47 protein-coding genes and 3 pseudogenes (1 of these 50 running past the window's edge) are annotated in these 57,671 nt (G+C 65.7%); 23 read left to right on the plus strand and 27 right to left on the minus strand.

What is annotated here, in order from left to right; translation table 11 throughout:
* The first annotated feature begins 297 nt into the window (after positions 1–297).
* Both ACFFC4_RS16910 and ACFFC4_RS16915 read left to right on the plus strand, forming a co-directional pair.
* Positions 298–1,089 (plus strand): IclR family transcriptional regulator, encoded by a 792-nt coding sequence (locus ACFFC4_RS16910; protein WP_375502987.1) that lies wholly within the window; start codon positions 298–300, stop codon positions 1,087–1,089.
* Between the two features lie 430 nt (positions 1,090–1,519).
* Entirely contained in the window at positions 1,520–2,791 is a 1,272-nt protein-coding gene (locus ACFFC4_RS16915; protein ID WP_375502989.1) for an IS1380 family transposase, read from the plus strand.
* 170 nt (positions 2,792–2,961) lie between these two features.
* Here ACFFC4_RS16915 and ACFFC4_RS16920 read toward each other — a convergent pair whose 3' ends face one another.
* Positions 2,962–3,603, minus strand: coding sequence for a DUF2993 domain-containing protein (locus tag ACFFC4_RS16920; protein ID WP_375502990.1), 642 nt, complete (start codon positions 3,601–3,603; stop codon positions 2,962–2,964).
* Between the two features lie 404 nt (positions 3,604–4,007).
* On the opposite strand from ACFFC4_RS16920, the gene ACFFC4_RS16925 reads away from it, so the two are divergent.
* From ACFFC4_RS16925 to ACFFC4_RS16955, 7 genes are all read left to right on the plus strand, one after another.
* A complete protein-coding gene (locus tag ACFFC4_RS16925) occupies positions 4,008–5,288 on the plus strand; it encodes an aspartate aminotransferase family protein (RefSeq protein ID WP_375502992.1) in 1,281 nt (426 codons plus the stop codon).
* Entirely contained in the window at positions 5,282–6,208 is a 927-nt protein-coding gene (locus ACFFC4_RS16930; RefSeq protein ID WP_375502993.1) for a DUF6206 family protein, read from the plus strand. Before ACFFC4_RS16925 ends, ACFFC4_RS16930 begins: the two co-directional genes overlap by 7 nt.
* 86 nt (positions 6,209–6,294) lie before the next feature.
* Positions 6,295–7,665: an amidase family protein gene (locus ACFFC4_RS16935; RefSeq protein ID WP_375502995.1), complete on the plus strand. Its 1,371-nt coding sequence runs from the start codon at positions 6,295–6,297 to the stop codon at positions 7,663–7,665.
* A gap of 53 nt (positions 7,666–7,718) precedes the next feature.
* Complete coding sequence (locus ACFFC4_RS16940) at positions 7,719–8,288, plus strand: TetR/AcrR family transcriptional regulator (RefSeq protein WP_375502997.1); 570 nt, start codon at positions 7,719–7,721, stop codon at positions 8,286–8,288.
* 270 nt (positions 8,289–8,558) lie between these two features.
* Complete coding sequence (locus ACFFC4_RS16945) at positions 8,559–10,805, plus strand: MMPL family transporter (protein WP_375502999.1); 2,247 nt, start codon at positions 8,559–8,561, stop codon at positions 10,803–10,805.
* Between the two features lie 251 nt (positions 10,806–11,056).
* On the plus strand, positions 11,057–13,159 hold the full coding sequence (locus tag ACFFC4_RS16950; RefSeq protein ID WP_375503001.1) for an MFS transporter: 2,103 nt from the start codon (positions 11,057–11,059) through the stop codon (positions 13,157–13,159).
* A gap of 84 nt (positions 13,160–13,243) precedes the next feature.
* A complete protein-coding gene (locus tag ACFFC4_RS16955; RefSeq protein ID WP_375503003.1) occupies positions 13,244–14,182 on the plus strand; it encodes an acetoacetate decarboxylase family protein in 939 nt (312 codons plus the stop codon).
* A 295-nt stretch (positions 14,183–14,477) separates the two neighbouring features.
* Here ACFFC4_RS16955 and ACFFC4_RS16960 read toward each other — a convergent pair.
* Positions 14,478–14,713, minus strand: a pseudogene (locus ACFFC4_RS16960) (IS3 family transposase); the annotation flags it as partial.
* Between the two features lie 604 nt (positions 14,714–15,317).
* Here ACFFC4_RS16960 and ACFFC4_RS16965 point away from each other — a divergent pair.
* Positions 15,318–15,890, plus strand: a complete 573-nt coding sequence (locus ACFFC4_RS16965; protein ID WP_375503005.1) for a universal stress protein — start codon at positions 15,318–15,320, stop codon at positions 15,888–15,890.
* A gap of 227 nt (positions 15,891–16,117) precedes the next feature.
* On the opposite strand, the gene lysA is transcribed toward ACFFC4_RS16965, so the two are convergent.
* From lysA to kdpA (ACFFC4_RS16985), 4 genes are all read right to left on the minus strand, one after another.
* The gene (gene lysA, locus ACFFC4_RS16970) at positions 16,118–17,482 is read right to left on the minus strand and encodes a diaminopimelate decarboxylase (RefSeq protein WP_375503007.1); all 1,365 of its coding nucleotides are present in this window, start codon (positions 17,480–17,482) and stop codon (positions 16,118–16,120) included.
* A gap of 9 nt (positions 17,483–17,491) precedes the next feature.
* Positions 17,492–18,709 carry a hypothetical protein gene (locus ACFFC4_RS16975; protein ID WP_375503009.1) on the minus strand — a complete coding sequence of 406 codons (1,218 nt, stop codon included), beginning with the start codon at positions 18,707–18,709 and terminating at the stop codon, positions 17,492–17,494.
* Positions 18,710–19,075: 366 nt separating this feature from the next.
* On the minus strand, positions 19,076–19,612 hold the full coding sequence (locus tag ACFFC4_RS16980) for a universal stress protein (protein WP_375503011.1): 537 nt from the start codon (positions 19,610–19,612) through the stop codon (positions 19,076–19,078).
* A 279-nt stretch (positions 19,613–19,891) separates the two neighbouring features.
* Positions 19,892–21,532: a potassium-transporting ATPase subunit KdpA gene (gene kdpA, locus ACFFC4_RS16985; protein WP_375503013.1), complete on the minus strand. Its 1,641-nt coding sequence runs from the start codon at positions 21,530–21,532 to the stop codon at positions 19,892–19,894.
* Between the two features lie 815 nt (positions 21,533–22,347).
* Here kdpA (ACFFC4_RS16985) and ACFFC4_RS16990 point away from each other — a divergent pair.
* Positions 22,348–23,667 (plus strand): DUF2254 domain-containing protein, encoded by a 1,320-nt coding sequence (locus ACFFC4_RS16990; protein WP_375503015.1) that lies wholly within the window; start codon positions 22,348–22,350, stop codon positions 23,665–23,667.
* 435 nt (positions 23,668–24,102) lie between these two features.
* On the opposite strand, the gene ACFFC4_RS16995 is transcribed toward ACFFC4_RS16990, so the two are convergent.
* The 10 genes and pseudogenes from ACFFC4_RS16995 to ACFFC4_RS17040 all read right to left on the minus strand — a co-directional run bounded on the left by ACFFC4_RS16995 (position 24,103) and on the right by ACFFC4_RS17040 (position 36,948).
* Positions 24,103–24,780, minus strand: coding sequence for a response regulator (locus tag ACFFC4_RS16995; protein WP_375503017.1), 678 nt, complete (start codon positions 24,778–24,780; stop codon positions 24,103–24,105).
* Positions 24,777–27,404, minus strand: a complete 2,628-nt coding sequence (locus ACFFC4_RS17000) for an ATP-binding protein (protein ID WP_375503019.1) — start codon at positions 27,402–27,404, stop codon at positions 24,777–24,779. The genes ACFFC4_RS16995 and ACFFC4_RS17000 overlap by 4 nt, the downstream gene beginning before the upstream one ends.
* 15 nt (positions 27,405–27,419) lie before the next feature.
* Positions 27,420–28,307, minus strand: a complete 888-nt coding sequence (locus ACFFC4_RS17005; RefSeq protein WP_375503021.1) for a potassium-transporting ATPase subunit C — start codon at positions 28,305–28,307, stop codon at positions 27,420–27,422.
* Between the two features lie 6 nt (positions 28,308–28,313).
* Positions 28,314–30,431 carry a potassium-transporting ATPase subunit KdpB gene (gene kdpB / locus ACFFC4_RS17010; protein WP_375503023.1) on the minus strand — a complete coding sequence of 706 codons (2,118 nt, stop codon included), beginning with the start codon at positions 30,429–30,431 and terminating at the stop codon, positions 28,314–28,316.
* 70 nt (positions 30,432–30,501) lie between these two features.
* Positions 30,502–32,163, minus strand: coding sequence for a potassium-transporting ATPase subunit KdpA (gene kdpA / locus ACFFC4_RS17015; RefSeq protein ID WP_375503025.1), 1,662 nt, complete (start codon positions 32,161–32,163; stop codon positions 30,502–30,504).
* A complete protein-coding gene (gene kdpF / locus ACFFC4_RS17020; RefSeq protein ID WP_375503027.1) occupies positions 32,163–32,252 on the minus strand; it encodes a K(+)-transporting ATPase subunit F in 90 nt (29 codons plus the stop codon). The genes kdpA (ACFFC4_RS17015) and kdpF overlap by 1 nt, the downstream gene beginning before the upstream one ends.
* 248 nt (positions 32,253–32,500) lie before the next feature.
* Positions 32,501–32,836, minus strand: a complete 336-nt coding sequence (locus ACFFC4_RS17025) for a hypothetical protein (protein WP_375503029.1) — start codon at positions 32,834–32,836, stop codon at positions 32,501–32,503.
* Positions 32,837–32,970: 134 nt separating this feature from the next.
* On the minus strand, positions 32,971–33,801 hold the full coding sequence (locus ACFFC4_RS17030; protein WP_375503031.1) for a hypothetical protein: 831 nt from the start codon (positions 33,799–33,801) through the stop codon (positions 32,971–32,973).
* An 838-nt stretch (positions 33,802–34,639) separates the two neighbouring features.
* Positions 34,640–35,920: pseudogene (locus ACFFC4_RS17035) on the minus strand (IS1380 family transposase).
* Positions 35,921–35,997: 77 nt separating this feature from the next.
* On the minus strand, positions 35,998–36,948 hold the full coding sequence (locus tag ACFFC4_RS17040) for a diguanylate cyclase domain-containing protein (protein WP_375503033.1): 951 nt from the start codon (positions 36,946–36,948) through the stop codon (positions 35,998–36,000).
* Positions 36,949–37,142: 194 nt separating this feature from the next.
* Here ACFFC4_RS17040 and ACFFC4_RS17045 point away from each other — a divergent pair, with 194 nt between their 5' ends.
* Entirely contained in the window at positions 37,143–37,460 is a 318-nt protein-coding gene (locus ACFFC4_RS17045; RefSeq protein WP_375503035.1) for a carboxymuconolactone decarboxylase family protein, read from the plus strand.
* 46 nt (positions 37,461–37,506) lie between these two features.
* Here the strand turns inward: ACFFC4_RS17045 and ACFFC4_RS17050 are convergent, their stop codons facing one another.
* Genes ACFFC4_RS17050 through ACFFC4_RS17075 form a run of 6 tightly spaced genes read right to left on the minus strand, consistent with a single transcriptional unit; the run spans position 37,507 to position 44,489 of the window.
* A complete protein-coding gene (locus tag ACFFC4_RS17050; RefSeq protein ID WP_375503037.1) occupies positions 37,507–38,289 on the minus strand; it encodes an ATP-binding cassette domain-containing protein in 783 nt (260 codons plus the stop codon).
* Positions 38,286–39,314 (minus strand): ABC transporter ATP-binding protein, encoded by a 1,029-nt coding sequence (locus tag ACFFC4_RS17055; protein ID WP_375503039.1) that lies wholly within the window; start codon positions 39,312–39,314, stop codon positions 38,286–38,288. The genes ACFFC4_RS17050 and ACFFC4_RS17055 overlap by 4 nt, the downstream gene beginning before the upstream one ends.
* Positions 39,311–40,135 (minus strand): ABC transporter permease, encoded by an 825-nt coding sequence (locus tag ACFFC4_RS17060; RefSeq protein WP_375503041.1) that lies wholly within the window; start codon positions 40,133–40,135, stop codon positions 39,311–39,313. The genes ACFFC4_RS17055 and ACFFC4_RS17060 overlap by 4 nt, the downstream gene beginning before the upstream one ends.
* A 44-nt stretch (positions 40,136–40,179) precedes the next feature.
* Positions 40,180–41,127: an ABC transporter permease gene (locus tag ACFFC4_RS17065; protein ID WP_375503075.1), complete on the minus strand. Its 948-nt coding sequence runs from the start codon at positions 41,125–41,127 to the stop codon at positions 40,180–40,182.
* A gap of 28 nt (positions 41,128–41,155) precedes the next feature.
* Positions 41,156–42,802 carry an ABC transporter substrate-binding protein gene (locus ACFFC4_RS17070; RefSeq protein ID WP_375503043.1) on the minus strand — a complete coding sequence of 549 codons (1,647 nt, stop codon included), beginning with the start codon at positions 42,800–42,802 and terminating at the stop codon, positions 41,156–41,158.
* Positions 42,803–42,833: 31 nt separating this feature from the next.
* Positions 42,834–44,489: an amidohydrolase gene (locus ACFFC4_RS17075; protein ID WP_375503045.1), complete on the minus strand. Its 1,656-nt coding sequence runs from the start codon at positions 44,487–44,489 to the stop codon at positions 42,834–42,836.
* 215 nt (positions 44,490–44,704) lie between these two features.
* Here ACFFC4_RS17075 and ACFFC4_RS17080 point away from each other — a divergent pair, with 215 nt between their 5' ends.
* Together ACFFC4_RS17080 and ACFFC4_RS17085 are read left to right on the plus strand one after the other, a co-directional pair.
* Entirely contained in the window at positions 44,705–45,388 is a 684-nt protein-coding gene (locus ACFFC4_RS17080) for a TetR/AcrR family transcriptional regulator (RefSeq protein WP_375503047.1), read from the plus strand.
* Positions 45,389–45,403: 15 nt separating this feature from the next.
* Complete coding sequence (locus ACFFC4_RS17085) at positions 45,404–45,976, plus strand: MBL fold metallo-hydrolase (RefSeq protein ID WP_375503049.1); 573 nt, start codon at positions 45,404–45,406, stop codon at positions 45,974–45,976.
* Between the two features lie 357 nt (positions 45,977–46,333).
* Here ACFFC4_RS17085 and ACFFC4_RS17090 read toward each other — a convergent pair.
* Together ACFFC4_RS17090 and ACFFC4_RS17095 are read right to left on the minus strand one after the other, a co-directional pair.
* Positions 46,334–46,456: pseudogene (locus tag ACFFC4_RS17090) on the minus strand (hypothetical protein); the annotation flags it as partial.
* Positions 46,457–46,536: 80 nt separating this feature from the next.
* Positions 46,537–47,412, minus strand: coding sequence for a helix-turn-helix transcriptional regulator (locus ACFFC4_RS17095; RefSeq protein WP_375503051.1), 876 nt, complete (start codon positions 47,410–47,412; stop codon positions 46,537–46,539).
* A 197-nt stretch (positions 47,413–47,609) separates the two neighbouring features.
* On the opposite strand from ACFFC4_RS17095, the gene ACFFC4_RS17100 reads away from it, so the two are divergent.
* The 3 genes from ACFFC4_RS17100 (at position 47,610) to ACFFC4_RS17110 (ending at position 50,259) form a co-directional block, all read left to right on the plus strand.
* Entirely contained in the window at positions 47,610–48,479 is an 870-nt protein-coding gene (locus ACFFC4_RS17100) for an SDR family NAD(P)-dependent oxidoreductase (RefSeq protein WP_375503053.1), read from the plus strand.
* A gap of 160 nt (positions 48,480–48,639) precedes the next feature.
* Positions 48,640–49,443, plus strand: coding sequence for a fumarylacetoacetate hydrolase family protein (locus ACFFC4_RS17105; RefSeq protein WP_375503077.1), 804 nt, complete (start codon positions 48,640–48,642; stop codon positions 49,441–49,443).
* A gap of 12 nt (positions 49,444–49,455) precedes the next feature.
* A complete protein-coding gene (locus tag ACFFC4_RS17110) occupies positions 49,456–50,259 on the plus strand; it encodes an MBL fold metallo-hydrolase (protein ID WP_375503055.1) in 804 nt (267 codons plus the stop codon).
* Between the two features lie 68 nt (positions 50,260–50,327).
* Here ACFFC4_RS17110 and ACFFC4_RS17115 read toward each other — a convergent pair whose 3' ends face one another.
* Positions 50,328–51,338 carry an inositol monophosphatase family protein gene (locus ACFFC4_RS17115; protein WP_375503079.1) on the minus strand — a complete coding sequence of 337 codons (1,011 nt, stop codon included), beginning with the start codon at positions 51,336–51,338 and terminating at the stop codon, positions 50,328–50,330.
* Between ACFFC4_RS17115 and ACFFC4_RS17120 the strand changes: the two genes are divergently transcribed.
* On the plus strand, positions 51,249–51,842 hold the full coding sequence (locus tag ACFFC4_RS17120) for a LysE family translocator (protein WP_375503081.1): 594 nt from the start codon (positions 51,249–51,251) through the stop codon (positions 51,840–51,842). The genes ACFFC4_RS17115 and ACFFC4_RS17120 overlap by 90 nt on opposite strands.
* Before the next feature lie 155 nt (positions 51,843–51,997).
* Here the strand turns inward: ACFFC4_RS17120 and ACFFC4_RS17125 are convergent, their stop codons facing one another.
* Positions 51,998–52,741 carry a sulfite exporter TauE/SafE family protein gene (locus ACFFC4_RS17125; RefSeq protein ID WP_375503057.1) on the minus strand — a complete coding sequence of 248 codons (744 nt, stop codon included), beginning with the start codon at positions 52,739–52,741 and terminating at the stop codon, positions 51,998–52,000.
* An 80-nt stretch (positions 52,742–52,821) separates the two neighbouring features.
* Here ACFFC4_RS17125 and ACFFC4_RS17130 point away from each other — a divergent pair, with 80 nt between their 5' ends.
* The 5 genes from ACFFC4_RS17130 to ACFFC4_RS17150 all read left to right on the plus strand — a co-directional run bounded on the left by ACFFC4_RS17130 (position 52,822) and on the right by ACFFC4_RS17150 (position 57,020).
* Complete coding sequence (locus ACFFC4_RS17130) at positions 52,822–52,983, plus strand: hypothetical protein (protein ID WP_375503059.1); 162 nt, start codon at positions 52,822–52,824, stop codon at positions 52,981–52,983.
* Positions 52,984–53,250: 267 nt separating this feature from the next.
* On the plus strand, positions 53,251–54,204 hold the full coding sequence (locus ACFFC4_RS17135; protein WP_375503061.1) for a metal ABC transporter solute-binding protein, Zn/Mn family: 954 nt from the start codon (positions 53,251–53,253) through the stop codon (positions 54,202–54,204).
* Positions 54,205–54,290: 86 nt separating this feature from the next.
* Positions 54,291–55,136 (plus strand): metal ABC transporter ATP-binding protein, encoded by an 846-nt coding sequence (locus ACFFC4_RS17140; protein WP_375503063.1) that lies wholly within the window; start codon positions 54,291–54,293, stop codon positions 55,134–55,136.
* Positions 55,137–55,149: 13 nt separating this feature from the next.
* Positions 55,150–56,064, plus strand: coding sequence for a metal ABC transporter permease (locus ACFFC4_RS17145; protein ID WP_375503065.1), 915 nt, complete (start codon positions 55,150–55,152; stop codon positions 56,062–56,064).
* Positions 56,061–57,020 (plus strand): metal ABC transporter permease, encoded by a 960-nt coding sequence (locus tag ACFFC4_RS17150; protein ID WP_375503067.1) that lies wholly within the window; start codon positions 56,061–56,063, stop codon positions 57,018–57,020. The genes ACFFC4_RS17145 and ACFFC4_RS17150 overlap by 4 nt, the downstream gene beginning before the upstream one ends.
* A 30-nt stretch (positions 57,021–57,050) precedes the next feature.
* On the opposite strand, the gene ACFFC4_RS17155 is transcribed toward ACFFC4_RS17150, so the two are convergent.
* Positions 57,051–57,671: the 3' portion of an SAM-dependent methyltransferase gene (locus ACFFC4_RS17155; protein WP_375503069.1), read on the minus strand. The gene runs 48 nt beyond the window's last position; the window shows 621 of its 669 coding nt (coding positions 49–669); the start codon falls outside the window, past its right edge; the stop codon is at positions 57,051–57,053.

A 57,671-nucleotide genomic window follows, 5' to 3' on the forward strand; every position in this document is an offset into this window, starting at 1 on the left:
CCAGCGAGGAGCAATCCTCACAGGCAAGGAGTCAACCGAACCGGGGGCAGTCCCCACTGCCTCGGCCGGCGCATCCCCGACCTCGACATCCTCAACACCGAACTCGACGCCTGGACCAAGGCCACCAACACCGACACACGCCAAGTCGACTGGCGGTTCACCACCCGCAACGCCCGCATCAGGCCTCGGCACTTATACCCAGTGCTTTAGACGCGACGGCCCACTAGATCAGCTGGCGCTTTGCTGGTCGATCCACTCATCCGGGGCAACTGTTTCAATGCGGAATAATGAGGCCTCGTGCAGCAAGCCAACGCGGAATCAGAGCGCTCGGTGGTCCGGCGTGCCCTGATGGTTCTCGACTGCTTCCTCGGCAATACGGAGGAACGAACCGTTACGCAGATCAGTCGCGAAACCGGATTGCCGATGGCGACCGTCCACCGCTTGCTCGCCACACTTATCGAATGGGGGGGCGTCGAACGGCATGGCCGCGGTCGCTACCGGCTCAGCATGCATGTCTGGCGGCTGGGCGCCTCAGCACCGCACGCGCGGGCCTTGCGCGATGTTGCCTTGCCGTTCTTGGAGGACCTTCGCGAGGCGACTCACGAGGTGGTTCATCTGGCGGTCCTCGACGGAACGCACGCGCTGTACCTAGAGAAGCTGCCGAGCCGGCAGGCGGCGACGGTAATCTCACGCGTAGGCCGGCGGTTGCCGTTGCACGCGACCGGGCCCGGCAAGGTATTGCTGGCCTATAGCAGTCCCGACCTGCTGGAACAGGTCATCGCAGCCGGACTACGACCGATCACTACCTCCACCATTGTGACCGAAAGTCAACTCCGCTCGGCTCTGGCCGAGATTCGGCGAACCGGCCTGATCGTGTCCCGCAACGAGATGACAGACGGCAGTTCATCGGTGGCGGCGCCGGTTTTCGGCCCGGGCCGGTCCATCATGGCGAGCCTGGCCGTCGTGGTCCGCTCGGACGGCGTTAGCCCTACGGAACTTGCACCACTGGTCCGGATTGTGGCCAGCAGCCTGTCCCGCGCGTTGACGATCGAAGACACCTCGGAATCCGACGGCTATGCCGGTCGCTGAGAGCTGGCGTTTCGCGCGTGGTCGACGACGTTCCATGTTCCCGTCTGAAGCCGAATAAATGCGCTCTGCCCCAACCGAGGAATTTGATGACTTGTGCCGAACTTCAATATGCACGGCCGGCACGGCGTCGACCGCTAACTTCATGCGTGTCATGCCGCACCACCAGCGTGACGCCTGACTAGCCAGGTGCTTTCACGGTGACGGCGTGGTGTTGAACTGAGAAGTGATCCAGGCCAGACAGGATCGAGGTTGGCGAGACCATGATCGCGTCGAGCGAGGAGCACCTTCAGGGTTGAACAGTATCGGCTGTATCCGCGTGTCCGCAGCGACACGGCCGGGACGTCGATGGTGTCGCAGGCCGAGCGGCCGGGCTGGTCGACACCGTGCGGATCACGGGTTTGGATCGGGCCCTGTCGCAGGTGTTGGAGTCGTGGCGCAAACCGCAGGCCGCCATGACCCAGGCAAGATCATCACCGATCCGGCGCTGTCCCTGGCGGTCGGTGGTGACTCTTTGGCTGATGTCGCGCTGTTGCGTGATCAGCCGGGCGTGTTCGGCGTGGCGGCCTCGGACCCGACGGTGTCGCGGCTGGTGGTCACTCTGGCCGCCGACGCCACAAAATCGCTTGTGGCGATCGACCGGGCGCGGGCGGCGGTGCGAGCCCGCGTGTGGTCGCTGGCCGGCGAGCACGCCCCGAATTACGCGGCCAGCGTCGACGATCCGTCGTCGTGGACCTCGAACGCGACGCTGCTGACGGCGCATTCGGACAAGGAGCAGGCGGCGCCGACGTTCAAACGCGGGTTCGGCTTCCATCCGCTGCTGTTGTTCGTCGACCACGGCGAACACGGCACCGGTGAACCGCTGGCATGGCTGCTGCGCGCCGGTTACGCCGGCTCGAACACGCCATTGATCACATCACCGTGGCGCGGACGGCGTTCGCGCAGCTGCCCGGACACCGGCCGGGCCGACGTCCGGGCAAGAGTGTGTTGGTGCGCACTGACGGCGCCGGGAGCACCCTTTGAGTTCCTGGACTGGCTGACTGGGCAGCGGGTGCAGTACTCGATCGGGTTCACCCTGCCCAGCGACTTCGCTGATCAGGTCAAGATCCTCGACCAGGCCGACGCGTGGGAGGCGGCGCTAGACGCCGAGGCGCAGGTCCGCCCGGACGCCCTGGTCGCCGACGCCACCGGCCTGCTTGAGCTGTCGTCGTGGCCGGCGGGGATGCGGGTGATCGTGCGCAAGGAAAAACCCCACCCCGGCGCGCAGCTACGGATCACCGACGTCAACGGCTGGCGGGTCACCGCGTTCGCGACCAACACCCCCGGCGTCGGCGGGCCCCACCGCTCCACCGCTCACCTGGGACTACGTCACCGCCGCAGGGCCCGCTGCGAAGACCGCATCCGCATCGCCAAAGACACCGGCCTGACCAACCTGCCGCTGCACGACTTCGACCAGAACCGCATCTGGCTGGCGATCGTCGCGCTCGCCGTCGAACTCACCGCCTGGTGGCAGATGCTCGCCCTGACCGATCACCCGGCACGCCGCTGGGGATCCAAACGCCTACGACTACGGCGGTTCAGCATCGCCGGCCGGCTCGCCGCCCACGGCCGCGCCCGCCGACTGCACCTCGCACGCTCGGCTCCCTGGGCGGGGCTGCTGCTGGCTGGCATCAACCGCCTCCGAGCGCTGCCCGCGCCGACCTGAACACCGCTCCACCCGCCCCGACAACCTGCCCGACCCGACCGGTCCGTGGACGCCGGCGACCACCCGCATGACCGCGGGCCACCTGTCGCACCCCTGAAGCAGGATCAGCCCTCAACCGACGGCCACGGCTTCAAGACAACCAACGTCAACGGACCCACGGAAGATCCGGGCTAGCTGTCGAATGATATGTGTACTCGTGATCCGCGCGCGGTCACTTGTATCCCTTGAGCCGTGGCCGTGGCGGTGGAGAGGTGGATTCCTGGCGGCAGCGTTGGAAGCGGAATTCGTATGGGCGCCGATTTTGCCCCGGCGGGGATGTGCAGCTGGCCATCCCTGACGCTAACCGCCAGCGGGATCGTGATCGACCCGAGCAAAGTGTCGACACGTATCGTGGGTCGACGGCTGCGGGCCGTGACGGTGACACTGATGACACCATCTGTGGCGTGAGTGAGGGCGGCAGCGACATCCTGCCATCGGAGCTCGGCCGTGACCTTGAGCGAGGCCACCTCCAGAGCTGTCAGCTTGTTGGTGAGCACGTCCGACGTGTCGGCGTCAACGTCGCGGCCGTCAGCGGCGATGCTGTTGATGATGATCACGCCGGTGTGCCATCGGTGCACATCGACCTCAACGTGCCTGTACTCACCAGTGGCGAATTGCGTCAGGAAAGGTATGCCAGCGATCGAGGCGTGCGCAGACTCAGCCGAATCTGACCCGGTCGTTAGGGCCTGCTCGATCTGAGACTCGGCGTACCAGGCCAGCGGGCGGTCGCTCAAAGCAGCGAGCAGCGCCAACAGCACCAGGCCGATGAACACGCGGCGCCCCCACCGCGTGCGCTGTCGTCGTGGCGCTTCGTCCGAGGTAAGCAGAGCTTTGACGCATGTTGAGCCGTTGGTGATTGTTCCGTCGCTCCTAGGCGGTGGGTCGCGACGATAGCGACATCGGCGCGGGTGGGTAGTCAAGATGTTCATGTTCCTGACCTTTGTGATCACGATCGAGCCGAGTTAGTACCGACGACATGCAGATCCAGTAGCTTCCGTCGGGACGAGACACATCCCCCGTGCCATAGGTCGAGCCGAGCTGTAGCGCCGATGCGGGGATCGCCGTCGCTGTTGCTGTAGCCGTAACTGCCGCCGTCCAGCTGCACTGCCTTCGTTAACTCAACTTATATCAAGTCGGGCGATTGACAAAGTCGAGTGCCCGACATAGTTTTGTTGTCATGGATCTGGACAACTGGGTCGACCTTGCTGGGTCGGCACCCTTGAATGGCATCGTCGAACTGACTCGTCGCTTCGTGAACCCCGACAAGGTTGACGTGTTCGCGGCCGCGGGGTTGGCGCCTGTGATGACTGCACGGGAAGGACCGTATTTTTGGGACGGCGCCGGTCGCCGAATATTCGACGCTCACAGCAACGGTGGCACGTATAATTTGGGCCATCGGCATCCAGAACTGGTGGCGTCCCTTCGGGACGCGTTGAGCGTGCTCGATATAGGAAACCATCACTTCTTGAGCGGCCTGAGGGTGCGGCTGGCCCAGGAGCTGGTCGAGCTGTGTCCTGGGGACATGCAGTACTCGGTGCTGACGGCCACCGCGGCCGACGCCATCGAAGTTGCCATCAAGTCGGCACGTCGAGCCACAGGCCGGCGGCTGGTGGTGTCAGCCGTCGACTCGTACCACGGCTCAACCCTTGGCTCGATGGCTGCAGGCGACACACGCAACGCGGAGTACTTTCACTCTCAGGCGAGCCGCGACGACGTGTTACAGGTGCCGTTCGGGGACGCAGGCGCCTTGGCCGACTTGCTCGCGCAGCGCCCCGTAGCCGCAGTGTTGCTGGAGACCATTCCTGCGACCGCCGGGTTCCCGCTGCCACCGGAGGGCTATTTACGAACCGTTCGCGAATTGTGCAGCCAGCACGGCGCGCTGCTCGTTCTCGATGAGGTGCAGGTGGGCCTGGGGCGCACGGGATCGATGTGGGCCGTCGACTTTGAGCAGGTCGCACCTGATGTTCTGGTCACCGGTAAGGGGCTGGGCGGCGGGTTGTATCCCGTGGCCGCCGCAGTGATGACCGCACACGCCGGCGGCTGGCTAAGAGATAACGGTTGGGGACACGGCAGCACTGCGGGTGGTTCCGAGCTCGGCTGCGTCGTAGCGTTGAAGGTGCTCGAGATAATGCAACGCCCTGAGACGTTGAACAACGTGCATCGTAGCGCTGAACAGCTGCGAGAAGGGCTGGCCAAACTGCAGGCCGAATACCCGCTTCTGGTAGACGTCAGACAACGTGGCCTGGTCCTGGCTCTCGGCCTCAATCACGAGGCAGGCGGCCGGTTGATGACTGCGCACGGTTTCGCCCACGGGTTATGGGCGATGTTTGCGGCCTACGATCCGCGCTACTTGCAACTGAAACCGGGCTTGTTGCTCACCGAGGCCCAGACGCAGGAACTGCTGGCCCTGCTCGCAGCGACTCTCGAGTCGGTAAGCAAGGAGCTTGCGCGATGCTGACCGCTCCTGAAACCGAAGACGTGCAACGACTCGAGCATGCACTGGACGTCGCAAACCCCGAAGCCAGCGGTTTCCAGGTCCTCGACTCCGGCGAGGTGTCGGCGGTTCTGCGTCACGACTCCGTACCGGATGCCGTCCTCAAACGGATCGGCGGCTTTCCCACCCACAACGATGCCAGCCGTTACGCCCGCTCGGTGACAGACTATGTCGCCGGACTGCGTGATCGAGAAGTCCCGTGTCTTCGAACCGACTGCGTGGTCGTCCAATCCCACGGCGGCGAGTGGGCCACCTACGTCGTGCAACCGGCAGTTGCGGTCGAAAGGCTCGGCAAGTCCTGGCTGTCCACGGCGGAGGGGGCCGAGGCTGCGGACATCGTGCAGCAGATCGCCGATTTCAATCATCGCGCTCACCAACAACAGGGTTTGACTCCGAACACGATGAGCTACGCGATCGACTCTCAAGTGTCGAACTGGGTCATCGACGCCAGCACTGTCGTTGCCCTGCTGGACGTCACCACCCCCTTGTCATGTCGCGCCGGCCGCAAGACGGCCGAATGCGAACCCATCCTGCGGGGGTTTCCTCGGCCGCTCCGCGGCCTGGTCCGACGCAGCGGACGGGTCGAGCGGGTTTTCGATGTGCATTTCGATAACCGGTCCAACCTGGTCGACATCGCGGCAAATCTAATCAAAGAAGGTAGACCTGACCTGGTAGCGCACGTCGTGCACGCAGCGAACCGATGGCTTGTCGATCACGACCAGCTGGCGGCGATTCACCCAGACGAGGTCAGCGCCTATTACCGTCGCAACGCGCGAGCGCTCGAACTGTCCTCGAAAATCCGACGATTCGACGTGGCCGTTCACCGCCTTACCCGCAGGCCCTATCACGCCGTCCTGCCCGCACAGGTGGAGCGCAACGCATGAACCAAACCGCTCGCCCCAATGCGATAGGCGCCCTCGCCACGACAGACGCCTCCACCCCGACAGACGTCTCTGCTGCCCCAGCAACTATGGACGGTCTTACCGAGCTAACAGCCGTCCATCTCGCGCACCTCGTCGCCGCGGGCCAGGTCAGCGCCCGCGAGGTCGTCACCGCGTTCCTGGAACGTATCGAGACCGTCAATCCGCAAATCAACGCCTACCCGGTGGTGCTGGCTGAGACCGCGCTGGCCCATGCCGAGCAGGCGGATTCCCGGGCCGCGCGCGGTGAACCGCTCGGCGCGCTACACGGCGTGCCGTTCACCGTCAAACTCAACATTGATGTCGCGGGCTCGGCAACGACCTGGGCGGTGCCGGCGCTCGCCGGTAACGTCGCGGTCGCAGACGCGCCCGCGGTCGAGCGTCTACGTCTGGCCGGCGGCATCCCACTAGCGAGGTCGAACATGCCCGACCTTGCGCTCCGTCATGACACTGACAGCAGTTTGCACGGCAGGACCGTGAACCCGACCCGGCCGGGTGTCACCGCAGGCGGGAGCAGCGGCGGCGAAGCAGCTGGACTAGCTGCCCGGTTGAGCCCGCTCGGGCTCGGCAACGATCTCGGGGGGTCGTTACGCAGCCCGGCACATTGCTGCGGCGTCTACGCTCTGCGCCCCACCCCGGGCGTCGTTCCCGACGCGGCCAGCACCGTCCCCGATGTTCCGGATCTGGCCGCTCAACTAATGAACGTGCAGGGCCCGATGGCACGAAGCGTCGCTGACCTCGGACTCGCCCTTGATGTGATGTCCGGTGTTCACCACCGCGACCCGGCCAGCGTTCCCCGCCCGCCCTGGGCCGCTGAGTCCACCCGTCGAGTCGCAGTATTGGCCGATGGAGTGTGCGGAACGGTGTCGCCCGAAGCGGCAGCTGCCATCACCACAGCGGCGGACCGCCTGGCAGACGCCGGCTACGAGGTGGTCGAAACAAATCCGCCGCACTGGGACGACGCTGTGCACGGCTGGCACCAGCTCACTGCGACGGTTCTCGCATCACAGGCCGAACTGATCACTGCCGTCGCCGGCGAGGGAGCACGGACCTTCATCTCAATGACCGGCGCCGACCCTCTCGAGGCAGTAGCACTGATGGCCCTGCTGGCGAACAGGACCCGATGGTCGCGTGCTTGGGCGACCGCGCTGGGCGACATCGATGTGCTACTTGCCCCGGTTTGGACGCAAGCAGCGTTTGCCGACGACCTCGACCTGGCCGACCCGGCGCACGTGCTGTCCATCATCGCTCCCGGCCTGCCAGCCGCGTTCCTAGGTCGGCCAGTCGCGACGGTGCCCGTCGCTAGCGTCGACGCCGCTACCGACCCCGGCGCCGGTACCACATTCGGCGTGCAACTGATCGGGGCACGGTTCAGAGAAGACCTGTGCCTGGTTGCCGCCCGCCACCTCCAGGAGGCATGACCATGGCCCACGTTCCAGCGTCTGTGCGCCGACCCCAAGTCATTGAGGCGGCTGTGACGCTCATGGCGGCACGCGGTATCGCAGCCGTCTCTACCCGGGATATCGCCAATGCCGCCGGCGTGCCGCAGGCAACGATCCACTACCTGTTCGGCTCACGCGACGAACTTCTGCGTGCCATAACCGAAGCACTTACCGACACGGTATGCCAGCGAATCATCGACTCGGCCGGTCGAAGCGACACCGTGCAGGGCGCGCTCCGCGACATTGTCGACGCACTCGTGCTGGGTGTCGCGGACGAATCACAGCGTCACTTGCTGCTGCTGGAACTCACTATCCACGCCTTGAGAAACCCCGAGCTACGAGACTTAGCGCAGTGGCAATACGGCCGCTACGAGCAGGCCAGCCTGCACGTGTTGGACGAACTGTGCCAACAAACCGGCACGGAGTTTACCGGCGCACCTACCGTCGCCGTGCGGTTCATCCTCGCCACCCTCGATGGATTCACTGTTCAACAACTGATTGACACCGACCCAAAGGTTGCCGAAGCAGGACTGAGTCAGTTGGCCGAGTTAGTCGCAGGCATGTTCTCACCTTCCCGCAGACGCACAACGCCTCCGACTTAGTTTGTTGCCGTTCCCAGCCCGTCACCTTCCCGGCGACCGACCCGACTCATTGGGATCGCCAGCAGCTAATGGTCTACGGCTCGACTGATTCACGACCGGCGGTAGTAGACAGCGACCGGAAGTCGTTCCCGAGGCAAGCCGCAGCATTGGTTTCTTGGACATGAACCCAGCGCGACGAACTAGTGGCTCACAGCAGCAGCGCTATCGCAGATTACATCGCAATACCTAGCAACCGACATCGCAAGCGACATCGACTGAATTGAGGAAGTCATGGGTGCACTCCTGCACCGGTTGGGCTCGTTCGCGGTTCGCCGCCGATGGACAGTCGTGCTCGTATGGCTAGCCGTTCTCGCGGCCGCAGGCATTTCCGCGGCAACCTTCGGGGGCAACACGACCAACTCGTTCACCATCCCCGGGACAGAATCGCAGAAAGCGATTGATCTGCTGGACAAGCATTTCCCGGGTGCTGGTGGGGCCAGCGCACGGGTCGTGGTGGCAGCACCGTCCGGGCACACGTTGGTCGAGTCACGCTTTCGAACCGCAGAGCAGCAGGCGCTCAATCGGGTCGCGCACGCTCCACAGGTCATCGCGGTCACCCCGTTCGCGCAAGCGGTTACCAGCGCCGACGGACGAATCGCTTTCGTAGATATCCAGTACGCGGTCACCGTGGACAAAGTTAGCTCGGAGGCGAAGAAGGCGCTGCGAGCCATTGGGACTGACGTTCAGAAGACGGGCTTGGACGTTCAATATTCTGGCGGCGTCATCTCTACCACTGAAGACGAAGGCAACGGAGAGATCTACGGGTTACTCATCGCGTTCCTTGTCCTCGCAATCACTATGGGCGGGCTCGTCGCAGCAGGCATGCCCCTGCTGACGGCAGGCATCGGGGTCGCCGTTGGACTGCTCGGCATCAAAGCCATGTCCGGAGTCGTGTCGCTCAACTCATCAGCGCCCACGCTGGCCCTCATGCTGAGCCTTGCCGTCGGCATCGACTACACACTTTTCATCCTGGCACGACATAAACAAGGTTTGGCCGACGGACTGACAATCGCGGACTCCTTAGCCCTCGCGACCGCTACGGCTGGCGGCGCAGTAGTGTTCGCCGGTTTGACCGTGATTATAGCCCTCGCCGCGCTCGCCGTCGTCGGCATACCTTTCCTCACCGGAATGGGAATTGCTGCGGCCGCCGGCGTCGCCATTGTGGTCATGCTCGCCCTCACGTTCGTCCCCGCCGTTCTGTCCATCCTGGGTTCACGAATCCACGCGGGTCGCATAGGCATACTTACCACCCGAGCGCAGCGCCGACACGGGAGGCCGTCCCTGGGCACACGCTGGTCGGCTGTGGTGACCCGACGGCCGTGGGCGACCATCACAGCCTGCGTCCTTGCAGTCAGCCTGCTGTCGATACCGGTGCTCGATCTGCAACTTGGCTTGCCCGATGACAGCAGTAAACCCACCGCCACCACCGAACGGCGAGCCTACGACCTAATCACCACTGGCTTCGGTGCCGGCTATAACGGTCCGCTCACTATGGTGATATCGCATCCTGGTCACGACGACGCGACGGCGCTGGCCAAGGCCGCCATGTCCAAGCTCGAGGGGGCCGCAGGCATCGCCAGGGTCGGCCACCCGGCAGCCAACGAGACAGGCGACGTCGCGATCCTGCAAGTCACTCCCCGGTCCAGCCCGGGCTCGGAAGCTACCAAGACACTCGTCGCCACCATCCGCTCTGCGGCCAGAGACGCCGTGGCAGGGACCGACGTCGACACCTACGTCACCGGCCCGACAGCGTCCAACATCGACGTGTCCAACAAGTTGTCGGCTGCGCTCCCGATCTTTCTTATCCTCATCGTCGGTGTGGCATTGCTGCTCTTGATGTTCGTGTTCAGGTCCTTGCTTGTACCCCTCAAAGCGGTACTCGGCTTCTTGTTTTCGATCGCAGCCTCGATGGGGGTTACCGTCTTCGTATTTCAACACGGCCATCTCAGCTTCATCCTCAACGGGCAACAACCGGGCCCTATCGTCAGCTTCTTACCCGTCCTACTGGTCAGCATCCTGTTTGGACTGGCCATGGACTACGAAGTATTCCTCGTCTCTCGAATAAGGGAGGACTACGTTCACCGCGGCGATCCCGAAGCTGCGATTACCGCGGGCATGACGAGCAGCGCTCGTGTCGTCAGCGCTGCCGGGATCATTATGATCAGTGTCTTCGGCAGCTTCGTGCTCGGCGATGACGCCGTGATCAAACCCATCGGCCTCGCCCTGGGCATCGGAGTTGCGGTCGACGCGTTCGTGGTGCGCATGACCTTTGTGCCCGCCGTGCTCCGACTCTTCGGGCATCGCGCCTGGCAGCTGCCCCGATGGCTCGACCGAATCCTGCCCGACCTCGACCTTGAGGGTTCGTCCATCACCACATCCCTCGGCACGGCGAAGCCAACCGATGATGCTACCGACACCGACTCAGACGCCCGTGGCGCGCGGCCACCGGTGTTCGCCGCTGAGCCGGACAGATCGTGACGCGCGATCGCCGCTCTTCACCTCGCCGCCAGCATGACGTGCCTACCGTGCGGGCTCCTCCGGTGTCCCGTGACACACCAGCCAGCGGATAGCAGTAGCTAATTGGCCGCGTTCGCGTTCGTCGCACTGCGGCATACCGGGCTCGCCATCGCCCGCATGAAACGGTATCCCACTGCTGCATCTTGCGCCCGTCAGTGGGCCTCTTGGACCGAATAAATTGCTCATCCCACTCTCACAAGCGAGGTCAACTCATGGTGATCAGTACCGAGAACGCTCACGTCGCGGCACAGCCCAGAACTGTGTCGCGGCTGTGGCAACGGGAACTTCAGCAATTCCCTGCGGCTCGCACCAAGACGGCGTGTTTGATCATCATCGTTGGCGTCACAATCCTTTTTTATTACCAGTACTACTTGCTCGGCGCCGTCGGCGACAAAGTTATCGCATCGACCGGTATGTCATTTGTCTATTTTGTAAACGTCAACGTCATCTCCTTGCTCGTCAGCGCGCTGGTGTCCTTCTTCGGCGGCCTCACCGACAGATACGGCCGCGCTAACGTGGTCGTCGCCGGCATCCTCGGATGCGCCCTGACATGCATCGTCGGATTTCCACTAGCCGACGGCAAAACCTCGGTTGCGGTTTTGTACACCCTGCTCGGCGCCTTTGAAGGCCTCGTCCTCGTCGCAACCCCTGCCCTTGTCCGTGACTTCAGCCCACAGGTCGGCCGCGCCACCGCTATGGGCTTCTGGACCGTCGGCCCAGTCGCCGGTAGCCTGGTCACCAGCGCAGTCGTGTCCGCCACAATCGATCATGTCGGACGGTGGCAGGACGAGTACGCCATCGCGGGCGGAGTCGGATTGGTCGTATTCGCTGTCGCAGCCTTGTGGCTGCGAGAGCTATCCGGTCCGCTACGCGATCAGCTCATCGTGAACGACAACGACCACGCTCGCGCCGAAACACGAGCACGTGGGCTGGACACCGCCGCGTTACAACGCCATCCGCTTCGGCAGATGGTGCGACCCGACATTATTGGATCCGCTGCCGCAATCAGTGTTTTCCTGATCTTCTACTTTGCCGCAGTCGGCTTCCTTCCAATCTTCTTTGAGACCGTATTCGGTTACAGCACATCGAAAGCTAACTCACTGGGCAATTGGATGTGGGGCGCACAAGCCGCCACGTTAATACTCTTCGGCTGGATGTCAGACCGCCTGCAGGTCCGGAAACCGTTTATGCTGCTCGGTGCGGTCGGCGCGGCCATCTCTACATCCATCATGCTTCACTTCATCACCAGGAGCGGCACGACTTACACCACGTGGGTGGTGATCCTAGTCGCCATTGCGGTCTTCTCCGGAATGACATTCGCACCGTGGATGGCGTCATTCACCGAGACCGTCGAACGCCGTAACCCAGCTCTGACCGGCACCGGCTTAGGCCTGTGGGGCGGCATCGTTCGCGTAGCGGCCACGGTCGTAACCTTCATTCTTCCCTTGCTCGTCGGTTCGGTCACCCTCATCATTCAGGATGGCCCCGCAGTCCAATCACTGGTCGCCGGAACAGACTCGACCTTGAGCAAGACCCAAAACAACGTCATAAAAGCCGTCGCTGCCGACCCTTCCATTGCCGCCAAGACGCAAACGCTAGCCACCCGTTACAGCGGGGCGATCGGTACTGCAGCCCTGCTGTCGCCCGCGACGCAACGGGATTTGGCCGACCACCCCAACGACGCCCGAGTCCAACTCATCGCAGTGGCGCAAATAGCGCACCTCGACGTCGGCACCGTTAGTAAGGTTGCCACTCTCAGCACCCAGTACGCGGACGAACTAGCCACCGCACAGACGATTGACCCTAGCACCCAACTCACACTGCTGAACACCCCCAACGACCCGACCGCGCTGAGCAAAGCCACCCGTGAAGCTGCAACGGCCCTACACATAACGCTGCAGGTCGCCGCTCGACGGCTGCAGGCCCTTGCGAAAGTCCCGTCCGACGCGCTCATCTTCATGGCCACCAACGCAGGTACCGTCCAGCAGGCATCAGACAAGCTGCAGGCTCTCGGCAAAGTCCCCGCCGCTGACTTAGCCTACCTCGCCCGGTACGGGCCGAGTCTGCAAAGCGCAGTTGTCCAGGCCAAACTGAGATATCTGGAGAAAACTGGGCCGAAAGTCGAGGACGCGGTCAAGCACAGCGGCCACCAATGGCGAAATTATTTTTCACTGGGCCTCGGCGGTCAGCTCATCTTCATTCCGCTCATGTTCCTCATGGCCGGTTATTGGAACCCACGCCGCGCCCGCCGTGCCCTACAGCAGCACGAGGCGCGCGTGGAGGCCGAGATCGCCGCCATCGCTAACGCTCGGTAGACACCTGTTGAATTGATCTAGACGCCAAAAGACCCTATCGCGCACGAACGTGCCGACCATTGAACCAGGAGTGTCATCGTGAAGGTGAGCGATATCGTGTCTGTCCGGCCGCGCCGGTTAAGGCCGTCAACCAGCCAGCCGGCACGATCCATTCCGCCAACACGGGATTACCGGACCACGTTTGAAGGCATCCCGCGAATGCCCGCGCTCTTCGGCCGACAACCGGGGCCCCGACAACGACCCGACAGCGACTCCGGCCACCCACAAGGCCTGGGCTCGACACTCGCAACGTGGGTTGCCGCCCGCGCAGACTTCGACGCGCTTGCCGCGCTGATGCCACGCGGTTTCTCCCTTGACGATCCCCTGCTGATCGTCGAGTGCGTCACCCTGACAGGTCTGCCTTGGCTCGCTGGGCGCGGCTACGAGATGGTGATCGTGAGCGTTCCCGCTACCTTCACCCCGCCCAACGGGGCTGTTCAGCACGGCCGGCTGGCCCTGGTGGTCTTCGAAGATTGCCCGGACGCCATAACCTCGGGGCGCGAAGAATTGGGCTGGAACAAGGTCTATGCCGATTCGATGATGCGCACCGTTCGAGGCAACGAGATCGACTACTCGTGTTCGTGGCAGGGCACCACATTCCTCAATGTCGAGGTCAAACTCGAGCGGACCGTGCCCTCCATCGGCTCGTGGCGCCGCGGCCCGCTCATGCACTACCGCGTGCTACCTCGAACCGGCGAGTGGGGACAGCTTGAGATCGAGCAAGTCACCGGCTCATCAAAAACCGCGAGCATCACTGCAACTCGGTCGTTGCGCTCAGGTAACGGTCATTTCCGTTTCATACCCGCGTCATTTCATCAGTTGCCGACTCTCATGCACATCGTCAACACATTGTCTGAGGTGCCGCTGGGAGACGTGGTCGACGCCGGCCAGGCCCGCCTTGCGGGTTGGAACGATCTTCGTGAAACTGAGATCCTAGGGTCTTTTCATTGTGGTCTGCCGCGAGTTGCCGTGACCGACGTGTGACCAGTTGCAAGAAATCAGCTTCGGATGTTGCGACCAGTCCCAGCGCGCGGGCTATACGACGAACAGAGACGAATTGTTGTCATCAGGAGATGAGCGACGTCGATGCAGGTCGCGGGACCTCGCAACATAATCACGAAGCGCGACCTGAAGTAGGCCGATGTCGAACGACACAATGACGCATCAGTAGACGGGATCGCAGTCAGACCGGATCGCAGTCACGCTCACGAACCAAGTGCGAAGGCTCGTTCGGGTCACGGGGACTCCCAGGGTTCTGTTGACTCTCGGGGTGTGTTGATCAGGCCGCGGTTGCGAGTTGATTTCGGACCAGTTCGTACTCTATTGGGGTGAGTTTTCCGAGGGCGCGTTGGCGTCGTCGGCGGTGGTAGGTCTTCTCGATCCAGGTCACGATCGCGAGGCGGAGTTCTTCGCGGGTGTCCCAGCGTGCCGGTTGAGAATGTTCTTCTGCAGTAGGGCGAAGAAGGACTCCATCGCGGTGTTGTCGCCGCAGGAGGCGACCCGTCCCACGGAGCCGACGCGGGGAGGAGGATGGTGTTTAACCGTGTTGCGTCCCGCGGATTGATGGAGTGGGCGCGCTCGTTGCGACTAGCGTAGGGACAATCCGGACTCATACAGTGTGCTGGCCTCGTTGATCTGGTTGGGGGAGAGGCCTTGCCGCCGAATCTCGTCTCCGTGCTCACGTAGCAATGTCAGTATGGTGCCCTTGCCGAGCCCGTAGGTCTGCATGAGCTAGCCCCGAGCTTCCCGGCGCCGATGGTCCTTCGTGGTCGATCCGACGCACGCTCATCAAGCGCGCCGGGCCGAGGTACTGCGCTGCTACGAACCCGACTTCACGATCGATCTCCTTGCTCGCTCCATAGCGCGCAGGTGGACGCCGAGAATTGGCTGCTGCCTGCTCGCGGACGTGGACGGATTTCTCTTCTTCGACTGTTGTGGTGCCGCGGCTATGCCGTGAGTAGCGCGTGGGACTCGTGTGGCGCTTTCGTGAAGAGACCACCGCCGTGGTGATCGCGCGACGATGCTGTATCGACAGGCCGCGCGTCGGTTCGACGGCGAACCAGGACAACGCGGCCTGGCCGGCGAGACCCGGCTTCGGAATCGAAAGGCGCATGTTGATATGCCTCAGGGCAGCAAGACCGTTGAGACAGACGCGCTGCTCTCCGAACTCGACATGCTCCGACACGACGTGTCGGCCGGTGACATAGTGGTCGGCGCCGCGTACGGGATCAGCGGATACCAGGCAGTGCGGTGGGCAACGCACATCGCCCAGGCCCGCGGTCGTCGGCTGCAGATCGTACGAGTCGTCCGCGAGGTCGAATGGCTCTTAGACCCTCGACCGCTGGAGGAACTGATCGCCGCAGGTGACCGTCTCGGTCGCAATGTCCTCACGGACTATGCCGGCATCGCGCGCTCCGTTGCGTCCGAGGTCGAGATCCGAACTCGACTGTTACGCGGGAGCATCTACACCGAGCTCGTGCGCGAAACGGCAGCCGCGGGGCTGCTCGTCGTGGGCGCCGGTGATGATTGCCAGCCCGTCGTGGCGGGAGATCGTGCCCCGCGACCCGTCGCAGACTGGTTTACCGAACATGCGCCGTGTCCCGTCCTTGTCGTCGATCGGCACGGTCACAACGCGCGCGACGACAACTGTGCGCACACCGAGGACTCGATTGCTCGTTACGGCGAGGGGTAGCCGACCTTCGTCGTTGCCTGATGTGATCACGACTACCGGTGACGAGCGTCGGCCGCCGAAAGGTGCGACGCGGCGAGCGTTGCACCAGGGCCCCGGTGCGCCGTGACCTATTGGGCGGCCAGCGGACCAGCCTGACCTCGTGGCGCCCACCGGCCCACGGAAGGCTGCCGACCGCTGACCCGCTGGCCCGGAGTCGTGGTCTGTCGGGGTGCTCCACGAGACGCCGATCAGCCGAGGTCTCGTGACACGAGGTCGGCAAAGGTTTCGCGGCGGACGAGTATCCGGCTGTGTCCGTCGTCGACGCCGATCAGGGGTGGGCGTGGAGTGTGGTTGTAGTTGGACGCCATTGCGTGGTGATAGGCGCCGGTCGCGGGGACGGCGAGCAGGTCGCCGACGTGCAGGTCGTCCGGGAGTAGGACGCTGTCGATGAGGATGTCTCCGGCCTCGCAATGCCTGCCGACGACGGTCACGGGCTTGGCTGCGGCGCTCGAGACCCGTCCGACGAGACGTGCGGTGTAGTGGGCGCCGTACAACGCGGGGCGCGGGTTATCGCTCATCCCCCCATCGACGGCAACCCAGGTGCGTGTGCCCGAGCGCTTGACGTTGAGGACCGTGTAAAGGGTCACGCCACTCGGGCCGGCGATGGCTCGGCCAGGCTCGACGGTGAGCCGAGGAACGCGCAGACCGTGTTGTGCGCAGGACTGCTCGAGCGCATCGGACACCGCCGCCGCGAGGCGGTCGATGCTCATCGCAGCCCCGGTCGGGGTGTAGGCGATAGCGTGGCCCCCGCCGATGTTCAGTTGTTCAAGTATCACTCCATGCTCGTCGCGCACAGCGGCCAGCAGATTCGTGGTGCGGCCTACGGCCGCGACGTAGGGCTCCACCACCGTGATCTGAGACCCGATGTGGCAGTGCAGGCCGATCAGCCGAAGTGTGGGCAGGGCCAGGATCCGTCGCATCGCCGCAGCTGCAGCACCAGTTCGGATCGACAGACCAAACTTCTGATCTTCGGTGCCCGTGGTGATGGCCCGGTGGGATCCGGCATCAACCCCGGGCGTGACTCGCACGAGCACACGTTGAGGTGGGTTGCGGTGTGCGATGCGAGCGAGCATCTCGATCTCATCGAGGCTGTCGACCACGATGCGCCCGACCCGCAGCGTCGTCGCCAGGGACAACAAGGTGCGTGATTTCGCGTTGCCGTGCAGGATGATCCGCTCGGCAGGGAATCCGGCGGAGACGGCGAGTGCGAGCTCACCTTCGGAACACACGTCGAGCGCCAGCCCCTGCTCGGCGACGATCGCGACGACGGTCCGGGTGAGCAGGGCCTTGCCGGCATAAGCGATTTCGGCATTCGCGAATGCCTGGCGATAGACCTCGCAGCGCGCCCGGAACTCACCGAGGTCGAGCACACCGACGGGCGTGCTGTGTTCAGCGGCGAGATCGACCAGACGTACGCCGCCGACTGATAGATCTCCATCGGACAGGTGCCGAGCAGACGCTGGCCACACGCGCGGTCCAAGGGGATTCCCGCTCGGCTCGACCCCAGGGGTTGAGTCGTCCGCGGCGCGGCGGTGGGTTGGCGTGGTCGTCATCACTGCTCCTCAGCCGACATTGCGGCAGTGCCGGGCAGCGTGGTGCTGGGTGAGCGGCCACGTCCTGCCCTCAGCGACGGCGACGAGTGCGGGCCGCGGCAAGCGACGCGCCAGCGCGGAGTGCGGGTCATTGCCTACGCCCGGAACGGCGAGCAGGTCGCCCGCGGCGATGTCGGCTGGCAGCAACGCGTCATAGACCATCACTTGGTTTGCGACGTGAGCGTCGCTCGGGTCAGCGGCGACAATCGCGACGTGCAGGTCCGCGGCCGCAGACAGCCGGTCGAGCAGGTGCACCGACCGGGACTCATGACGACGATCGAGCGGTACCGAACCGGTCGTCCCGATATCGATGGCCACGCGGGTCCGGTCACCGGCATGGTGCACCGCGGTCACCCGGCACAGCGTGGCCGACACCGGCTGAGTCAGGGTGTTGCCCGGTTCGACGCTGACATGCGGAACAGGAAGTCCGGCCTCGGCGCAGACCTCCTCGACCATGCGGCGCAGCGCCGCCGCCGTCTGACACCAAGCCGACCGTGCATGAGGGATATCGACCGTGTCATGTCCGCCGCCCACATGAAGCACCGTTAATGCGACGCCATGGACGGCTCGGACTCGGATCATGAAGTCAAGCCCTTGGCGGCACGCTTCCACGAACGGAGCCGAAGTCGTAAAGGTACTTTCGAGGCGGCAGTGCACGCCGACGAGCTGCAAACCAGGACAGGCGAGGATGCGTTGCACCGCGCGGGCGGCCTCGCCCGACGCCACCGATAACCCGCGCGTCGTCCGGCGATGCGCGGACAGCTCGGTTACACCCTCGACCGCACCGGTTCTAATCGACAGGAGCACTGGCTGCGGACGCAATGCCGGCCGCACCCCGGCCAGCGCTTCGATCTCGGCAAGGTCGTCGATGACAACTCGACCGACTCCGAGCGATGCGGCACGCCGGACAAACGCGGCACGGCCATGGGCCGCGTGCACAACCATGCGTTCGACGGGAAAACCGGCCGCCTCTGCCGTAGCCAGTTGCGCCTCACAATAGACGCTGAGGCTCATCCCTTCCGATTGGACGACGGCAGCGGTGCCTTCGGCGAGAAGCGATCCGCCGGTGACGACAACATCGATGTCGCGGAACGCCCTGCGGAAGTCCGCACACCGCACGTGCAGTTCGGCCATATCCACGACGACGATCGGGGTGCGGCGCCGAACGGCGAGCCCGCGCAGGCTCACGCCGCCGAAGGAGATGTCGCCACCCGGCAGGTGCCGTGCGGAGGCCGGCCACAAGCCTGGTTCCAGCCGTCGCGGTAGCGAACTGCGTAGTGACGGAATCAAGTCGGCGAGAGTCACCGTTGGCACTCCAGATCGAAGATCGAACGACATCCCGTCGCCCGGACCACCAGCATCAACCCGCGCACTTGGCAAGCGAGCTTCATTCCCGAGACCGCCACGCGATCCCCACGCGCGACTCACAGCGCCGTACGGAAGCGTCAACCAATTCGAAGGTCCGCCGGGACGCCTCGGCATTGTTGCCCGTCACGCTTCAGCACCACGGTGCTGGTGCTCAGCCACGGCGAAAATGGGTCATCCCGGAGCACGTCACGACCTGAATTGAGCGATGCCAGCGCGAGAAAGCTGTCGCCGCGGACCGGACGACAGCGCCCGCAGGAGCTCCGGCGGAGGAACGGCAAGCACCGGCCCCAGTGCGTGTGACAAGCAGTAGCGGGCGACCGCACCGTGCCGATATCGTGCCAGTCGGCCGCGTCGGCCCGCACCGACGACGAGTAGGTCCCCAGGATGACCGGACAAGTGCACAAGCGCTTGCCCGGCCTGACCGCGGATGAGCACGGTGGACACGCTCAATCCCGGCGGCGGGCCGCCGAACGCGTCAAACATGGCGGTCGACAGGGTCGTCGCGGCCTGCTCCCGACACAGGTCAAGAATCGGGCGCCACGGGGCTCTGCGATACCCGGTTTCCCCGCCCGGCGGCGTCCACGCGTTCACCATGACAAGCGGGGCGTGGCACCGTTGTGCTTCGGCCACCGCGGCGTGCAATGCTGCCAAGTTGCCGAGGCTGCCGGTAACACCGACCACCACCCGGTCGACGCGTACCAAGCTCACAGCGCTACCCCCCACCGATTGTCTTTACACACACCCACGAGTCTGACCGCGCGGGCCGCCGTCGAGAACGATGTTCACGCCGTTATCACGACACGCCCACGCACCCTGAACGGCCAGCGGAGAACCGTTCCGCACCCCACGGATCTCCGGCAGGACGAACGCGGGAGCTCGAGCGAGAGAAGCTTTCTTGCCGCGCAATGACCCGATGTTCGGACGCGGGCTGCGGAGCCGGGCTGTTACAGACTTATCGCGCACAGTCGACTCGGGACGGGTCAGACCGCTGATCAGGGCGGCTCAGAGCAGCGAGTCCGCGGCCGGGGCCAGGGCGAGTGCGGGAAGGAAGGACAGCAAAGAGACCAAGATCGCGACGCCGGTCGTGAGTGCGACAAACAGCAGGGTGTGCGTCTTGAGGGTCCCAGATGTCTCAGGCCGCTGTTTCTGCCGGGCGAACGCTCCAGCCAGTGCGAGGATGAACACCATTGGCAGATAGCGGCCCACAAGCATGACAACGGCGAGCAGTGTGTTGAAAAAGGTGGTATTAGCGTTGAGGCCGGCGAATGCGCTGCCGTTGCTGTTCGCCGCCGAGGTCACGGCGTACAGCGCTTCGGACACGCCGTGGGCGCCGGTGTTCAAGAGGCTCGACTGACCCGTATGCGATCCGATGGCCAGCGCCACACCGATCAACAGAGTCGCGGGCATCGTCAGCGTGTATAGCGCGACGAAGGTCATCTCTCGTCGACGGACACGTTTGCCAAGATATTCCGGTGTTCTGCCGATCATGAGGCCGCCCAGGAATACCGCCAGCAGCGCCACGATGAGCAATGCATAAAGGCCGCTACCGCCACCCCCCGGGCTGATTTCGCCGAGCATCATGTTCGCCATCAGCACCCCACCCCCGAGGCCGGTGAAGGAGTCATAGCTGGCATCGGCCGCGCCGTCGGCGCTGGCGGTCGCTGCGACGCCGAACAGCGCCGAATCCGAAACACCGTTGCGAACCTCCGTTCCCTCGACCGCCGAGCCGACCGCGGTGGGCACGGTGCCGTGATGAGCTGATTGGGTCAGCAGGCCGGCGGTGATGCCAACGCCTAGCAGGATCGCCGCCACCACGGCCAACGCCCAACCTTGTCGGCGATCCCCGACCATGCGGCCATACGCACGCGGAAACGCCGACGGAATCATCAGCATCAAGAAGATTTCGACGGTGTTCGTGATCGGCGTCGGATTCTCGAAGGGGTGGGCGCTGTTTGCGTTGAACGCGCCACCGCCGTCACCGCTCAACAGCTTGACCGGCTCCCAACTCGCGATCGGCCCCCCGAGCACGGTCTGTGAACCCCCCGCTACAGTCGCGAACATATGTGGGTCATGCCAGTTCTGGATGACGCCGAGGGTGAGCAACAACAAGCCGCCGAGCAGTGCAAGCGGCAACATGAGGCGGGTGCAGCTGCGGGTGACGTCTACCCAGAAGTTGCCGACCCGGTCGGTTTCGCGGCGAACCAGGCCGCGGACGAGTGCGATCGCGGCGGCGATACCGACGGCGACCGACAAGAACCCCTGCACGCCGAGCCCCACGGCCAGCCCAAGGTGACCGAGTGTTGATTCACCAGCGTAGGACTGCCAACTGGTATTGGTCGTGAAGCTGACCGCAGTGTTCAAGGCCAGCGCCGGCGGCACGCCCGGATGCCCTAACGAATAGGGCAGGTGGCCTTGGACGCGTAGGAGTACATAAAGAATTGCGACCCCCGTGACGCTGAACGCAAGCAGCGAGCGCAGATAGACTGTCCAACGCTGGTCGGCGTCCGGGTCGATACGCCCGAGTCGGTAAACGAGGCGCTCGATTCGCCAATGTCGCTCGCTGGTGAAGATATGGGCGATGTAATTGCCGAGCGGCACGTGTACCGCTGCCAGCAAGGTGATCACAGCGAGAACGGTGATCATGCGGGAGTCTCTCCTTCACTTCCTCGGTCGGTATGCGCACCGGCGGGCAATCTGCAGGAGCCCAGCGTCGAGGCGGAGGCGTGTCGCGCATAGGTGCTGCACCCGAAGGAAGTAGGCGCGAACGTCGGGTCCGCCGAGCATTTGTCGAGCCAGGACCGACCCTGTGAATTCAGGTATGCGTTCCGGAAGTCGCAGCAGGCATGGCCATCGGAATCAATCGCGATACCGGTATCGCTGCCCTCGTACGGACGTCCGTGTGCGAGAACGATCGTGGCCACCGAGCCCCCTGTGTTTCCCGCATGTAGGCAGCCGTCGAAGTAGCCAGCTCCCGTGACGATCGTCCTCATCCGGCGAGCCTTGCGTTGAGGGCGCCGGTGAACGCGTTTCGCTCGGGTGCAAAGCGGTCAGCACGCCTCACCGAGCCGTCACGGGTGGACGACAGCACCTGTGCTACTCCAAAGGGAAGTCCGGCGACGCAGTCGTCGCCGCATCGACAGCATTGCCTGGAGCGCTCTGGGACGGGTGCCAGGCGGGATGATTGCCACGAAGTACTCATGAGATCCCCACGCAACGCTCACGCCGTCTCCTGACCGGTCGGGCGCAATGTGCGGCAGGCTCGCCCAAGGACCTCAGCGCGGGCCAGGCGCGTTCGCTGGCTGGACCTGGCAACCGGTTGCTCCGTGTCACTGCCGCCGACTGCCGGTTTCGCGACAGATGCTTACCTCAGAGCCAGGTCAGTGTGACGGTACTACCCTAGTGGAGGCAGGGCCGTGCCCGATTTCTCGTTCGGATTGCCCCCGTGGCGCAGAGACGCGTTGCGCACCACGCTGTGGCTCGTGCCGGTGATGCTGTTGGGAGCCGCCGTAATCTTGTTCGTCGTTACCTACAACGTCGACTTCCACTTATACAACGAGTCTTCCACCCTCCCGTCGTGGATCAGGATCGAAAGCGCCGACGGCGCGCGGCAACTTCTCAGCACGCTCGCAGCCGGCGTGATCACGGTCCTCGGGGTGGTGTTCTCGGTGACAATCGTTGCGCTGACCCTCGCGTCACAACAATTCGGGCCGCGGATGCTGCGGAACTTCATCCGTGATCTTGGTACGCAGGGCACGCTCGGCACCTTCGTCGCAACCTTTGTCTACGCGCTTCTGACCCTCGGTTCTATCGGCGGCGGTGCCGGTAGTCGAACCTTCGTACCCCAGATCAGCGTGACGGTTGCGCTGCTGCTCGTGTTCCTGAACGTGCTGGTCCTCATCTATTTCATCCACCACATCACCGTGAGCATCCAGCTACCGGTCGTGATCTCCTCCATCGCAGGCAACCTGTCACGCGCCATCGACGTCCAGTTCCCGGTTTCCCCCCGCAAGCAGCAACCTCGGGTCTTTGCTACCGGTCGACCTGCCGAACAGCTGCGCGCGCTGTTGACCAGCGAAGGCTTGGCCGTCGTCGCCAATAAGAGTGGGTATCTTCAGTTCGTCGGCTACGAACAGCTGATTCAGATTGCCGCCAAGCACGATGTCGTACTTCAAGTCATCCACCGGCCAGGACACTTCGTCACGCATGGGTTACCGCTTGCCCGTGTCTGGCCGCCCTCCGACGCACGCGAGGTGACCAAATCGCTGGCTCGGGCGCACATCACAGGTGCCCACCGCACCCTGGACCAGGACCCGGTCTTCGCTATTGATCAACTCGTCGAGATTGCCATTCGGGCACTCTCGCCAGCGGTGAATGACACCTTCACCGCATTGACATGCATCGACTGGCTGGCTGACGGGCTGTGCACCGTGTCCGAGCGAGGTCTGCCCGACGGGATCCACCGGGACTCCGCCGGCGCAATACGGGTCATCGCGCTTGGCCCTGATTACCGGCGGATGGTCGATCGCGCCTACGACAAGATCCGCCAAGCCGGCGTGGGGATGCCAGCGGTCGCCATCAGATTGATGGAGAGCTTGGGAAAGGTCTCTGCTTACACCCGGACGGCTGAGCAGCGGGCCGTCGTCCTTCGTCAGGCGAAGATGATCTTGCGGGGCAGCGAGACCGACATCGACGAGGCCGAGGACCGCTTCGAGGTGCGCCGACGGTACGACCTCTTGCTCGCCGAACTCGAACGCCCGGGCATTGACACCCGACGCTGAGCCCCTAGCGTGCTACCTGCACCGATGCTGGCATATTGCGTTTGCAACCGATGCCGTGATCCTGCGCAGGTCGTCGTTTGTCTGACCGAGGGTTCGCGAGCCGTTTTCGCCGGCAGTAGTCAGGTCAGTGCTAATCCGCGTTGGAAAAAAAGTCGATGACCAGACCGAACCGGTCGGCGATGTGTTGGCGAGCAATCGGTCGAACGTCCGGAGTCGCCTCTTAGGTTCCGGTCGCTGTCACGCCACCCCAGCGTGCGCGGCCATCGTTTGAACCGCCAGCAGCTCCGGCCGCACCTCGAATCAAGGCGACAGGCGGGCGATGCCGCCTGCTGTCGCGACCCACTTCGGCCGGTGCACCGCGGCGGAGGATGCCTAGCACACATTGAAGGCTCGACCGTCGTCGTCACGATCGACTCCGGCGCTGGGACACTTGGCTTAGGGAACGAACCGGTAACCGAGTCCGGGTTCGGTGATGAGGTAGCGCGGGCGTCCTGGGTCTCGTTCTAATTTTCGTCGCAGCTGTTGGACATATATGCGTAGGTAGCTCCGCTCGGTGTGTTCGGCATCACCTCGCATCGAGATCAGTAGTTCGGTGGGCGTCACCAAGCCGCCCGGTCGCCGTAGGAGCACCTCAAGCATGCGCCATTCGGTGGGCGTGAGATGGACCGGTTCGCTCCCGCGGCGTATGACACGGGCGGCGAGATCGACGCTGAACTCGCCGAGCTGCACTGGAGCGTCGGGTTCGGTGAGATGGGCGCCGCGGGCGGCCGCTCGCAACCGCGCCACGAGCTCATTGACGTCGAAGGGCTTGGTGACGTAGTCGGCGGCGCCCAGGTCGAAGGCGGTGACTTTGTCCTGGCTTCCGGTGCGGGCGGACAGCACGACCACAGGCATGCGCGGGAGTCGCTCATGCGCCCAGGTGATGACTTCGGTGCCGTCCATGTCGGGCAGCCCCAGGTCGAGCACCATGAGATCGGGCGGCGTGCCATTGAGCTGTTCGAGTGCACCTCTGCCGGTTGTCGCGGAGGTGACCAGGTAACCACGACTGCCGAGGTTCAAGACAAGCATGCGTAAGAGGTGCGGTTCGTCGTCGACGACGAGGACGGAGATCATTCCTCACCTCCACCGGCCGGCGACATGTCGAGCTTCGAGCCCTCTGTGAGGTACAAGTCGGAGCTAGTGGCGCGTCGGAGCGCGACGACGGTTGTGAGGCCGCCGCCGGGTGTGTCGTCGAGCGTAAGGGTGCCCCCCATGGCCTCGGTGAAGCCGCGGGCGATGGCAAGCCCCAGTCCGACGCCTGCGCTGTATGCGGTCCGGTGGTCCTCCCGCCGCTGGAAGGGCGCGAAGACGGTCTCGCGGTCGCCCTCGGGGATGCCGGGCCCTTGATCCACGACCCTGATCTCCACGGATCGGCCGTGGGCGCTGGCCGAGACTCGCACCGGTTTGTCGGGTGGGCTGTACCGCAACGCGTTCTCGATCAAGTTGGCGATCACGCGCTCGAGAAGCCCCGCATCTGCGCAGACCTCTGGTGTGTATGGCGGAACGTCCACGACCGCGCGGTCCCCAGCAATGTGCGGGCTGTGATCCATTGCCATAGAGATCGCGTCAATGACATCGACAGAGGTGATGTCGGGAGCCAGCACACCGGCCTGGACGCGCGAGAGGTCGAGCAGGTTTGTCACCAGTGCCGTGAGGTTGTCCAGAGACTTGTCTGCTGAGGTCAAGAGTTCGAGGCGATCGGAATCACTCCATGTCACGTCGGTGCTGAGGAGTCCGGACACGGCCGCCTTCGCGGAGGCGATAGGCGTGCGCAGATCATGGCTCACCGCGTTCAGCAACGCAGAACGCAGCCGGTCGGTCTCTGCCAGCTCATCGGCCCCAGCTGCAGCGTCGGCGAGCCGACGCTGCTGATACGCGACCGCGACTTGAGTGGCGAAGGCGGACAAGACTCGTTGGTCTTCAGCAGCCAAGGCGCGACCGCGAAGCACGAGCGACAGTTTGTCGCCCACGTCGACCTGAGTGTCGGCGTCGTCAGGCGTCATGCACGGGTCCGGTCCGATGCTGGCCAAGCACGTCCAGGTTCCGGTCAGGCCGCCGGGTCGCCTGCCCAACCCGTGCGGGGATGCCTGGCTGGTTGGGGCCTCGCTCTCCCGTTGAAGCAGGGTCACGCTCGAGACCGCGAAGGTCTCACGTACCCGCTCCAGCAGAGCCGGCAGCGCTTGCTCGCCGCGCAGCAAACTTCCGGCGAGCGTGGATAACGTTTCCGCTTCGGCGTTCGAGCGAGCGGCCTCGGCCGAGCGCCGCGCGGCGGCGTCGACCACCCGCGAGACCAGGGTGGCGATGAGAATGAAAACGATCAACGCAAGGACGTTCTCGGGCTTGGAGATCGTCAGGCGGTGCAGGGGCTCGACGAAGTAGTAGTTGAGCAGCACACTCGCCGCGACGGCAGCCCCGAAGGCGGGATAGAAGCCGCCGACAAGGCTGACCAGGACGACAACCAGCAGGAACAACAGCAGGTCACTGCCAAGACTCAGTTCCCCCCGGGCCGAAGTACAGATCAGGACGAGAGCAGTGAGCAGCACCACGGCAACACCGAGCCCGGCCAGGCGACGGCGGACCGTGAGTCCGCGCGAGATCGCCGGAAGTATCCGGCCCTTGCCGACGAAGTCGTGTCCGACGACGTGGACGTCGATCGAACCGGAGAGGCGGGTGATCGTCATGCCGGTGCCGGGTCCGGTCAGGCTGGCCATGACCGGGTTGCGCCTGCTGGCTCCGATGACGATCTGGGTGGCGTTGTTGGCACGGGCGAAGCTGAGGACGGCCTCGGCGATGTCGTCGCCAATGATCGAGTGATAGGTACCGCCGAGCGATTCGAGTAAGAGCCGTTGCCGTTCCAGCGCGGCGATGCTGGAGCCGCTCAGGCCGTCGCTGCGGGCGACGTGCACGGCGAGCACGTCACCGCCGGCAACCCGCGCAGCGATCCGGGCCGCACGGCGGACGAGGGTGTCGCCCTCCGGCCCGCCCGTCAGCGCGACGACTATGCGTTCGCGGGTCTCCCACTTGGCAGCGATGCCGTGTTGCTCGCGGTAGCGCTGCATCCCTTCCTCGACGCTGTCTGCCAGCCAGAGCAACGCAAGTTCACGTAGCGCAGTGAGGTTTCCGGGTCGAAAGTAGTTGGACAGGGCGGCGTCGACCTTGTCCGGTTGGTAGATGTTGCCGTGTGCCATGCGTTTGCGCAGCGCTTCGGGCGTCATATCGACGAGTTCGACCTGTTCAGCGGCCCGCACTACCGAATCCGGAACGGTCTCGCGCTGCGGTACGCCGGTGATGGCCTCGACGACGTCGTTGAGCGATTCGAGATGCTGGACGTTGACCGTGCTGATGACGTCAATGCCGGCTTCGAGCAGCTGTTCAATGTCCTGCCAACGACGTTCGTGCGCGCTACCCGGGACGTTGCTGTGTGCGAGTTCGTCGACGAGTGCGAGCTCGGGTCTCCGTGCGAGCACCGCGTCGACGTCGAGCTCTGTGAACGACGCGCCGCGATAGTCCACGACGCGCCGTTGCACGACCTCTAACCCTTCCAGACGTTCTGCGGTCCGTGGACGTCCGTGCGTCTCGACGTAGGCGACCACGACGTCGGTTCCCCGATCGCGCCGGCGGTGGCCCTCATCGAGCATCGCGAACGTCTTGCCGACTCCTGGTGCTGCGCCCAGGTAGACCCGCAACTGGCCCCGCACGGTCGCCGCCCCTCGTCACTTAGCCGAGACGGGGTACCGCTTGTCCAGCGCTAGGTTCACCTTCAGCACGTTAACGATCGATTCGCCCATGAAGCCGAGATCGCGGCCCGACGTGTACTGATGCACGACGGCCTGAACCTGGGTGATGCTGATGCCCCGCGCCTTGGCTATGCGGACCTCTTGGATCTTGGCGTAGGCCGGGCTGATGTTGGGGTCGAGTGAGGACCCGCTGGCGGTGACTGCGTCGGCGGGCACTGCCGGGTGGGAAGGTGCGTTGCCTTTGATCGGCACGACCTTGCCCTTGCTGTAGTCGGTCCCGAATGTGGCGCAGGTGACCTTGACGCCCTTGTACGTCGACAGGAACGGAGTGCTCGGGCATGCCTGGTTGAGGCTGACCGCACGGTTTACTGCGCCGTGGTAGCCGGGTCCGGCGTAGAAGACGGCCAGCACCGCGCCCACGCCGTCCGCGCAGAACGGCCGGGCGCCATCGACGTGCTCGAGTTGCCCGACGGCCAGGCTGCGACTGCAGACCTGGGTCAGCAGGCTCTGCGTCCCGGTGTCGCCCTTCGTTTTCGGGTCGGGCAGCGTGTCGACGATCGACTCGGGGCCAAGGTTGCTGGCACCGCTGGCGGTCGGGTCGTAGTCATCGGCCGAGGGCCGCGACTGCAGGTATTGCACGAGCGGCTTGCCGTTCTTGTCGGTGAATGCTTGACCGAGTATTGCCGAGCCGACTGGCTTGCCGTCGGCCTTGAGGATCTGACCGTCAGCGCGCCCACGGAGCCCTGGGATCTGGGCAATAGCGGTGATGGCCAGCGGGTAGGCAATCCCGACGATCGCGGTGAACACGATCAACATCCGCAGGGACGCAAAGAGCTGACGGAAAATGTCTGATAATGAACGCATGCGAGGTCACCCGATTCCGGGAACGAATTGAATGATCAGGTCGATGACCTTGATCCCGGCGAAGGGCAGCACGATCCCGCCCAGGCCGTAAATGAGGAGGTTGCGGCGCAACATCGCGCTCGCGCTCGAGGGCCGGTACCGCACGCCGCGCAGCGCCAGCGGGATCAGCGCGATGATGATCAACGCGTTGAAGATGACGGCCGACAGAATCGCCGACTCCGGCGAGTGCAGCCGCATGATGTTGAGCTTGTCGAGACCCGGGTACACGGCCGCGAACATCGCCGGGATGATCGCGAAGTACTTGGCGACGTCGTTGGCGATGGAGAACGTGGTCAGCGCACCGCGCGTGATGAGCAGCTGCTTACCGATCTCGACGATCTCGATGAGCTTTGTCGGGTCGGAGTCGAGGTCGACCATGTTGCCGGCCTCTTTGGCCGCGGACGTCCCCGAGTTCATGGCGACGCCGACGTCGGCCTGGGCGAGGGCCGGTGCGTCGTTGGTGCCGTCGCCGGTCATCGCGACCAGCTTGCCGCCCTCCTGCTCGCGCTTGATCAGCGCCATCTTGTCCTCGGGCTTGGCCTCGGCGAGGAAGTCGTCGACACCCGCCTCTTCAGCGATCGCCTTGGCGGTCAACGGGTTGTCACCGGTGATCATCACCGTGCGGATACCCATCGACCGCAGTTCCTCGAACCGCGCGGACATGCCCTGCTTGACGACGTCCTTGAGGTGGATGACGCCAAGCACCCGCGCCGGGGATCCGACCTGCCGCTCGGCCACCACCAGCGGCGTACCGCCACTGGCCGAGACGCCGTCGACGATGTCGCCGACGTCCGAGGGCGGTGTGCCGCCGTTGTCCCGAACCCATTGCAGACAGGAACCCGCCGCTCCTTTGCGAACCTCACGGCCGTCGATATCCACGCCGCTCATCCGGGTCTGGGCGGTGAACGGCACAAACGTCGCGTTGCCGAGTTCGCGCTCGCGCAAGCCGTATTCGGTCTTAGCCAGCACGACGATCGAACGTCCCTCCGGTGTCTCGTCGGCGAGCGACGACAGTTGGGCGGCGTCGGCCAGCTCCGCCATGCTGACCGTCCCAGCCGGCACGAACTCCGACGCCTGCCGGTTGCCGAGCGTGATCGTGCCGGTCTTGTCCAACAGCAGCGTGTTCACGTCGCCGGCGGCCTCGACGGCCCGCCCGCTCATCGCGAGCACGTTGCGCTGCACGAGGCGGTCCATGCCGGCGATGCCGATGGCCGACAGCAGCGCGCCGATGGTGGTGGGGATCAGGCAGACCAGCAGGGACACCAGGACGATGCCGGTAATGCCGTGCTGGTCGAGCGAGGCCGAGTTCGGGATGCCCGGCTGGTTGGCCTTCGAGAAGATCGCCAGCGGCTGCAGGGTCACGGTGGCCAGCAAGAAGATGATCGTCAGCGAGGCCAGCAGGATGTTCAGGGCGATCTCGTTCGGCGTCTTCTGCCGGCTCGCACCCTCAACCAGCGCGATCATCCGATCGATGAAGCTCTGACCCGGTTCCTGGGTGATCTCGACGACGATCCGGTCCGACAACACCCGGGTGCCGCCGGTGACCGAGCTGCGGTCACCGCCGCTCTCGCGGATCACCGGCGCGCTCTCGCCCGTGATAGCCGACTCGTCAACACTGGCGATGCCGTCGACGACATCCCCGTCACCAGGGATGAAGTCGCCGGCCTCGCACACCACCCGGTCACCCTTTTGCAGCTGCGGGGCGGGCACCGACTCCTCGGTGCCGTCGGCCCGCAGGCGGCGCGCGATCGTATCGGTCTTGGCACGTCGCAGCGCGTCGGCCTGGGCCTTGCCGCGGCCCTCGGCCACCGCCTCGGCCAGGTTGGCGAACAGGGTCGTCAGCCACAGCCAGACGACGATGAGCCACGCGAAGGTTGAGGGGTTGGCGATCGCCTCGACCGTCGTGAACACCGCGCAGATCTCGACGATGAACATGACGGGGTTCTTGTAGAGCGTGCGCGGGTCGAGCTTTTTCAGCGCATCGGGCAACGACCGCCAGAGCTGTTGGGGGTCGAGCACCCCCCCTTTCACGCGGTGCGGCTCGGTTGAAGCCGTCGGTGCGGGCCTTTCCAGGGTGTGAGTCATGAGCGAACTCCGTGAGTGAATGACGTTGCGGTAGGGCTTTGGGCGGCCGGAGCGGTGCGCAGGTCGGTCATCAGTGCAGTCCTTCGGCCAGGGGCCCGAGAGCCAGGGCCGGGAAGTAGGTCAGCGCGACGACGATCACTGTCACGCCCGTCAGCATCCCTACAAACAGGAGTCTGTGGGTCGGCAGCGTGCCGTCGGAGGCCGGTGTCGGCTTCTGGCTCGCCAACGACCCCGCGAGGCCGAGCACGAAGATCATCGGCAGGAACCGGCCGAGCAGCATGGTCAGGCCGAGCGCGTAGTTGTACCACACGGTGTTCACGCTGATGCCTGCGAACGCGCTGCCGTTGTTGTTGCCGGCCGAGGTGAACGCGTAGAGCACTTCCGAGAGTCCGTGCGGGCCGGAGTTGAGCATCGAGGCGCGTTCGCCCGGCAGACCCATGGCTATCGCCGTGCCGGTGAGCACGAGCGCGGGCGTAGTCAGCAGGTACAGGGAGGCGAACTTCAGCTCGCGTCCGCCGAGCTTCTTGCCGAGGTACTCCGGGGTACGGCCGACCATGAGGCCGGCCACGAAGACGGTGATCACGGCGAGCACCAACATGCCGTACAGACCTGATCCGGTGCCGCCGGGCGCGATCTCGCCGAGCATCATGTTCAGCAGCGTCATTGCACCACCGAGGCTGGTGAACGAGTCGTGGAAGCTGTTTACCGCACCGGTCGAGGTCAGTGTCGTTGCGGTTCCGAACACCGAGGAACCTGGAACCCCGAACCTGCTCTCGGTGCCTTCCGTGGCCGCACCGACGGCTGTCGGGACGGTGCCGTGGTGAATGCCCTGGAATACCACCATCAGCACGACGCTGATGATGGCGAGCGTAGCCATCACGGCGGCGATCGCGCGGCCCTGGCGCAGGTCGCCGACCATGCGCCCGAAGGTGCGCGGCAGTGAGAACGACACGACGAGCAGCAGAAAGATCTCGAGCCAGTTCGTCCAGGCCGTCGGGTTCTCGAAGGGGTGGGCGGAGTTGGCGTTGTAGAAGCCGCCACCGTTGGTGCCGAGCTCCTTGATCGCCTCTTGGCTGGCCACCGGTCCCCCGGTGATCGTTTGCGTGCCGCCGGCCAGGGTGTGCACGGTGGAGTAGTCGTGGAAGTTCTGGATCATGCCGGCGCCGACGAAGACGATCGCGAACAGCAGCGACAGCGGGAGCAGCACACGGATCGAGATGCGCGTCAGGTCGACCCAGAAGTTACCGAGCCGGTCGGTCTTCGTGCGGGCAAAGCCGCGAACTAGCGCGATCGCCACCGCGATTCCGACCGCGGCGGAGAGGAAGTTCTGTACCGCAAGGCCGGCCATCTGCACGACGTATCCCAGGGCGCTCTCGCCTGAGTAGGACTGCCAGTTCGTGTTGGTGACGAAACTGGCGGCGGTGTTGAACGCCTGGTCAGTGGTCATCTTAGGCACCGCGTACGGTGGCCAGAAGTGTTGCTGGACCCGCATGAACACATACAGGAAGAGCACCGACACGACGCTGAAGGACAGGACCGCGCGCAGATAGCGCCAGGTCGTCTGCTCGGAGTCGGCGTCTACGCCGCCGACCTTGTAGATCACCCGCTCCGGTGCGAGGTGGTGGCGGGTCGTCATGACGTTGGCCATGTAGTCACCGAACGGCCGATGCACGATCACCAGCGCAGCGATTAGCGTCAGAATGAAAATCGTTCCAGCGAGGTAGTCAGGCATCAGAACTTCTCCGGCAGGATCAGCGCGATGACCAGGAAAATGGTCAGCCCGATCGCCAGGACCAAGCCGATGATGTTGGTCGCGTTCACAGCCGCTCGGCCCCCTTCGCGATCAGGGCCAGCAAGCCGAAGATGGCGATCGTGATCACGACCGCCCAGAAGTCACTCACACCTTGCTCCAGATGTTGTGTCGAGGCGACGACGCCACCTCGTGACGGCTCGACGGTGATCCACCGAGCTCGGATAGCTAACGCCTAACGAGTCAGCGCCGAGGTCGTTTCGGCGGTTGCTCACGCGATCCAAGCGCCACTCTCACGCCTTCTCCACGGCTGGCGGGGTCACAGCATGTAGGCCGCGACGTGCGTCACGTGAGAGCCGGTGATCTCGACGTCGACATCACATAGCTCGCCGTCCAGTCCGTCCGTCGCGACCAGAGGAGCGAATCGAATGCGTAGGGGTCCGGGACGACTGTTTGCCCTTGGACCGACTGCAAGAACCCCCACGACGCGCAGGTGGTCCACTGCGAGGCTGTAGGAACTGCGGCAGTGCTGCAGAGCTAGACCTTCGCTGTCAGCAGCTACGCCGGCTGGCTCGTCGCGCACTGGGTTGCGAAAGCGAACCGGCTCGGCCACCGGATCGATGGAGTACTGCAGCCAGAGATAGCCGGCGCCCACCGCGGCTCCGGTGAAGTGCATGAAGAGGCGAGGTGGCCTCGAGTGCCTGATCAATGTCATTGCACCAGCGTGCGTGCGCCCTCCCGCTTGCGGCGTCGTCTGTGCGCGATCACCACAGGATTCCCACGGCTCGTTCACGCAGGCTCGGGATACCGCCTCGCGCGTCGATGTTCGCCGAGTTTGTGGCTCGCGGCCAAGGTGACGAGCAGGACGAGCGGTAGCTGGATGAGCACGCTGCCAGCGACCCCGAAAAACGAACCCACGATCCACAGGGCGAGCCCGGCAACGAGAAGGCGATGCCGTTGATTGTTCCGATGTGTGCGTTCGGCGTGGCCACCGGCGGTAGCGAGCAGCAGCAGGAGAAGGCCCGTAGAGACTTTCCACGGCCAGGGCCACGGCAAATCGGAGAGCGACGACAGCAAGCCGAAGACAACCACACCGACGACGCAAGCGGCCCGAACCAAAGCGGACACCCGACCGGCCCTGACGTAAGGCTCATAGCAGCCGAGTTGATCCAACGGGTGACGATCAAGCATCTGCTCACGAGTCGCATACCGACGAAGGGTCGGATAGTTGGAGACGACCGCCCGCGCCAGCGCTTCGTGGACACGATCGTCCATCCACAGGCCTTCAACAGCGGCATACTGGCAGCGCAATCCCCGGGTACCGGCGACCACCCGCCCCCAACACTTGACCACCGCCAGCACGTGGCGGGCTTCCGGAAACTGCGCGGCGGCGTGTTCGTCGGCGTAGGCGTAGAAACCGCACCGGCAGTCCGGATCAGGAATGCCACCCTGATGCGCGAAGTCGTTGGCGTCGGCTGCCGTACAGCAAGCCGCATTCGGCCCGTCTTGCCACGGTCGATCACCGAACAGCGGAAGCAGAAGACCGCCAGAATTGATCCGAAAAGTCCTGAGCGCCCTGATCTCACCGACTCGATACTCGGAGCCGGCAAATTCGCTCATGATCGAGCAGGGTCAACCGGTCTCGGTGACGGACTCGCCGGTCGGCCGGGATCAGGAGCTGACGGGCGAGTCAGCGGGACGCCAGGATTTCCCAGCGGAAGCACCTCGACGTGACGCCGTTCCTCACCGATGTCGCCCATGCACTCAGTGTATAAACTCCCGTCAACCAACGTCGCCCGATCCCGTGACGTTTTACGACCGCCACGGCGCGCGGTGTGGTCACAGCTCGAGCGATAGCCTGGGGACGACCTATCGTGCGAAGAAGGCGTGAGTGGGTCGTGAGACTTCACCGGTGAACCTGGACGCGGGGGTGCGCCGGACCGAAAGTGGGGTCGTGCACCCAGTTTCCGCGGCGGCAACGCACCCGGCCCACAGCGCGCACCCCGCTGCCGCCGTTGCCTTCGGCCTGTTGTGTTTTAGCTGGATTCTCGTGGCCGCGGTGCTGCGCCGCTCGTTACGCAGCGAGCGGCTCTCCGGGCCGTCCGCACCCAGCTGTGTCAAAAGTCAGAGCACGACGCAAACTGGACCGAGATCGACGCTCAACCGCACTCGTGCCAAGGAGCCGTCACCGCCTGTCGCAATCAATCCGCGACCGTCGTTGCCGAAGTTGGGCGCGCAGCAGACGGACTTGGGTTTCGACGCAAACAGAGCCAAGAACGTGGCCGCCGTCGACGGGGTTCGAGTCCCTTCAGCTCCGCTGCTAACCCGGATGCACCGACGTGAATGACGGTCGCGATAGTTGATCTTGGCTACTGGGGTTCTGGTTGCGGGCAGGGTGGGTCTGCCGGTTGGTCCGGCTTCACCATTCGATCCTTGGTTTGGGTTCGCTGCCCGGAGGTCAGATGGAGGCGGTGACCGGCGGGCCTGCCGCGGCGGCGAGCAGGTCGAGCCAGGCGTCGGTCCAGGGCCAGTTTGTCGGTAGTCGCAGGTGGATGCGTCGGCGGAACGGACCGCTCGGGCGGGGACGTTGATGAGCTGACGGCGGATCGTCGCGGTGGTCGCTCGGGCGTGGGACAACGACGCGAGTGCGCCGGCGGCGCGGGTCAGGTTGGACGCCATCGCGGCCACGACGAGCCAGGCGCCGTTGGCGTTGAACCGCCCCGACGGTAGGTGCGCGAGCGGACCGTTCTTCAGGCCGGCAATGGCTTGTTCGATGATCGCGTGCCGGCGGTGATCGGCCTCGGCCTGCAGCATCATCAGCGGCGAGTCGGTGAACACGGCGTAGTGGCGCCAGGCGGGGAACAGCTCGCCCTGGTCGTTGGCCACGAGGTGCTCGGGGTTCTGATCGCGGACGCGGCGCATGATCAACCGCGCGGTCACGGCGCGTTTCTTGCCGCGGGAGGCGAAGGCGGTGAACGCACCTCGGCGACCTCGGCGTAGCTGACCCACTGCTGCAACTGCTTGTCGAACACGGCGTGCGGGTAAGCGGATCGCCGTCCACGCATCGTCGCTGATGCCGGCGATCGCCCGGCGCACCGCGACGTCCTGTCGGGCGGTGATGGAGAACCGCGCCCCGGCCCGGCTGATGGCGGCGATCACGTCGCTGCCGTGATACGCCTAGTCTGCTCGCACGACGAGCAGCCCCGTCGCGCCGCAGGACCGGCTGGTCTTGAGCGCATCAGCGATAAGCCGGACCGCTCCGCGGGCGGAGTGGCCGAGCCCTTGCGCAGCCGGGTCGCGACGACCACCGGCGCCGCACTCGGCGTGGACAGCGCCGCGATCAGCGCGTTCGGACCCTGACACCGGAGTAGCCGTACCCGGCACCCTGCTTGCGGTAGCCGTAGGTCGGCTTCACCGTGTCATCGACATCGAGGTAGGCGATCTGGCTCGCGCTGCCCAGCAACGGTGACGCAGTGGCCAGGTTCGCGACGAGCCTCGCAGCGATGGCGTCGAGCTGGCGGACGTGTCCGAACGCGAAGCTGCGCAGAAACGAGCCCAGGGTCGACGGCGCATAGAGACCGGTGAACAACCGGCCCATCCCGCCGTGACGCAGCAGGTTCATGTCCTCGATGCTGTCCGCCCCGGCCACCATCCCCGCGACCAGCGCGGACACCTTCGACCCGGCGTGCGCGCCTTTGTCCGTCGGCACTGTCAACTGCTGCTCGGCCAGCGCCGCCAGACCCGCCGCAGGGCCATGCGGATCGCGGGGCCTGGTGCGGTCGTGAAGATCAACGGACCGGGTTTGCTCTTGAGCTGCTAGGCGAGTAGGTCGACATGTTCCAGCGGCTCGGAGCCTGGGTGTTTGGTGCGTTCTCGGGATGTCCGCCTCGAGCGTTTCACGGCGTACATCGCGCGGTCGGCCTGCCGCAGGGCATGGGCCGGTGCCTCGCCGGGGAGTGCGAGGTGCGCGCCCACGCTCGCGGGTACCTGAACATGCTGGCCGTGCACGAGATGTGGCTGGTGTAAAGCGGCGGTGATCCGAGCGGCAAGCGCGTCGAGACCGTCAGCGGTGATCCGCGGGGCGACGACGGCGAACTCGTCCCCGCCAAGGCGGCCGACGGTGTCTTGCGGCCGGACAACCTGGCGCAGACGCTGGGCTGTCGTGAGCAGCACCTCGTCACCAGCTTCGTGGCCGAACGTGTCGTTGACGGGCTTGAAACCGTCGAGGTCGAGGTAGAGCACGCCGACGCCGCCACGCGCGGTTCGCCCGTTCGGCGGGGTGAGCGCCTTTGTGAGCTTCGCGGTGAACAGGGTGCGGTTGGCCACCGCGGTCAGTGGGTCGTGGGCGGCTGCATGGGCGAGCTCACGTTCGGCCTGTTTGCGGCGGGTGATATTCACGTGAGAGATGACGGCGCCGTGTGCGGGAGGGGCGAGCGGGGCGATTCGGAGCAGGAACCATCGGCTGACGGCCGGCGAGGGGCAGGGGTATTCCAGCTCGACGTGGTGGGTCTGCCCCTGCAGCACGGTCCGGATGCCGTCGGCGACGGCGGCCGCGTCTGCGCAGCCCGCTGCGGCCGACCGCGCGCAGATCGCGAGGTAGTTCACGCCGACGCCGGTGGCCTCTGGCTGTCCCCCGTTGTCGACGGCGACCATCCGCCACGCCTTGTTCACCGCGACGATCGTTCCGTTGCCGTCGATCACCGCCGTGGCATCCGGTAACGCGTCGAGCACCGCGTCGGCGAACCCGACGGCCATCGATCGGGTCATCGTTTCCTCCTCGAGGGCGCCGGCACGGTTGGGTTCTCGCCAGCAACATCGGCTCGCTGACCAGGATCTGAAGGTTGATCGGTGGCCGACTTTGTAACGCGGCCGCCCCCACCACCACCACCACCACCCGACACGCGCTTCGACAACGGCATCGCGGTGCAGAAGCAAGCGTCGGCCACGATCAGGTCGACGCCGTGCCCGCAAACGCCCCCGACGACGAGAAGCACCTGCATCGCTACCTCTCGGCCAACTGCTCCGGCGACACCGTAGGCCGTGACGGCATCGACCTGAAAGTGCGCGAGCTGCTGACGTTCTCGATGGTCACGGCTCTCGGCGGCGCGGTCGCCCAGGTACGCGGCCATGTCTCCGGCAACTCAAGGTCGGCAACACCCGGGCGAGGTATTGCAGCCGGTGCGCAGCGGTGCACGGCCCTCATCGCCGAGATCATCGCGGTGGCCGCCGGCGACGTGAGCGTCGGCCGCGTCCTGGACTTTGCGCAGCAACCGTCATGACGGTCCTGGCCGCGGCGCACGTGCAGGTGCGAATTCCGGTGAGTCCTCAACGGTGGCGGCGCTGTGGAGTCCATCCCGGGCGAGGCGTGGCGGCCAGAAGTTCCTGTGTGTAGGGCGATGTCGGGCTGATCAGCACATCGTCCGCCGGGCCCTGCTCGACGGTGCGTCCATCACGAAGCACAAGAATTTCGTCCGCGATCTGCCGAACGACACCGAGATCATGGGTGATGAACAGATAGGCCGTATTCGTCTGCCGCTGCAGTTCGGTGAGCAGATTCAGCACCTGCGCCTGTACCGAGACGTCAAGTGCTGAGACAGCCTCGTCCAGGACGATGACGGCGGGGCGAGCAGCGAGGGCGCGGGCAATCGCCACCCGCTGTCGCTGACCTCCGGACAGCCGGCTCGGATACACGGAGGCATGACTGCTCGCGAGGCCGACGGCGTCGAGAAGCTCGAGCGCGCGCGTGCGCCGAGCGGCGCGATCGAGGGTGTCGTGCAGTGCGATGACCTCGGAGATGGCTGCCCCTACGGGCTGTCGAGGGTCGAGGCTGGTGAACGGATCTTGGGCCACAAGCTGTAGTTGGCGGCCGCGACGGCGGCGCATCCGGGTGGATCGGCTCCACCGGCTCCGGTCCTCGCCGGCGACGACCACGGTGCCGGCGGTCGCAGGCGTGGAGCCGGTGACGATGGCCGCGATGGTCGACTTGCCGGCGCCGGATTCACCGACGACGGCAAGGGTCCGTCCTTCGTCGATGGACAGGCTGACGTCGTCGACGACGAGCGTTGCGCCGTAGCGTTTCGTCAGCCCGGTTACTTCGACGATGCTCATTGCGCATCGCCCAGCACTGCGGCCGAACCGGTTGCGCTGAAGTCGATCGAGACCGAACCCGAGGCGATCTCGGCGGAGCGGTGGCACCTGGCCCGTCCGATGGCTGTCGACGTCAACGCCGGCAGCTCTCGTTGACATCGCTCGATGCGGATCGGACAGCGAGCCAGGAACGGGCAACCGGATGTGAAGCTGGCTGCGGCCAAGGGGATTCCGGGGATGGCGGGAATCCGGCCCAGACGCCGATCGAGCGGCGGTCGCGAGGCGAGGAGCCCGATCGTGTACGGGTGGCGCGGCTGTCGGCGCAGTTCCTGCGCAGGTCCGATCTCGACGATCATCCCGGCGTACATGACAGCGACCTGGCTGCAAACGGCGAGCGCAAGGTCGAGGTCATGGGTGACGAAGACCATGGCGGTGCCCTGTGCGCGGCGAAGATCGTCGGTCAGCAGCAGCACATCGGACTGCGTGGTGACGTCGAGGGCGGTGGTGGGCTCATCGGCCAGGATCAGCGTCGGTCGCGGCAGTAGGACCGACGCGATCATGATGCGCTGCAACAGGCCACCGGAGAGTTCGAACGGGTACTGCGACATACGCCGTTCGGCGTCGGCGATACCCATGCCGTGCAGCAACTCCACCGCGCGGACACGGGTCGCGGCAAGGTCCTCGCCGGCATCGCGCGAGGCCTCCAGAAGGAAGTCCCCGATGCGTCGGGTCGGATTGATCGCGCTACGCGGGTCCTGGAAGATCAGCCCTACTTCCCGGCCACGGAGCCGACGAAGGGCGCGTCCGCGGGCTGCGAGGGCATCCGTGCCGGCGACGCGGATCGACCCGGATACCTGCGAACCGGGCGGCGCCAGCGCCGTGATCGCGCGCAGCGTCATGGACTTCCCGGAACCGGACTCTCCGACGAGCCCGACCGACTCGCCGCGGCCGACTTCCAGGTCGACCCCCAGCAAGACGTTGGCATCGGATTTCGGCCCACGCACCGTGAGTCGCAGGTCCTCGATCGACAGAGCGGGGACGGTCATGGCGTCGCCTCCAACGGCGTGCGCCCCGGACGTCGGGGAAGCGACAGTCCTCGGCGGCGGGGTTGCTCGCCGGAGAGCCTGGCGCCCAGGACGAACAGCGAGAGGACGGTCGCGACGATGGCCACGCTTGCCGCGATCGCCTGGTTCGGGTGGCCCTGCAGGATCGCGTCACGGTCACTGACCATGACTCCCCAGTCCGCCTGCGGTGCCTGGACCGCCAACCCCAGGAACGACAGGGAGGCGAGATCGACGAGTGCGTAGGCGAACGCAACGGTGGCCTGGCCGACGATCAACGGCGCGAGGTTGCGGAGCATGTGGCCGGCGGTGATGCGGAAGACGCCAACACCCTGCACAGACAGCGACGTGACATAGGCGAGTCGTCGTTCCCGTTCGGCCGCGGCAACGACGACCCGCGCGACGTAGGGCACGTAGGAGACTGCGAGCGCGATGACCGCCGGCCAGAGCCCGGCACCGAATAGCGACACGGTCAGAATGGCAAGGAGCAACCCAGGGATTGCGAAGATGATGTCGAGCACCCGGTTGACCAGGAATGCCACCGCGCCACCACGCCACGCTGCGGCGAGCGCGATCGGCACGCCGATGAGCAGCGACAGAGCGATGATCGCTGCCGGCCCCACCAGGCTCGTCTGCGCGCCATAGACGAGCCTCGACGCGATGTCTCGCCCGGTCGAGTCCGTTCCCAACAGGTGGCCACTCGTCGGGCCCTGGAAGGCAGCGAGCAAGCTGCCGGCATCCGGATCGTGTGGCGCGATCAGCGGCGCGAGGACCGCGCAGGCCACGACCAGCATGAGGATCGTCATCGCGACCCAGCCGGAGGTTCCGAGATTCGTTCGACGCGCGGTCATCACGATGCCCCCGCTCGGCTGCGAAGCCGCGGGTCGAGGACGGCGTTCACGAGATCGGCGACGGTGTTGAGCCCGACGAACGCGAAGACGAACAGCAGGGAGATCGCCTGAACCACTGGAAAGTCCTTCTGCTGCACGGACGAGATGAGCAGCTGCCCCAGGCCGCCGAGCCCGAACGCGTTCTCGACGACGACCGCGGCGGCGAACAGGCCGGCCACCTGCAGGCCGGCGATCGTCACCACCGAATTGGCCGACAGCCGGAGCACGTGGCTGCGGACGATCCGGACGTTGCTGATTCCCCGGGCGCGGGCGGTCTGCACGACGTCGGATGCGAGCTGTTCCTTGGCGACGGCGCGGGTGGTGCGGGCGAGCAGACCGAGCGAGATCGTCGCCAGGCACAGGGCGGGCAGGGTCAGGCTACGGATCCAGCCGACCAGACCCGGCTCCAGACCGTAGGCCGGGAAGATCTTGAATCGGACGGCGAAAATCGAGATCGCCACCGACGAAGCGACGAAGGCCGGCAGCGCCGTCGCAAGCGAGGTGAACGCCGTGACCGCGACGTCGACGACGCCGGGACGCAGCGCGGAGAGCAGGCCCAGCCCGATTCCCAGGACGACCACGATCACCGCGGAATATCCAACGAGCGCCAGGGTGATCGTCGTGGGGTGCGCAATACGCGCCGACACGCTCTGTTGGGAGATCAACGAGGTGCCGAAATTGCCGTGGAGCACGTTGTCGAGCCAATGCGCCCAGCGGGTCAGGAACGGCTGGTCGAGGCCGAGATCATGCCGGACCGCTCGGCGAGTGGCTTCCGGTGGCGGCCGCGACCCGAACAGGACGTTCTCTGGACTTCCCGGCGCCACGTAGATGCTCGCGTAGACGACGAAGCTGGCGATGAGCAGTGTCGCGACCAGGCCGGCCAGTCGCTTCACCAGGAATCCGATCATCACGCACGGCTCGCCGTCGACGCTGCTGTCACCGGCCGCCGACGGCGGCAGCCCACGGTGACGCCATGAAGGAGAAACTCAGGGTGGCTCCCGCGAGCTTGCTCGACAGGTACACCGTCGAACGGGGCTGGACGATCGGGATCGCCGGCAGATCCTTCGCGAGTTCCTTCTCCGCAGTGATCAGCAGGGTGGCTCTGGCGGTCGGGTCAGTGGTGGCCCAGGCCTTGTTCAACGCGGCGTCGACGGTGCCGTTGCTGTAACCGCTGAAGTTGTTGTCGCCGCCGGTGCCGCCGAGGAGACTGTCCTGGAACAGCGGCTCGGGCAGCTCGACGTAGCTCTTGGTGAGAAAGGCGTCGAACGGCTTCCGGGCTTTCGCGTCGGCGAACAAGGATCCGTATTGCTGGTTGGGCAGTCCCTGGATCTTCATCCTGAGCCCAATCGAGTCGCCGGCCTGTTGGATGACGGTCGTGATCTGGGTGCTCTGCGCGTCGCCGGTCGGGTATCCCAGGGTGACCGACTTACCCGCGGCCCCGGCCTGGGCGATGAGTTTCTTCGCCGCATCCAGGTTGTCGGTGATCGGCGTGTAGGCCGCCTGGAAGGTGGGCTTTGCGTAGCCCCAGACGCCGGGGCCCGAGAGCCGGTAGAGCGGATCGGCGGTGTTGTTGTAGACCGTCTTCGCGATTCCGGCCCGATCGATCACCATCGACAGGGCCTGACGGACGCGGACGTCGCTGAGCGTCCCGGTGTCCTTCGCGATCAGCAGGTCAACGTTCTCGGGAGTGGAACCGGCCGCACCGACATAGGTCTGGCCGGTGGTCGATGACTTGAGCGTCGAAAGCAGACCGGACGGCACGTTGAACCCGCCGTCGACCTTGCCCGATGTGAAGGCGTTGGCGAGGGCGGAGGGATCGGCGGGGTAGAGGAAGGTGAACGACGACGCGTGCGGGGCATGGGCTGAGTCCCAGTAGTTCGGGTTCTTGTTCATCACGAGCTTGCTCGTGCCGTCGAAGGAGCCGTAGGTGAACGGCCCGGTGCACATGACGCCCTTCTGCGGGCTGCCGAACGCGCGCCCGGCCTTGGTGGTGAACGCCTTCTCCACAACGGCGCCGCTCAGCGTCGCCAGAACGGCATTGAACTCGGTGGTCGGCTGCTTGAACGTGATCGTGACAGTCGTTGGGTTGTTGGCAACGATGGAGGACACCCGCTGATAGTTGGCGGCGTAGTTTGACGCGACCTTCGGGTCCAGGTTGCGGTTCAGGCTGTAGGCCACATCGGTTGCCGTCATCGGCGTTCCGTCCCAGAACTTCACCCCGCTGCGGATCGTCAGCTTGAGGTGCGTGGCATCTGTGTAGTCCGTTGCCGTGGCCAGCCCGGGCGTGATCGCGTAGTTCGGCCCGACCCGCAGCAACGGTTCACACAGGTTCGGAATGACGGTCTCCTCCGGATAGTCGGCGAGGGCGAGCGGATCGAGGCTGATCGGCGGCCGGTAGTCGCCGTACCAATTGACGTTGCCGACGGAGCTGTGAGCCGTGCCGATCTGGAAGGTGGACTTCGAGGCGCCCTTCACAGCTCCGCCGGTCGGCGACTTCGACGAGCTGGAGCCCGAGCAAGCCGCCAGCAGAATGGCGAGTGAAGCAGCTCCACAGGCAGCGGTGACAAGCCGGGTGGCGGCCATGATGACTCCCAACGTCAGGGTTGCGCGCGGTCTATTCCGAGCTGTGGACGAGTTGACCGCGGACATAGGTGCGGTGCACCCGGGCGGTGTGGATCTGGTCGGCGGCAACGGCGAACAGATCACGATCGAGGACGACGATGTCGGCCGGTGAACCGACCGACAGGCCGCTACTGCGGTGCGCCGCGAAAGCAGAACCTGCCGTGTAGGCCACGAGCGAGTCGGCCAGGCCGAGCGCCTGGGCAGCGTCGAGGGGCGGGGTCCCGTCCGGCGCGTCGGCGCCGAGTCGGGTCACTGCGGTCTGGATGCCGAGCAGGGGATCGGGGCTGCTCACCGGCCAGTCGCTACCCATGGCGAGGGCAACTCCCGCCTTCTGCAGCGCCGCAAACGGGTATTGCCAGCCGGCCCGTTGCGGGCCGAGGAACGGGATGGTGAGTTCGTCCATCTGCGGCTCGTGGCATGCCCAGAGCGGTTGGAGGTTTGCGATGGCACCCACCGCGCGAAACCGCGGAATGTCGTCCGGGTGCACGACCTGCAGATGCGCCAGCTGGTGGCGGCGATCCGACGTGCCGTTGACGCTACGGGCATGCGTGAGCGCATCGAGCACCTCACGGACGGCACGGTCGCCGAGGGCGTGGAAGTGGATACCGAATCCGGCCCGGTCCAGCCCGGTGACGACCTGGTTCAACAGCTCGGGGGACAGGAACGACAGGCCGCGATTGTCGGTGGGATGCCCGCAGCGATCCAGGTAGGGCTCGAGCAGCCCTGCGGTGAAGGTTTCGGCGACGCCGTCCTGCATCACTTTGACCGTGTCCGCCCGGTACCGGTGTCCGCCTTCCGCGACCGCCCGCCGGACCTCGTCCAGCAGGCCGATCTGGGTCTCGACGTCGGCGGCGGCGATCCCGCGATCCCACCAGAGCGCCGCGTCCACGCGCGCGGTCAGCCAACCCTGCTCAGCGGCACGCAGGTAGGTACTGTGCGGCCCGATCGGTTCGGCGATGTCGACGAGGGCGTCCTGCCAGCCGACGATGCCGAGGCTGTGCAGGTAGGCCTGCGCGCGTCGCAGGCCGTCGTCGTACTCCTGCTGGTCCGGTGGCGGGAGCAATCGCGCAACTAGGTCGATGGCCCCTTCGTGCAGCAACCCGGTGGGGGTGCCGTCCGAATCACGCTCAATCCGACCGTCGCGCGGATCAGCGGTTCGGGTGTCGATCCCGGCGAGGCGTAGGGCCGCGCCTGACACCCAGGCCGAGTGGTGATCTCGGTTGACGAAGAATGCCGGCCGTTCGCCCACGACGGCATCGAGCATCTGACTCGTCGGTCGACCGTCAGGAAACGCCGGCATTGACCAGCCTCCGCCGACCACCCACGTCCGCGTCGGGTGTTGCTGCAGGAATCTTAGGATCGCGCCGGAGTACCCATCCGGGGAGGAATGGTCGCCGAGATCGCACCGTCCGAGTTCAAGGCCGCCTTGCACCGGGTGGGCGTGGGCATCGAGGAAGCCGGGAATGACCAGGCGACCGTCGAGATCGACGACCTCATCCGCCGTCCCTGCGAGGTCCGCCACCTCCCGGTCGCCGCCCACGGCCACGATGACGCCGTCACGGATGGCGATCGCTTCGGCGCCCGTTCGTGCTGCGTCCGCGCGGAACACCTTGCCGTTGCGAAACACCACGGCCCCGCTCGACCCCATCGCAACCTCCGTCGTCACAGTGGTAAAAGAAAACGCGCCATCCGCGCTGTTGTCAACTATGTTGACAACAAGTTCGACGCTAGTGTGTCTCGGAACCAGCCGAAGGAGTGAGGGTGGCTGCAGCACAGGGCAAGGCCACGTCGAAGCCTGCCGCGCGTGCGCGCCGCCCAGTCGGTGGGGGCGGCGAGAGTGTGGCTCTGTCGGCGGACGCGATCATGGACGCGGCGCTCGAGCTCACGGAACGCGAGGGAGCTGGGGCCCTGACTGTGCGGCGTCTCGGCAGGGAGCTAGGTGTTGACGCAACGGCCTTCTATCGGCATTTCCGGGACAAGGACGAGCTCGTCCTGGCGGTGAGCGACCGCATCATCGCGATGACGCTCGATGCAGTCGTCGAGTCCGATGATTGGCGGGACACGCTGCGGTCGATCACGAGCGCTTCCAACGCAACGAACCTGCGCTACCCGGCGGTCACCAGCATCACGTTCGCCCGTATCACAGGGGGCCCGGCCGAGCGGGTCATGGTCGAAAAGATCCTTGCCACGATCTCTCGAGCCGGCCTATCGCCGGCAGACACGGCGTTGTATTACCGGGCGTTCGTCGACGCGATGCTTTCCTTGACCGGTCAGGCCGCGGCGGTGGCCAATCTCGAGCCCGCAGTGCGGGCCAAGGACGAATCCGCCTGGACACAGATCTATGGAGTGCTTTCGCAGTCGGACTACCCGGTCACGAGCGCACACGCAAAGGAACTGGTCGCCCTCTCGGAGCAGGAGGTGTTCGAAGCCGTGATCGAGGCCGTGATCGAGGCAATTGCCGCGCGGGCCGCGGAAACATCGCCGCAGCCGGCAATCCGAAGGTCCAGACCGAACAAGCCCGTCCCGCACGAGAAAAACCCCAACTAGACCCAGGAGAATCCGGTGGCCACTACGACTGCCCGGCTCGATGTCCTCAGCATCGGTTACGCGCATGATCGCGTGGCGAGCACATGCACGTTGGTCCGCGACGGCGACGCCGTGATTGTCATCGATCCAGGAATGGTCGCGAACCGCGCGCTACTACTGCAACCGCTCGCAGACCTGGTGCTCAGCGCGCAAGAGGTGACCGACATCGTCATCAGCCATCACCACCCCGACCACACCGTGAACATAGCGCTGTTTCCCAACGCGAAACTGCACGACGTGATGGCGACCTACGTCGACGACCTCTGGCTCGACCACGAGCCCGGCGATTTCACCGTATCGCCGGCGGTGCGGCTGGTGGCCACCCCCGGCCACACCGACCAGGACGTCAGCACAATCGTGCAGACCGACGACGGACTGATCGTGCTGACGCATCTGTGGTGGGGGGCCCAGGGCCCAGCGCAGGACCCGTTCGCGGCTGATGTCGCCGTGCTCAAAGCCTCGCGCGATCAGGTGCTTGCACTGGAGCCGGCACTCATCGTTCCGGGCCACGGTGCACCCTTCGCACCGAATGGATCGACCCCCCGGTGAGCTGCGTGCCGTGCCTGCAGGATTCGCCTCAGTTGGATTTGCCCTGCGGAACGCTCCGTGCTTTTCGCTCAGCCAGCTGACCTGCGCCGACGGGCCTTCGCCCCGAAAAAGTAGACACACGATTTGATGTTTAAGCGGCTGGTTGCAGCGTAGCGGCGTGAACGGTCTGCTCATGGGTGATGGGGTTGAGCTCCATGATCGCTGTGAAAGATCCCGCCGGCCAGGGTGCCGCGTGCACGGTGGGCGGCGCGCAGGCGTCCTCGACGAGTTCGGTGCGCGCATGTGCTCGGCGATGGACCAGCCGACGAGGCGCCGGGCGCACAGGTCGATCACGGTGGCCAGGTTGGCCTTGATCCAGGCCGACAACGTGGCATCAGTGATCCCCAGGTCGCCGGCGATCGCGGTGATTTTCGCCCCCTCGGTCACCCGGCACAACTCGACAGCGTCGCGGCGAAACTCAGCAGGGTAGTTCCGCGCCATTCGTGGATCCTCTCGCCTCCCGGCAACAACCGGGATTGAGCGGGTCCGCTACTCAGGGTCAAGTCCCGAGGTCGTGGCTCTCAGCTGTGCGGAAGGCTCGGGGAGGAGTCGGTGGTCAGTGTCCAGCTGGCCAGGAGGTTCAGGGCGCGCCGGGACGGTGAGTTCGGCTCGGTGCTGTAGACGAAGACGGCCGTGTCCTTGTCACCGGGCAGAGTGAGCGTCTCGTAGTAGACGGTGAGGTCACCGACGACGGGGTGGAGGAGGCGCTTCGTGCCGTGGGTTCGTTGGTAGACGCGGTGTTCGCTCCACCATTGATCGAACTCCGGGCTAAGTGCTCGAAGGTCGGTGACGAGGTCTGCCGTGGATCGATCGTTCGGGTCGGCGCCGAGATCGAGCCGCAGGCTTTCAACTGTTGCTCGCGCCTGCTGCTCCCAATCCACGAACAGCGCTCTTGCGCCGGCGTCAAGAAACATCCAGCGTGCGTAGTTGCGCTCGGGTGGCCGCATCCGCTCGAAATCGGCGAACAGAGCGCGGGCCATTCGGGTGGCCGCCAGGACGTCACTGCGCTTGCCCAGGACGAGTGCCGGCACATCGTTGAGGCTGTCCAGGAGCTGGCAGAGACCCGGTCTCACCCGTTGTACGCCCGGGGGTGGGCGGCGCACGGATCCAGACGTGCCGGTGCCGATGAGGTCTTCGAGATGGGCCCGGCCGGCGGGGCCGAGATCGAGCGCGCGCACGAGCGCGTCGATCACGGCGGGGGAGGGGATGATGCGTCGGCCTTGTTCGAGACGTGCGTAGTAGTCGGTCGACACGCCGGCCAGCAGCGCGACTTCTTCTCGTCGCAGGCCGGGGACTCGTCGCACACGCGCGTCGGCCGGTAGGCCTGCCCGCTGCGGGTCCTGTTGGCTGCGCGCTCGCCGCAAGAAGTCGGCGAGCTCACGGTTGGTATCGACCACAAGGCCATTGTGCCGGGCAAAGCCAGACGCCGGGTGGACCGCTGAGTCCTAGGTGCGTGGGTCCTTGGTTCGGCAGGGCGTGAGATGGCCGCCCACAGCTCCTGCGTCTGGGCGACAGTTGATGAAGCACCCCGCACGACCTGTGCAAGCAACGGTCGCATGCCACCTGCGACCCCGAAAAGAAGAGGCCAATCATCATGAGCATCCCCAACGATCGCCCGGCAACCTGGTTCGTGACCGGGACGTCGCGAGGCCTCGGACTCGAACTCGCCGTGCAGGTGCTTGAGCGCGGCGACAACCTTGCTGCCACGACCCGCTCCGTCGAGCGGCTGACCAGTGCGCTCGCTGGACGCGCCGACACCGCCAAGCTCCTCGCCCTACAAGTGGACTTGCGCGACCCCGCGGACGTTGCGCGTGCGATCGAGCAGACCACTGCCCGCTTCGGTGGTCTGGACGTGGTCGTCAACAACGCCGGATACGGCTTTCTCGGCGCGGTCGAAGAGACCAGCGCGGACGAGGTGCGCGCCATGCTCGACGTCCAGATCGTCGGTGTCTGGAACGTGCTGCGCGCAGCGCTGCCGGTCCTGCGCGGCCAGCGCAGCGGCCACATCGTCACTGTGTCCTCGGTGTTGGGCCTTACGGCCGTGCCGGGATGGGCGCTGTATTGCGCGGGCAAGTTTGCTGTCGAAGGCATCAGCGAAGCACTGGTCGCCGAGGTTGCCGAGTTCGGCGTCGAAGTGACCATCGTGGAGCCGGGCTACTTCCGCACAGACTTCCTGTCCTCCGACTCCCTCGGCCTGCCGGTGGCTACCGCGGACGGGTACCCCGCCATCCGGGAGATGGTCCAGAGCCACCTCGAGCTGCAGGGCAACCAGCTGGGCGACCCTGTCAAGGGTGCCGAGCAGATCGTGGGCCGTCTCGTCGGCGGCGGGCCCCTGCGGCTGATCCTCGGGTCCGATTCGCACGCCTACGCCACCGCGAAGGTCGACGCGTTGCAGGCCAACCTCGACGACGCCCGCGACACGGCCGCGCTCACCGACCACGTGACGCTCTCCCTCCCGGCATGATCCGGACTGTCGTACCGAGCAGACCTGAAGACCGCGCCGGCGAGGCTGCCCGAACGGGCAGCACAGAATTGAGGCGGCGCTCGTGAAACTCGCTACCGTTCGCCTGGATGACCGGCAGACCGTCGTCCTGGTGGAGGATGACGGACGAAGCTTGCGTGACGTGAGTGGGGTTACGGGTGCGGGGTCGGTGCTCGACGTCATCGCGAACTGGCAGCGACTGAGCAGCGAATTGCGCACTGCCGAGTTGCCGATGCTCACCGGCGCACACACGCTGTGCGCTCCGATCCCAGCGCTGCTGCGCAATATGTTCGCGGTGGGCAAGAACTACCGCGAGCACGTGGTTGAATTCGGCCGCTCCGGCTACGACAGTCCGGAACGCAGCGAGGACCTGCCGACCAAGCCAGTGGTGTTCTCCAAGGCGACGACCGCCGTGACCGGGCCGTTCGACCTGATCGAGCTGCACGCTGGTGTGACGTCGGAAGTGGACTACGAGGCCGAGCTGGCAGTGATCATCGGGACGGGCGGCCGCGGCATCAGCACGGCCCGCGCGATGGATCACGTGTGGGGTTACACGGTCGTCAACGATGTGACGGCCCGCGACCTGCAGCGCGACCACAAGCAGTGGTTGCTCGGTAAGTCTCTGGACACTCACGCGCCCATGGGCCCGTGGGCGGTCAGCGCCGACGAGATCGAGGACGTCACCACCTTGCGGGTCACGAGTTCGGTCAACGGTGAACCGCGTCAGGACGCCGTGATCGCCGATCTGATCTTCTCGATCCCCGAGCTCATCGCGACCATCTCGGCGGGGATCACGCTGATGCCCGGTGACGTCGTTGCCACCGGCACACCGGCCGGTGTGGGTATCGGCTTCGATCCGCCGCGGTTCTTGCAGGCGGGTGACGTCGTCGAGTGCTCGGTCGAGCGCATCGGCACGATCCGCAATACCGTCGGCTGCCACCAGTAGAGGAGACGCGCCATGCGTATCGGCGAGATCGAAATCCATCCGATAGCGGACGGCACCTTCCGCGCCGGTCCGGGGTACTTCGGTGAGCGCGTGACGGCGCACGGTCACGAGGACTACTTCAACCGCGACGGCAAGGCGTGGCTCCCGATCGGGTGCTTCCTGATCCGCACCCGAGCCAAGACGATCCTCGTCGATGCCGGTATGGGCCCGGCTATCCGCGACGATGGCGAACGCAGGCTGCTCGTCGGCGGCCAGTTGTTGCTCGGGCTGCGAGCAGTCGGTGTCACGAGGAATGACGTCGATGCGGTGGTGTGCACACACTTGCATGCCGACCACTGCGGCTGGTTGTTCGATACGGCCGGCCACCCGACGTTTCCGAATGCGGATATCTGGATGGGCCTCGCCGACTGGCACCACTTCGTGCTGGACCCCGACATCTGGATGTTCGATCACATCCGGTTCGGTCTGCAGAACTGCGAACCAGCGCGGTTGCACCTGATCAGCCAGGACAGCACGGTTGCCCCTGGCGTGGACCTGACAATGACTCCTGGCCACACTCCTGGACACCTGTCGGTGATCGTCTCCTCCGGCGTCCAGCGTGCGCTGCTGCTCGGCGACGCGATCGTGTGCCCCATCCAGCTGGACGAACCCACCTGGCAGTCCATCGGCGACGTCGACCCGCAACTGGCAGCCCAGGTCCGCGAACGGCTGTTCCGCGAACTCGAGGGCAGCAACACCTTCGGTGCAGGTGCGCATTTTCCCGAACTGCAGTTCGGTCGCGTGTTGACCGGACAGCTGCGTCGATGGGTCGGCTGACCCGGTGCCGGCCCGACTCGACGGTGTGCGACGCCGGGCGCCGCGCCGCCCGTCCACGGGTGCGTTCGTCAACGACCCAGCGGCACCACGAGTTGCCGGGCGAATGCGGCAGCCTCGGCCTCGTCGATCATTGCGGCAGCGACCGTCGCTCGGCCGATCGAGCGCGGCAGCAGCAGGCGGGGCGCATCGGCGAGCGCCACCGTGCGCAGTTGTGGTGACAGTGGCAGGTCGAGACGGCGCGGGTCGCGGACCAGCGCAGTGACGGTGTGACCGCGCGCCAGCGCTACCCGGGTGAGGTGCCCCCCGGTGTTGCCGGACGCGGCGAGTACAGCGATGTGCATAACGGTTGCTTTCAGGTGTAGGTGCGCGGAGATCGGCACGTGGCGCGGGAAGTGCGGTCTGGTGGTGACGCCGGTGGGCGCGGTGGCGGTGCGTGGCCGGCCGTTCCTGCTCGCGCGAAGTATGGCCGCCGCGGCAGGGTGCAACGCCGGTACCGCAGCCAGAAAGTCCGCGCTTGCGAGCGTCCACGGCTGACCGTCAAGATCGGTTACCGCCCCACCGGCCTCGTGGACGAGAAGGGCGCCGGCCAGGAGCCCCGAGCGGACCGCGCTGTGCTGCCAGAACACGTCCGTGCGCCCAGCTACGACGCGGATCAGCTGCAGCGTCGCCGGAACCGAGACCCGAACAACGCCGCCGGCGCCGAGCATGGCCGTGATGGTTCGGCCCATGCTCTCGTAGGTCGCAGTCGTTTCGCGTGGGCTGGCCTGGCCGGTGCCGACCAGCGCGGCGCTCAGGTTGGTCTTGGGCGAGGCCGCAAGTGGCGCGCCGTCCTGGCAGGCGCCGCTTATGGTTGCAACACCGGGGCGGGGCGCAGCTTGTCGGAGTGCCTTGTTCGGGTCGGAGACGCACCTGGACGTTCCGACTCGTGAGGAGAGACTTGATGTTGCCGCGCGAACGCGGGCGCATTCGCACTCGCAGCTCTTACGCTCATCGTTATCCCAGGCCCGAGCGTTCTGTTCACGATCGGACGCTCGCTGGCGTTCGGATGGAGAGGCGGATTGATCTCTGTCCTCGGCAATGCCATCGGCACGCTCCCCGCGACTGTGGCCGTGTCGTTGGGGCTGGGGCAACTCATCGCCGACTCTCTTCCGCTTTTCATTGCGATCAAGACTGCAGGCGCGGTCTACCTGATGTACCTGGGCGTACAAGCCATTCGACACCGTCGTGTCCACGGCGGCGAGGCTGCGTCTGACGAGGCGAGTGCACCGCCGAGCAGCCTGCGTCAGCTTCGTGAGGGAATCGTGGTCGGTGTGTCGAACCCGAAGACGTTGGTCTTCTTCGTGGCAGTGCTGCCGCAGTTCGTCAGCCGTGAGGCTGGGTCCATCCCTTTGCAACTGGCGCTCCTGGGTTGCGTGTTCGCTGTGATTGCCCTTCTCAGCGACAGCATTTGGGCTTTGGTTGCTGGAACCGCTCGCGAGTGGTTCGCACGAAATCCCCGTCGGCAGTCGCATATGTCTGCTGGCGGCGGCGTGATGATGATCGGTCTCGGGGGTGCCCTGGTCGCGACGGGCAACAAGCGTTGAACCGGTCCCGCCGCTGACGATTCACCGGGCGGCCGAGATTTAGCCTCGCGGGTCGTTGCCGTACATCGAGACAGCCAGATGCTCACTTACATGGCCATCGGTGGCATCACACCGTTGGTAATGCGCGTCCACTGCATCCTCCGCACCTGCGACCTTCAGCGCCACAACTGCAGTGCGAGCCCGGCGCCGAGAGCGGCGACGAGCCAACGGATCACCGCGGGTGGCAAATGACGGGAGACGCGCGGGCCTATGGTGCCTCCAGCGAACATGCCCACTGCCAGCGGGGCAACTGCGGACCAGGCGACACTGCCCCCAGCAACAACGACTACCGATGCCGTCACCGAGGTCGCGCCCACAAGCATGTTCTTAGCCGCATTCGCGTGGGGCATTCGATCATCGACGAGCACAAGCCACGCCGCGAGCAGCATCACGCCCGATCCGGCGCCGAAGTACCCCCCGTAGACGGAAACAAGCCCGACCGCCGGAAGGGTTATCGCGGCGGCAGCGTGTCGGCGACCTCGCATGTGCCTTGTGAGCCATGGCTGCAAGACCAGCGAGACAGAAGCCGCGATCACGAGGTACGGGACGATACGGCCGAAAGCGCTGGCTGGAGTGCTGATCAATAGCACTGCGCCGAGGGCCGCACCGGCGGCGGCCGCAGCCATTGCTCGAAGCAGCCGCGGCCGCTGGTTGACAAGTTCGGCTCGCGAAGCGAGTGCTGCCCCTGGCCAACAGGCGACTGCCGCAACCAGATTTACCGTGTCGGCCGGAAGGCGGGACAGGCCGACGAACAGCAGGACCGGGTAGCTGACGATGGAGGTGATGCCACCGGCGGTTCCGACCGTCCCGGCGAGCAGACCTGCCAGCAGCAGAATTGCCGTCGCTCCTGGCTCACCCATCACCGACGCTGCGGGGCCTCGAGCGACGGCGAGGACACACTGCAACTCTACGCGCCTCGATGCCTGTGTGAACGGACCCGATGATCGCGTGGCCGGACGCCGACGTGTTCTTCTTCTCGGCCGTATCGACGGCAGACGAGGTAACGGTGCGGTTCGTGGCTGCGGGCTCGGAACGCGGTGCCGTCGTCGGCCGAAAATTCGTGCAGCAGTCCCTGCTCACCAAGGACCTGCAACGCCGGTAGACCGTGGCCAGATCGATCCGGTGGCCGTGCTCGCGTAACTCGATGGACAGAGCATGGCAGTGGCTGGGATCTCGCGGTCGTCGAGCGCCTCCAAGACCTCCCTTGCGCCGCGACTGTCGCGGCGTGGCCGTCGGCGGGGGTCGGTGGTCCGGGCGTTGCTACCGATACCCTAAGTGCTTCGCGGAATTGACAACCGATGTCATTACGGAGTTGGCTGGCGCGCGCCGGGTCGTTCGCCTGGCGTCGCGCAGGATTGAAGGGGTTGTCGTGAGTCGTCGTTCGTGGGTGGCATCGGTCGCCGTCGTCTTGGTGGGCGTGAGCGCCGTGGCCGGGTGCAGTACGTCCTCGTCAGGGGGCGGGTCCCAGGTGACCGGCACCGGGACCGGCAGCGGCGGTTCGGGCACGGTGGTCCAGGTGGCGGCGAGCATCAACGCGTGGGGCAGCATCTTGGAGCAACTCGGCGGAACGCACGTAAAGGCGACCTCGATCATCACCAATCCTGATACCGACCCGCACGACTACGAGCCGACGCCTCAGGACGGCACGGTGATCGCCGGGTCGAAGCTGTTTGTGGAGAACGGCATCGGCTATGACTCGTGGGCGGCCAAGTCATTGGCCGCGAGCCCGGACTCGAGCCGACTCGTGATCGATGTCGGCGACCTGGTGCACATCCCGAACGGCGGGAACCCGCACCGCTGGTACTCACCGTCGAACGTCAACACGGTCGCTGACACCATCACCGCGGACCTGAAGAAGCTGGACCCAGCCGACGCCTCCTACTTCGATGCTCAGCGGCAGAGGTTCGCGACCAACGGCCTAGCCACCTACAAGTCACTGATTAAGGAGATTCAGGGGAAGTACGCCGGCACGCAGGTCGGTGCGAGCGAGTCAATCTTCGCGCCGCTGGCGGATGCGTTGAAGCTGGATCTGGTCACGCCGCCGTCGTTTCTGAAGGCGATCAGCGAAGGCACAGACCCGTCAGCGGCCGACCTGTCGACGATCAACTCTCAGATCAGCGGGAAGAAGATCAAGGTGTACGTATTCAACAGCCAGAACGCCACCCCTGATGTCGCTGCGCAGGTGAAGGCGGCCAAGGCTGCCGGCATCCCGGTGTCGACGGTGACCGAGACGCTGTCTCCGGCGAACGCCACCTTCGAGCAGTGGCAGGTGGCGCAACTGCAGGCCCTTATCACAGCGCTGCATCAGGCGACCGGCAAGTGATCGATCGACCCGGCGCCAAGCCCTCCGCCGCCAATCCGTCTGCCAGCGACCGGCCGTTGGCCCACCACCCGGCGCAGACTCAGGAAATGCCCGTGCAGGCGGACCTCCCGCAGCAGCGACCCGTTATTGAGCTGCGCCGCGCGGCCGCTGCAGTGGGCGGGCGCCGCATCTGGTCGGAGGTGAGTCTGAGCGTCACTGCTGGGGAGTTCGTCGCTGTCCTGGGTCCGAACGGTGTCGGCAAGTCCACGCTGCTGAAAATGGTCCTCGGCCTTGTCCCGGTGACCGAGGGACAGGTGACCGTGCTCGGAGGGCGCCCTGGGCAGCGGAATAAGCGCATCGGATACCTGCCGCAGCGCCGCGCGTTCGATCCGGCGACCCGGGTGCGCGGCGTCGACATCGTGCGACTCGGCCTGGACGGTGACCGCTGGGGTGTCCCTGTCCCCGGATGGGTGCCCGGCTCGCGTGGACGGCAGATCACCCGCCGAGTGGACGAGGTGATCGAACTCGTCGGCGCCACAAGCTATGCCGGTCGCCCGATTGGCCAGTGCTCCGGCGGGGAACAACAACGGCTGCTCATCGCCCAGGCGCTCGCCCGGCGACCCGAACTGCTGATTCTCGACGAACCACTGGACGGTCTTGACGTCACCAATCAGGCCTCGGTCAGCGCGCTGATCCGTGAGGTGAGCCGCAGCCAGCAGGTCGCAGTCATACTGGTGGCCCACGACGTGAACCCGGTCCTGTCCTACCTCGACCAGGTCATCTATCTCGCCCATGGCGGGGCGGTGATGGGTCCTCCGGCCGATGTCATCACCGCCGCCACACTCACCATGCTCTACGGCACACCGATCGACGTGCTCACCGACCGCGCCGGCCGTCTGGTGGTCGTGGGACAGCCCGACGCCCCCGCCGAACACCGCCTCTCCGGCCGATGACCACCACTCACCGATGACTGGGTTGAGCTGGAACGTCCTCGACGACGCCCGGCAACTCCTGGCGTTCCACTTCATGCTCAACGCGCTGCGCGCGGGAACCATCGTGGCCGTGGTCGCCGGTGCGATCGGCTACTTCATGGTGCTGCGCCGGCAGAGCTTCGTCGGCCACACGCTGGCCGTCGCCGGATTCCCCGGCGCTGCCGGCGCCACTTACCTCGGCCTGGCCACCCCGCTGGGTTATTTCGGGTTCTGCATCGCCGGGGCGTTGGTCATCGCCGCGCTACCCGGCGGCGGCCGCGCGAACTCCGGGTTCGGCGGCTACGGCAAGGAATCCGCCGCCATCGGCACCGTGCAAGGGTTCGCGCTGGCCTGCGGGTTTCTGTTCGTCAGCCTGTACAAGGGATTTCTCACCGGCCTGAACAGTCTGCTGTTCGGCTCCATCATCGGTGTCACCGACGACCAGGTCCTCACCCTGCTGATCGCCGGCGGCCTGTGCCTGATCGTGCTCTCGGTGATCGCCCGGCCGCTGCTGTTCGCCAGCGTTGACCCCGAGGTCGCCCGCGCCCGCGGCGTCCCGGTCCGCCTGCTCGGCGCGGCGTTCCTGATCGTGCTCGGGGTCGCTGCGGCCGGGACCAGCCAGGTCACCGGCAGCCTGCTCATCTTCGCGCTACTGGTCGCCCCCGCTGCGACCGCCAGTCGACTCACCGCCCGACCCGCCCTCGGCCTGACGCTGTCAATGATCATCGCCGTCGTCGTGGTCTGGGCCGGTGAAGGCGTCGCGTTCTTCTCGACCTACCCGATCGGTTTCTGGGTCACTACCTTCGCCTTCGGCCTGTTCCTGCTCGCTACCGCCTACCGCGCCGCCTTCGACGCCTACGGCCGCCGACGCGTCCGCACCGGCCCCTTACCCGCGGTGGCGGCGGCATGAGCGCAGTGCATCTGCCGGCCGGCAATGTCCTGGCGGGTCAGCATGTCCTGGCCGCCAACCCGGTGACCGGGCTGACCAACATGCTGTCCACCGGGTTCATCCAGCACGCCCTGCTGGCCGGTACCTCCATCGCGTTGCTGTCCGGGCTGGTCGGATACTTCGTCGTGCTCCGCGGCCAGGTCTTCGCCAGCGACGCCCTGTCCCACGTGGCCTACGCCGGAGCACTGGCCGCGCTCGCCGCCGGGGTAGACCTACGGTTCGGGCTGTTCGCCGCCTGCATCGCGGTCGGGCTGATCCTCGGATTGTTGGGCGGCCGTGGCGCGGCCGACGACATCGTCATCGGCACCACCTTCGCCTGGATCCTCGGGCTCGGCGTGTTCTTCCTCGCCGTCTACACCACGCACGCCGCGACCGCCAACGGCGCAGCGAACGTCAACGTGCTGTTCGGGTCGATCTTCGGCATCAGTGCAACCGACGCGCACACCGCCACCTGGATCGCGCTAGCCACGATCGCCGTGCTGCTGCTCATCGCCCGCCCGCTGCTTTTCGCCAGCCTCGATCCCGCTGTCGCCGCGGCTCGCGGTGTCCCGGTACGCCTGCTCGGACCGCTGTTCCTGGCCGCCGTCGGTGTCACCGCCGCCGAAGCCAGCCAAGCGATCGGGGCGCTGCTGCTGTTCGGGCTCGTCGCCGCACCACCGGCGGCGGCGCAACTGCTCACCGACCGGCCGTGGTGGGGATTCGTATTGTCCGGGCTACTGTCGGTCGCCGCCATGTGGATCGGCATCACCGTCGCCTACGCCGCGCCAAAGTTCCCGGTCAGCTTCGACATCATGACCACCGCGACCCTCATCTACCTGACCGCCGCCGTGATCGCTGCGCTGCGCCGCCGACACCGGCGGGGTCCCGGTAGCAACGAATTGAATCTGGTCCCTGACCCGTCGATGACGGCGTATTGATCACCACGGCCGCGCCGGTTGGCGGCGATGTCAGGTGTGCTGGACACCGGGGCGTGTCAGGTGGTCGCTGGGTGGTGACTTGCGCGTGAGGGTGAGGATGGTGTCGGTGACGGTGGCCCGCTGCCCGCCGGGGCCGCCGGCGACGCGGTCGCGATTCTCCGCCATGGCCTCCTGCCACAGCTCAGGGTCGAGCCGGAACTCGGCCAGCAGCTGCTCAGGGGTCGGGAAGACCGTGTCGGGGTCCGCCCACGACCACGGGGCAACCGAGGCATGGTCCACGACGAGCAACACACCCCCAGGCCGCAGTGCGGCCGCGGCCCGGGCCAACATAGCGGGCCGGTCGAACTCCACGGGGGAGAGCAGATACTGGGCACTGATCAGGTCGAACTCCCCCTGCGGAAAGGTGGCGTCGAGATCGTGACGTTCGGTGCGGACCCGGTCGCCGACGCCGGCAGCGGCGGCGCGGTCGGTGACTCGGGTCAGCGCGGTGGCCGAGACGTCCACGGTAAGCACGGCCCACCCCCGTTCCGCCAGCCACAACGCGTCACCACCGTCGCCGCACCCCAGGTCTAGCGCCCGCCCTGAGGTCAGCGCTCTGACGGCGTCGACGAGGACCGGACCGGGCCCCCCGATACCGGGCTGTGTCGCGGC

Origin of the sequence: uncultured Jatrophihabitans sp., assembly GCF_964244045.1 — a bacterium.
Classification (GTDB): Bacteria; Actinomycetota; Actinomycetes; order Mycobacteriales; family Jatrophihabitantaceae; genus Jatrophihabitans.

What these genes read in the sequence shown, in the direction of transcription:
- ACFFC4_RS17145 (WP_375503065.1), top strand. Translation starts at nt 55,150, where the DNA reads ATGACTGGGTTGAGCTGGAACGTCCTCGACGACGCCCGGCAACTCCTG.
- ACFFC4_RS17130 (WP_375503059.1), top strand. Translation starts at nt 52,822, where the DNA reads ATGATCGCGTGGCCGGACGCCGACGTGTTCTTCTTCTCGGCCGTATCG.
- ACFFC4_RS17100 (WP_375503053.1), top strand. Translation starts at nt 47,610, where the DNA reads ATGAGCATCCCCAACGATCGCCCGGCAACCTGGTTCGTGACCGGGACG.
- ACFFC4_RS16945 (WP_375502999.1), top strand. Translation starts at nt 8,559, where the DNA reads ATGGGTGCACTCCTGCACCGGTTGGGCTCGTTCGCGGTTCGCCGCCGA.
- ACFFC4_RS16950 (WP_375503001.1), top strand. Translation starts at nt 11,057, where the DNA reads ATGGTGATCAGTACCGAGAACGCTCACGTCGCGGCACAGCCCAGAACT.
- ACFFC4_RS17125 (WP_375503057.1), bottom strand. Translation starts at nt 52,741, where the DNA reads ATGGGTGAGCCAGGAGCGACGGCAATTCTGCTGCTGGCAGGTCTGCTC.
- ACFFC4_RS17005 (WP_375503021.1), bottom strand. Translation starts at nt 28,307, where the DNA reads ATGCGTTCATTATCAGACATTTTCCGTCAGCTCTTTGCGTCCCTGCGG.
- ACFFC4_RS17110 (WP_375503055.1), top strand. Translation starts at nt 49,456, where the DNA reads ATGCGTATCGGCGAGATCGAAATCCATCCGATAGCGGACGGCACCTTC.
- kdpB (WP_375503023.1), bottom strand. Translation starts at nt 30,431, where the DNA reads ATGACTCACACCCTGGAAAGGCCCGCACCGACGGCTTCAACCGAGCCG.
- ACFFC4_RS17065 (WP_375503075.1), bottom strand. Translation starts at nt 41,127, where the DNA reads ATGATCGGATTCCTGGTGAAGCGACTGGCCGGCCTGGTCGCGACACTG.
- ACFFC4_RS17040 (WP_375503033.1), bottom strand. Translation starts at nt 36,948, where the DNA reads ATGACCCGATCGATGGCCGTCGGGTTCGCCGACGCGGTGCTCGACGCG.
- kdpA (WP_375503025.1), bottom strand. Translation starts at nt 32,163, where the DNA reads ATGCCTGACTACCTCGCTGGAACGATTTTCATTCTGACGCTAATCGCT.
- ACFFC4_RS16965 (WP_375503005.1), top strand. Translation starts at nt 15,318, where the DNA reads ATGCCTCAGGGCAGCAAGACCGTTGAGACAGACGCGCTGCTCTCCGAA.
- ACFFC4_RS17080 (WP_375503047.1), top strand. Translation starts at nt 44,705, where the DNA reads ATGGACGCGGCGCTCGAGCTCACGGAACGCGAGGGAGCTGGGGCCCTG.
- ACFFC4_RS17075 (WP_375503045.1), bottom strand. Translation starts at nt 44,489, where the DNA reads ATGGGGTCGAGCGGGGCCGTGGTGTTTCGCAACGGCAAGGTGTTCCGC.
- ACFFC4_RS17055 (WP_375503039.1), bottom strand. Translation starts at nt 39,314, where the DNA reads ATGACCGTCCCCGCTCTGTCGATCGAGGACCTGCGACTCACGGTGCGT.
- ACFFC4_RS17030 (WP_375503031.1), bottom strand. Translation starts at nt 33,801, where the DNA reads ATGAGCGAATTTGCCGGCTCCGAGTATCGAGTCGGTGAGATCAGGGCG.
- ACFFC4_RS17060 (WP_375503041.1), bottom strand. Translation starts at nt 40,135, where the DNA reads ATGACGATCCTCATGCTGGTCGTGGCCTGCGCGGTCCTCGCGCCGCTG.
- ACFFC4_RS17150 (WP_375503067.1), top strand. Translation starts at nt 56,061, where the DNA reads ATGAGCGCAGTGCATCTGCCGGCCGGCAATGTCCTGGCGGGTCAGCAT.
- lysA (WP_375503007.1), bottom strand. Translation starts at nt 17,482, where the DNA reads ATGACGACCACGCCAACCCACCGCCGCGCCGCGGACGACTCAACCCCT.
- ACFFC4_RS17050 (WP_375503037.1), bottom strand. Translation starts at nt 38,289, where the DNA reads ATGAGCATCGTCGAAGTAACCGGGCTGACGAAACGCTACGGCGCAACG.
- ACFFC4_RS16925 (WP_375502992.1), top strand. Translation starts at nt 4,008, where the DNA reads ATGGATCTGGACAACTGGGTCGACCTTGCTGGGTCGGCACCCTTGAAT.
- kdpA (WP_375503013.1), bottom strand. Translation starts at nt 21,532, where the DNA reads ATGATCACCGTTCTCGCTGTGATCACCTTGCTGGCAGCGGTACACGTG.
- ACFFC4_RS17140 (WP_375503063.1), top strand. Translation starts at nt 54,291, where the DNA reads ATGCCCGTGCAGGCGGACCTCCCGCAGCAGCGACCCGTTATTGAGCTG.
- ACFFC4_RS16995 (WP_375503017.1), bottom strand. Translation starts at nt 24,780, where the DNA reads ATGATCTCCGTCCTCGTCGTCGACGACGAACCGCACCTCTTACGCATG.
- ACFFC4_RS16930 (WP_375502993.1), top strand. Translation starts at nt 5,282, where the DNA reads ATGCTGACCGCTCCTGAAACCGAAGACGTGCAACGACTCGAGCATGCA.
- ACFFC4_RS17070 (WP_375503043.1), bottom strand. Translation starts at nt 42,802, where the DNA reads ATGGCCGCCACCCGGCTTGTCACCGCTGCCTGTGGAGCTGCTTCACTC.
- ACFFC4_RS16935 (WP_375502995.1), top strand. Translation starts at nt 6,295, where the DNA reads ATGGACGGTCTTACCGAGCTAACAGCCGTCCATCTCGCGCACCTCGTC.